The 57,671-nt window shown below is 68.9% G+C and carries 43 protein-coding genes and 2 tRNA genes (2 of these 45 only partly in view); 14 read left to right on the top strand and 31 right to left on the bottom strand.

The window, feature by feature from the left end:
* From FZ033_RS00535 to FZ033_RS00555, 5 genes are all read left to right on the top strand, one after another.
* Positions 1–172 carry the 3' end of a group III truncated hemoglobin gene (locus tag FZ033_RS00535; protein WP_149574249.1) on the top strand. The gene continues 269 nt to the left of window position 1, outside the view, so the window shows 172 of its 441 coding nt (coding positions 270–441); its start codon lies off the left edge, out of view; its stop codon occupies positions 170–172.
* A 339-nt stretch (positions 173–511) separates the two neighbouring features.
* Positions 512–1,594: a glycosyltransferase family 2 protein gene (locus tag FZ033_RS00540; protein ID WP_149574250.1), complete on the top strand. Its 1,083-nt coding sequence runs from the start codon at positions 512–514 to the stop codon at positions 1,592–1,594.
* A gap of 16 nt (positions 1,595–1,610) precedes the next feature.
* A tRNA-Cys gene (locus FZ033_RS00545) sits at positions 1,611–1,684 on the top strand.
* A 217-nt stretch (positions 1,685–1,901) separates the two neighbouring features.
* Complete coding sequence (locus FZ033_RS00550; protein WP_149574251.1) at positions 1,902–3,767, top strand: ABC transporter ATP-binding protein; 1,866 nt, start codon at positions 1,902–1,904, stop codon at positions 3,765–3,767.
* Positions 3,768–3,893: 126 nt separating this feature from the next.
* Positions 3,894–3,969 (top strand) — tRNA-Asn (locus FZ033_RS00555).
* 233 nt (positions 3,970–4,202) lie between these two features.
* Here FZ033_RS00555 and gabT read toward each other — a convergent pair.
* The 6 genes from gabT to FZ033_RS00585 all read right to left on the bottom strand — a co-directional run bounded on the left by gabT (position 4,203) and on the right by FZ033_RS00585 (position 15,158).
* On the bottom strand, positions 4,203–5,489 hold the full coding sequence (gene gabT, locus FZ033_RS00560; RefSeq protein ID WP_149574252.1) for a 4-aminobutyrate--2-oxoglutarate transaminase: 1,287 nt from the start codon (positions 5,487–5,489) through the stop codon (positions 4,203–4,205).
* A gap of 95 nt (positions 5,490–5,584) precedes the next feature.
* Entirely contained in the window at positions 5,585–6,307 is a 723-nt protein-coding gene (locus FZ033_RS00565; RefSeq protein ID WP_149574253.1) for an ABC transporter ATP-binding protein, read from the bottom strand.
* Entirely contained in the window at positions 6,300–7,526 is a 1,227-nt protein-coding gene (locus FZ033_RS00570) for an ABC transporter permease (RefSeq protein WP_149574254.1), read from the bottom strand. The genes FZ033_RS00565 and FZ033_RS00570 overlap by 8 nt, the downstream gene beginning before the upstream one ends.
* Positions 7,523–8,800: an efflux RND transporter periplasmic adaptor subunit gene (locus tag FZ033_RS00575; RefSeq protein WP_149574255.1), complete on the bottom strand. Its 1,278-nt coding sequence runs from the start codon at positions 8,798–8,800 to the stop codon at positions 7,523–7,525. The genes FZ033_RS00570 and FZ033_RS00575 overlap by 4 nt, the downstream gene beginning before the upstream one ends.
* Positions 8,801–8,976: 176 nt before the next feature.
* Entirely contained in the window at positions 8,977–13,263 is a 4,287-nt protein-coding gene (locus FZ033_RS00580) for a translocation/assembly module TamB domain-containing protein (RefSeq protein WP_149574256.1), read from the bottom strand.
* On the bottom strand, positions 13,263–15,158 hold the full coding sequence (locus FZ033_RS00585; RefSeq protein ID WP_232847276.1) for an autotransporter assembly complex protein TamA: 1,896 nt from the start codon (positions 15,156–15,158) through the stop codon (positions 13,263–13,265). Before FZ033_RS00585 ends, FZ033_RS00580 begins: the two co-directional genes overlap by 1 nt.
* A gap of 451 nt (positions 15,159–15,609) precedes the next feature.
* Between FZ033_RS00585 and FZ033_RS00590 the strand changes: the two genes are divergently transcribed.
* Positions 15,610–17,298 carry a Na/Pi cotransporter family protein gene (locus FZ033_RS00590; protein ID WP_149574258.1) on the top strand — a complete coding sequence of 563 codons (1,689 nt, stop codon included), beginning with the start codon at positions 15,610–15,612 and terminating at the stop codon, positions 17,296–17,298.
* 268 nt (positions 17,299–17,566) lie between these two features.
* Here FZ033_RS00590 and FZ033_RS00595 read toward each other — a convergent pair whose 3' ends face one another.
* The 12 genes from FZ033_RS00595 to FZ033_RS00650 all read right to left on the bottom strand — a co-directional run bounded on the left by FZ033_RS00595 (position 17,567) and on the right by FZ033_RS00650 (position 30,532).
* Positions 17,567–18,475, bottom strand: a complete 909-nt coding sequence (locus FZ033_RS00595; RefSeq protein ID WP_149574259.1) for a LysR substrate-binding domain-containing protein — start codon at positions 18,473–18,475, stop codon at positions 17,567–17,569.
* 58 nt (positions 18,476–18,533) lie between these two features.
* Complete coding sequence (gene ahpF, locus FZ033_RS00600) at positions 18,534–20,123, bottom strand: alkyl hydroperoxide reductase subunit F (RefSeq protein WP_149574260.1); 1,590 nt, start codon at positions 20,121–20,123, stop codon at positions 18,534–18,536.
* Between the two features lie 151 nt (positions 20,124–20,274).
* The gene (ahpC, locus tag FZ033_RS00605) at positions 20,275–20,838 is read right to left on the bottom strand and encodes an alkyl hydroperoxide reductase subunit C (protein ID WP_149574261.1); all 564 of its coding nucleotides are present in this window, start codon (positions 20,836–20,838) and stop codon (positions 20,275–20,277) included.
* A 431-nt stretch (positions 20,839–21,269) separates the two neighbouring features.
* The gene (locus tag FZ033_RS00610) at positions 21,270–21,812 is read right to left on the bottom strand and encodes a MarR family winged helix-turn-helix transcriptional regulator (RefSeq protein WP_188079222.1); all 543 of its coding nucleotides are present in this window, start codon (positions 21,810–21,812) and stop codon (positions 21,270–21,272) included.
* Between the two features lie 2 nt (positions 21,813–21,814).
* On the bottom strand, positions 21,815–22,531 hold the full coding sequence (locus FZ033_RS00615) for an ABC transporter ATP-binding protein (RefSeq protein WP_149574262.1): 717 nt from the start codon (positions 22,529–22,531) through the stop codon (positions 21,815–21,817).
* Positions 22,528–23,310, bottom strand: coding sequence for an ABC transporter ATP-binding protein (locus tag FZ033_RS00620; RefSeq protein ID WP_149574263.1), 783 nt, complete (start codon positions 23,308–23,310; stop codon positions 22,528–22,530). Before FZ033_RS00620 ends, FZ033_RS00615 begins: the two co-directional genes overlap by 4 nt.
* Entirely contained in the window at positions 23,307–25,199 is a 1,893-nt protein-coding gene (locus FZ033_RS00625; RefSeq protein WP_149574264.1) for an ABC transporter permease, read from the bottom strand. Before FZ033_RS00625 ends, FZ033_RS00620 begins: the two co-directional genes overlap by 4 nt.
* Positions 25,200–25,632: 433 nt before the next feature.
* Positions 25,633–26,841 (bottom strand): ABC transporter substrate-binding protein, encoded by a 1,209-nt coding sequence (locus tag FZ033_RS00630; RefSeq protein WP_149574265.1) that lies wholly within the window; start codon positions 26,839–26,841, stop codon positions 25,633–25,635.
* A gap of 53 nt (positions 26,842–26,894) precedes the next feature.
* Positions 26,895–27,479, bottom strand: coding sequence for an amino acid synthesis family protein (locus FZ033_RS00635; RefSeq protein WP_138398700.1), 585 nt, complete (start codon positions 27,477–27,479; stop codon positions 26,895–26,897).
* Positions 27,476–28,060 (bottom strand): amino acid synthesis family protein, encoded by a 585-nt coding sequence (locus FZ033_RS00640; protein ID WP_012116181.1) that lies wholly within the window; start codon positions 28,058–28,060, stop codon positions 27,476–27,478. Before FZ033_RS00640 ends, FZ033_RS00635 begins: the two co-directional genes overlap by 4 nt.
* Positions 28,053–29,021, bottom strand: coding sequence for a UPF0280 family protein (locus tag FZ033_RS00645; RefSeq protein WP_149574266.1), 969 nt, complete (start codon positions 29,019–29,021; stop codon positions 28,053–28,055). The genes FZ033_RS00640 and FZ033_RS00645 overlap by 8 nt, the downstream gene beginning before the upstream one ends.
* Before the next feature lie 5 nt (positions 29,022–29,026).
* Positions 29,027–30,532, bottom strand: a complete 1,506-nt coding sequence (locus tag FZ033_RS00650) for a 6-hydroxynicotinate reductase (protein ID WP_149574267.1) — start codon at positions 30,530–30,532, stop codon at positions 29,027–29,029.
* 317 nt (positions 30,533–30,849) lie between these two features.
* Here FZ033_RS00650 and FZ033_RS00655 point away from each other — a divergent pair, with 317 nt between their 5' ends.
* From FZ033_RS00655 to FZ033_RS00675, 5 genes are all read left to right on the top strand, one after another.
* Positions 30,850–31,323, top strand: a complete 474-nt coding sequence (locus FZ033_RS00655) for a (2Fe-2S)-binding protein (protein WP_149574268.1) — start codon at positions 30,850–30,852, stop codon at positions 31,321–31,323.
* Positions 31,320–34,868, top strand: a complete 3,549-nt coding sequence (locus FZ033_RS00660) for a molybdopterin cofactor-binding domain-containing protein (protein ID WP_149574269.1) — start codon at positions 31,320–31,322, stop codon at positions 34,866–34,868. Before FZ033_RS00655 ends, FZ033_RS00660 begins: the two co-directional genes overlap by 4 nt.
* Positions 34,869–35,204: 336 nt before the next feature.
* Positions 35,205–35,537 carry a ferredoxin FdxA gene (gene fdxA / locus FZ033_RS00665; RefSeq protein WP_149574270.1) on the top strand — a complete coding sequence of 111 codons (333 nt, stop codon included), beginning with the start codon at positions 35,205–35,207 and terminating at the stop codon, positions 35,535–35,537.
* Between the two features lie 28 nt (positions 35,538–35,565).
* Positions 35,566–36,339 carry a ferredoxin--NADP reductase gene (locus FZ033_RS00670; protein ID WP_149574271.1) on the top strand — a complete coding sequence of 258 codons (774 nt, stop codon included), beginning with the start codon at positions 35,566–35,568 and terminating at the stop codon, positions 36,337–36,339.
* A 117-nt stretch (positions 36,340–36,456) separates the two neighbouring features.
* Positions 36,457–37,656 carry an amidohydrolase family protein gene (locus FZ033_RS00675; protein ID WP_149574272.1) on the top strand — a complete coding sequence of 400 codons (1,200 nt, stop codon included), beginning with the start codon at positions 36,457–36,459 and terminating at the stop codon, positions 37,654–37,656.
* 4 nt (positions 37,657–37,660) lie between these two features.
* On the opposite strand, the gene FZ033_RS00680 is transcribed toward FZ033_RS00675, so the two are convergent.
* From FZ033_RS00680 to FZ033_RS00715, 8 genes are all read right to left on the bottom strand, one after another.
* A complete protein-coding gene (locus FZ033_RS00680) occupies positions 37,661–38,587 on the bottom strand; it encodes a DMT family transporter (RefSeq protein WP_188079223.1) in 927 nt (308 codons plus the stop codon).
* Positions 38,588–38,817: 230 nt separating this feature from the next.
* Entirely contained in the window at positions 38,818–40,188 is a 1,371-nt protein-coding gene (locus FZ033_RS00685) for a glutamate--cysteine ligase (protein ID WP_149574274.1), read from the bottom strand.
* Between the two features lie 206 nt (positions 40,189–40,394).
* A complete protein-coding gene (kdsA, locus tag FZ033_RS00690; protein WP_232847277.1) occupies positions 40,395–41,273 on the bottom strand; it encodes a 3-deoxy-8-phosphooctulonate synthase in 879 nt (292 codons plus the stop codon).
* Positions 41,274–41,438: 165 nt separating this feature from the next.
* Entirely contained in the window at positions 41,439–41,756 is a 318-nt protein-coding gene (sugE, locus tag FZ033_RS00695) for a quaternary ammonium compound efflux SMR transporter SugE (RefSeq protein WP_149574275.1), read from the bottom strand.
* Positions 41,757–42,143: 387 nt separating this feature from the next.
* Positions 42,144–43,016, bottom strand: a complete 873-nt coding sequence (locus FZ033_RS00700; RefSeq protein ID WP_149574276.1) for a VOC family protein — start codon at positions 43,014–43,016, stop codon at positions 42,144–42,146.
* A 104-nt stretch (positions 43,017–43,120) separates the two neighbouring features.
* Positions 43,121–44,749, bottom strand: a complete 1,629-nt coding sequence (locus FZ033_RS00705) for a CTP synthase (protein WP_149574277.1) — start codon at positions 44,747–44,749, stop codon at positions 43,121–43,123.
* 120 nt (positions 44,750–44,869) lie between these two features.
* The gene (gene secG, locus FZ033_RS00710) at positions 44,870–45,274 is read right to left on the bottom strand and encodes a preprotein translocase subunit SecG (RefSeq protein ID WP_149574278.1); all 405 of its coding nucleotides are present in this window, start codon (positions 45,272–45,274) and stop codon (positions 44,870–44,872) included.
* A 126-nt stretch (positions 45,275–45,400) separates the two neighbouring features.
* The gene (locus FZ033_RS00715; RefSeq protein WP_149574279.1) at positions 45,401–46,117 is read right to left on the bottom strand and encodes a hypothetical protein; all 717 of its coding nucleotides are present in this window, start codon (positions 46,115–46,117) and stop codon (positions 45,401–45,403) included.
* A 281-nt stretch (positions 46,118–46,398) separates the two neighbouring features.
* Here FZ033_RS00715 and FZ033_RS00720 point away from each other — a divergent pair, with 281 nt between their 5' ends.
* Positions 46,399–47,595, top strand: coding sequence for a M23 family metallopeptidase (locus FZ033_RS00720; RefSeq protein ID WP_149574280.1), 1,197 nt, complete (start codon positions 46,399–46,401; stop codon positions 47,593–47,595).
* A gap of 37 nt (positions 47,596–47,632) precedes the next feature.
* Here FZ033_RS00720 and FZ033_RS00725 read toward each other — a convergent pair whose 3' ends face one another.
* Entirely contained in the window at positions 47,633–49,774 is a 2,142-nt protein-coding gene (locus tag FZ033_RS00725; RefSeq protein ID WP_149574281.1) for a sodium-translocating pyrophosphatase, read from the bottom strand.
* A 110-nt stretch (positions 49,775–49,884) separates the two neighbouring features.
* Positions 49,885–53,418: a YhdP family protein gene (locus tag FZ033_RS00730; protein ID WP_188079224.1), complete on the bottom strand. Its 3,534-nt coding sequence runs from the start codon at positions 53,416–53,418 to the stop codon at positions 49,885–49,887.
* A gap of 263 nt (positions 53,419–53,681) precedes the next feature.
* Between FZ033_RS00730 and FZ033_RS00735 the strand changes: the two genes are divergently transcribed.
* On the top strand, positions 53,682–54,155 hold the full coding sequence (locus FZ033_RS00735) for a peroxiredoxin (protein ID WP_149574283.1): 474 nt from the start codon (positions 53,682–53,684) through the stop codon (positions 54,153–54,155).
* A gap of 124 nt (positions 54,156–54,279) precedes the next feature.
* Here the strand turns inward: FZ033_RS00735 and FZ033_RS00740 are convergent, their stop codons facing one another.
* From FZ033_RS00740 to FZ033_RS00750, 3 genes are read right to left on the bottom strand one after another with little or no spacing between them, the layout of a single operon-like run.
* Positions 54,280–55,056 (bottom strand): heme ABC transporter ATP-binding protein, encoded by a 777-nt coding sequence (locus FZ033_RS00740; RefSeq protein ID WP_149574639.1) that lies wholly within the window; start codon positions 55,054–55,056, stop codon positions 54,280–54,282.
* 11 nt (positions 55,057–55,067) lie between these two features.
* Positions 55,068–56,156 (bottom strand): FecCD family ABC transporter permease, encoded by a 1,089-nt coding sequence (locus tag FZ033_RS00745; RefSeq protein WP_188079225.1) that lies wholly within the window; start codon positions 56,154–56,156, stop codon positions 55,068–55,070.
* Positions 56,153–56,986, bottom strand: coding sequence for a heme/hemin ABC transporter substrate-binding protein (locus tag FZ033_RS00750; protein WP_188079226.1), 834 nt, complete (start codon positions 56,984–56,986; stop codon positions 56,153–56,155). Before FZ033_RS00750 ends, FZ033_RS00745 begins: the two co-directional genes overlap by 4 nt.
* Before the next feature lie 386 nt (positions 56,987–57,372).
* Between FZ033_RS00750 and FZ033_RS00755 the strand changes: the two genes are divergently transcribed.
* On the top strand, positions 57,373–57,671 hold the beginning of the coding sequence (locus FZ033_RS00755) for a TonB-dependent hemoglobin/transferrin/lactoferrin family receptor (protein WP_149574285.1). The gene runs 1,906 nt beyond the window's last position; only the first 299 of its 2,205 coding nucleotides appear in the window; its start codon is at positions 57,373–57,375; its stop codon lies off the right edge, out of view.

Raw genomic sequence — 57,671 nt, forward strand, 5'->3', positions numbered from 1 at the left:
CGCGCAGTTCGCCCGCTGGCTCGCCTTGTTCCGCCCCACGGCGCTGGAAGTGCTGCCGCCGGATGCGGCGCAGGCGGCCATCGCCCATGCCGAACGCATGGCCCATTCCTTCCGCCTCGCCATCGGCTTCCACAATGGCGAGGACATCACGCGCGCCACGCCGTTCCGCTAAGGTCCGGCGCCGTCTTTCGCATCCGCCTGGACCCGCCAACGCGCCCTCCGGCACGGCCGCACTCCCGTGCGCCGGAGCCGGCCCCCTCCAGTTGCGAACGGATATCACCTTGGGTTGCGCGCCCGACGTAAGCCAGTTGTGGCCGCCCGGAATGTCGCCTGTTCCAGGTTGCACGTGAGGACGGGCTTGCCTGCGCGCCAACCCCCTGAAAACCGTTGTGAATGAAAGAATTTGTGAAACCGATTACATTGCGGCATATGGCCCCGGCTTACCCATTGTTATCTCCATACCGCACATTCTATACAACTAGGACATGTAACACGCTGTCAGGGCGGCACCATGCGAAGCAATGCGATCACCGTTGCGGCGGTCATTCCACTTTATAACGGGGCACCGTTCATCCGGGAGGCGCTGGAAAGCGTCCTGAGCCAGACGGAGCCTGCGGACGAAATCATCGTCGTGGACGATGGTTCCACCGACGACGGCCCGGCCATCGTCGAGGAACTGGCGCTCAGCCACCCCATCACCCTGCTGCACAAGCCCAACGGCGGCCAGTCGTCGGCGCGCAATCTCGCCATCCGCCACACCGCGTGCAGCCATGTGGCCTTCCTCGACCAGGACGATGCCTGGTACGAGGAGCACTTGGAAATCCTCAAGCGGCCGTTCACGCAGGGCCACGCGCGCCGGCTGGGCTTCGTCTACGGCAACCTTGATCTGGTTGACCGGAAGGGACGGCTGGTTCAGCAGTCTTGCCTCGACGAGTTCCTGTCTCCGCAACCCAAGCGCTCGCTTCGCGACTGCCTTCGGCACGACATGTTCATCCTGCCCGGGGCGACGCTGGCATCGAAGCAGGCCATGATCGATGCCGGCCTGTTCGACGAACGCCTGTCCGGCTACGAGGACGACGACCTGTTCGTGCGGATGTTCGCGCTCGGCTTCCGAAACGTCTATCTCAACGCCGCCGTGACGCGCTGGCGCATCTATTCCGGCTCCACCTCCTACAGCCCGCGCATGGCGCGTTCGTGCATGATCTATTTCCACAAGCTCGTGGAAATGTTTCCGGACGAGCCACGCGTCGGCTTCCTTCATGCGCAGACAGCCATCGGCCCGCGTTTCATCGACGTGCTCACCAGTGAGTTCATCGCGGCTTCGCGAACCCAGGACGATGAGCGCCTGCGACGGGCATGGAATGATATTCAGGAGGTAATTCCGGTCATGGCGCCCAAGGTCCGCCGCCGGATGCACCTGGCCCGCCCCGTCATCCAAGCGACAGCTTCCGGACCGTTCCGCTCGCTTGCCAGACGAGCGATGCGCTACGTGGCGCGCGACGTGCTGAAGGAAACGCGGGAGTTGCGGAAAATGCGCCAATGGTCCGGGGACAAGCTGAAGGCTCTGCTTGCGCCCGTGCCGCGAACACCTTAAGAACCCGCCTTCGTGAGGCCACGTGGCGGAGTGGTTACGCAGCGGACTGCAAATCCGTGCACCCCGGTTCGATTCCGGGCGTGGCCTCCACCTTGCCGCGATCACGCGCTCCGCGCCCCCCGCTCCTGAGGCATCGCCTCCGGCGTCAGAGCGCGGCTTGCGGGCCACAGACGCCGCCGAAGCGGCGGTTCCGGGCCTTCTCGCTCTATCAATGATACACCGCGATACCACACACCGTTGACTTGCGCAGGCGTCGGCGGTTGATGAACCTTATGCGGCCCCACTCCTTTGGCCGCCGGAGACAGGCATGAGTTCAAAAGCCCCCCAGAGCCAGAGCCAGGGCGCCGCGAAGGACGAGACCAAGGCGGTGCTGCGCCGCCTGCTCCTTTCCGACGGCCGCACCCACTGGAAGGGCTATGCGCTGGCCTTCGTGTTCATGGGCCTCATGGGCGCCTGCACGGCGCTGCTTGCCTATCTGATGCGGGATGCGGTGAACGCCATCTTCGTCGCCCCCACGCCGCAGGCGGTGTGGGCGGTGTCCGGCGCGGTGATGCTTTTGTCCATCGTCAAGGGCGCCTCCGCCTACGGCCAGAGCATCACCATGGCGCGGGTGGGCAACCGCATCGTCGCCGACAACCAGAAGCGCGCGTTCGACCAGATCCTGCTGCAGGACGCGACCTATTTCGCCAAGCACCACACCGCCGAGATCACCGGCCGCTTCTCGGCCGGCGCCAACGGCGCGCGCGGCGCGCTGGACCTCATCATCACCAGCATCGGGCGCGATGCCCTGTCCCTGATCATGCTGGCGACCGTGGCCATCGTGCAGGACCCGTTCCTGGCGGTCATCGCCCTGGTGGTCATGCCCGCGGCGGTCGTCGGCACCCGCAAGCTGATCAAGAAGACCAAGACCCTCTTCACCTCCGGCTTCCGCTCCGGGGTGCAGCTCTCCTCCATCGCCATGGAGGCGATCCAGGGCGTGCGCACGGTGAAGGCCTACACGCTCGAGCCGGTGATGCGCGAGCGCACCCACAAGTTCATCGACGACGTGGAGGCCAATTCCAACCGCCTCGTGCGCACCCAGGCCAAGTCCAGCCCGCTCATGGAGACGCTGGGGGGCCTCGCCATCGGCGGCGTGGTGCTCTACGCCGGCTACAACGTGATCGAGCTGGGCCGCTCGCCCGGCCAGTTCTTCTCGGTGCTCACCGCGCTGCTGCTCGCCTACGAGCCGGCCAAGCGCCTCGCCCGCATGCATGTGGACCTCGCGAGCCACGTCATGGGCGCGCGCATGCTGTTCGAGCTGCTCGACGCCCCCTCCCCCGACCGCGATGCTCCCGGCGTGCCGGCCCTGCCCCGCCCCCGCGGCCGGGTGGAGTTCCGCGAGGTGGTGTTCGGCTATCGCCCCGGCGAGAACGTGCTGCGCGGCTTGGACCTCGTGGCCGAGCCGGGCCAGACCACGGCCCTGGTGGGCCAGTCGGGCGGCGGCAAGACCACCATCATCAACCTCATCGAGCGCTTCTACGATCCGCAGGGCGGCGCCGTGCTCATCGACGACATCGATGCCCGGGGCGTGACGCGCTCGTCGGTGCGGGCCAACGTCGCCCTGGTGAGCCAGGACGTTTATCTCTTCTCCGGCACGGTGAAGGACAATATCGGCTTCGGCCGCCCCGGCGCCACCGACGAGGAGATCGTCGCGGCGGCGCGCGCGGCCCACGCCCACGACTTCATCATGGGCTTCGAGAACGGCTACGACACGCCGGTGGGCGAGCACGGCGCCCAGCTTTCCGGCGGCCAGCGCCAGCGCATCGCCATCGCCCGCGCCTTCCTGAAGAACGCGCCCATCCTGCTTTTGGACGAGGCCACCGCCGCCCTCGATTCCGAATCGGAGGCCCTGGTACAGCGGGCGCTGAACGAGCTGCAGCACCAGCGCACCACCATCGTCATCGCCCACCGCCTGCAGACCGTGGTGCGCGCGCACAAGATCTGCGTGGTGGAGCATGGCCGCGTGGTGGAGCACGGCACCCATGACGAGCTGATCGCCCGGCGCGGCCGCTATTACGGATTCTATTTCGCCCAGTTCGCGCACGAGCAGAAGCAGCAGGAGGGCGCCGAAGGCAGCGCCGGCGCCCCTGTGGACAATCTCGGCGAGGCCGATGGCGCGCGTCTCCACGCCTGATTTTGCAAGGCTTTGCACCCGGTTTGCGGACCGGGTGCGGCAATGCGGGCGCAGAAAATGCGCGTTTCGACTTCACAAGCGGGCAAGCGGTTGCTATATCGCCCGCCTCGGTCGCAAGACCCACGGTCCCTGATAGCTCAGTTGGTAGAGCGTTCGACTGTTAATCGAATGGTCGCAGGTTCGAGTCCTGCTCAGGGAGCCATTTCCACCCCGCACAGCACGCCCGAGGTCGCCGGCAGGGCATGAGGCTCGGCAATTGCGGCGCTGGACGTGCAGCTGGGTTCGGCCATGCCTTCCCACCTTACATCATCGCAGGACCGTCGGGATCGCTGCTTGAGAACGCCGCCTCGGCCTCGGCGCGCGCCGCAGCAGCCGAGGAAACGGGCCGGCCTCCAGGGACCGCCCGCTCCCACGTATCGATCAAGCTCCCCTGCTTCAGGCGGCACCTGCCACCAGTGCCCGCTCCAGCTTGCCGAACCCCTCGTCGAGGAGGGCGTCGGGGATGGTGAGCGGGTTCAGCAGGCGGATCGTGTTGCCGTAGACGCCGCAGGTGATGAGGATGAGCCCGTCGGCCAGCGCCGCCTGGGTCACGCGCCTGGCGGCATCGGCGTCGGGCTCGACGGTGCCGCGCTTCTTCACCACGTCGAAGGCGACCATGGCGCCCGGTCCCCGGATCGAGCCGATGGCAACGGCGTCGTTGCGCAGCGCCATGCGGGTGAGGGCGTCCTTGATACGGGCGCCGATGGCGTTGGCGCGCTCCACCAGCTTCTCCTCGGCGATCACGTCCAGCACGGCCAGGGCAGCGGCGCAGGCGATGGGATTGCCGGCATAGGTGCCGCCGAGGCCCCCGGGCTCGGCCGCATCCATGATCGCCTCCCGGCCAATCACGCCCGACAGGGGAAAGCCGCCGGCCAGCGACTTGGCCACGGTGACGAGATCCGGCTCGACCCCGGAATGCTCGATGCCGAACATGCGGCCGGTGCGGGCAAAGCCGGTCTGCACCTCGTCGGCGATCAGTACGATGCCGTGCGCGTCGCAGATCTGGCGCAGCGCCACCAGCAGCTCGGTAGGTGCCGGCAGGAAGCCGCCCTCGCCCTGCACGGGCTCGATGATGATCGCCGCCACATCCTGCGGGCCGATGTCGGCGCGGAACAGGTAGTCGAGCGCCTTGAGCGTGTCGGCGACGCTCACACCATGGTCGGCGCAGGGGAACGGGAGATGGAAGATACCGGGCGGGGAGATGCCGAACTTCTTCTTGTAGGGCAGCACCTTGCCCGTGAGCGCCATGGTCAGTGCCGTGCGGCCGTGGAAGCCGCCGGAAAAGGCGATGACGCCGGTGCGGCCGGTGGCGGCCTTGGCGATTTTCACGGCATTCTCCACCGCCTCGGCACCGGTGGAGAACAGGATGGATTTCGCCGCGCCGGAGAAGGGGGCGATGGCGTTCAGCCTCTCGCACAGCGCCACATAGGGCTCGTAGGGCACGATCTGGAACGCGGTGTGGGTATAGGCATCGAGCTGCGCGCGCACCGCCGCCAGCACCTTGGGGTGGCGGTGGCCGGTGTTGAGGACGGCGATGCCGCCGGCGAAATCGATGTAGCGTGTGCCGTCGGCGTCCCAGACCTCCGACCCCTCGGCCTTCTGCGCGAAGACCGGATAGGCGGTGGCGATGCCCCGGGGAATGGCCTTGGTTCGGCGGGCTTGCAGCGCGGCATTCTCGGACATGGCGCTCCTCCTTATCGTTACCTCAGGATAAGACGCGATCGCGTTCCACGGGTATGAGATTGATCGGGGGATGATGCGCCCGCCACCCGCCGGCTTCAGCGCGCGGAAACCGCTCCCGGTTCGGCGCGGCCGGCGCGCTCGGCGTTGATGCGGCCGTCCACCAATTCGACGATGCGGTCGCAGCGCTCGGCCAGCGCCATGTTGTGGGTGACCACGAGAAAAGTCGTGCCCCGCTCGGCGTTGATCCGGCGCAGCAGCGCGAACACGCTGTCGGCGGAGGCGGTGTCGAGGTTTCCCGTGGGCTCGTCGGCGAGCACCAAAGCGGGCTCCATGGCCAGCGCCCGGGCGATGGCGACGCGCTGCTGCTGGCCGCCGGACATGTTGGTGGCGCGGTTGTTGCGCCATCGGCTGAGGCCCACCCAGTCCAGCAGTTCGTCGGCCCGCTGCTCCATCTGCCGGTCGCGGTGGCCCCGGTCCAGCAGCATGGGCATCATCACGTTCTCGGCCGCCGTGAAGGCCGAGATCAGGTAGTGATACTGGAACACGAAGCCGATGGCGTGGCCGCGCAGCCGGGTGCGCGCGGCATCATCGAGCTGCGTGGTGTCGGCCCCGGTGACCTCGAGGCGCCCGGAGGTGGGGCTGTCCAGCAGGCCGATGATGTTGAGCAGGGTGCTCTTGCCCGAGCCGGACGGGCCGATCAGCGCCACGAACTCGCCGGCCCGGATGGTGAGGTCGATGCCGTGCAGCACCTCGGTCTCCACCGGCGTGCCGATGGCGTAGGATTTGCGGATCGCCTGAAGCGCCAGCACGTCAGCCACGGATCGCCTCCACCGGATCGATGCTGGCGGCACGCACCGCCGGGGCAAGGCCGGCGACCACGCCGGTCAGGGTGGCGAGCAGCGCCGCGGCCACGAACAGGCTGGGCTCCAGGATCAGCGGGAACAGCTCCGATCCGTCCACCTGCCGCAGCAGGTGATGCCACAGGACCAGGGCCCCCGCGCCGGCCGCCGACCCCAGCACCGAGCCGAACAGGCCCAGCACCCCGCCCTGGATGAGGAAGATCCGCAGGATCCGCCCCCGAGAGGCGCCCATGGCGCGCAGGATGCCGATGTCCTTGGAGCGCTGGATCACCGACACCACCAGCACGGCGGCGATGCCGAACGCCACCGAGATGCCCACGAACAGCCGGATCAGGGTGTTGGAGGTCTTTTGCGCCCGCACCGCCGTGAAGAACTGGGCGTTGGTGGTGATCCAGCTGTCCGCCTCCACCGGCACCACGGCGGCGATGTCGCGCGCGATGCTCTCGGCGGCGTAGGTGTCGGTCACCGTCATGTCGATGGTGGTGGCGCCGCCGATGAGGTTGAGCAGGCTCTGGGCGGTGCGCAGGGCCACATAGGTGTTGCGCTCGTTGGCGCCCTTGTTGCCGAAATCGAAGATACCGGTGATGGTGAGGATGCGCCCGCTGCCGTTGGCGGTGGTCACGTTCAGCTTGTCGCCGACGCCCGCGCCCAGGTCCTTCGCCAGCTCGGTGCCCACCAGGATGTCATCGGTGCCGAGGCGCACCTCCCCCGCCACCAGATAGTCCGGCACCCGCACGATGCGGAAATACTGCTCCGGCTCCATGCCGGTGATGGAGATGCTGCGGCTGGCATCGCCCCGCACGGCGAGGGCCGAGCCGGACGCCGTGGGCGCCACCACCACCACGTCCGGCCGTGCCCGCATGGCGACGGCGATGGACTGCCACTGGTCGATGGAGAGGATGCGCTGGGACGGCTTCTGCACCAGCGCGCCCTCGATCACGCCCGGATCGAAGCGCAGCGGCCGCGCCACCTCGTCCGGCGGCAGCAGCTGGATCTGCGGCTGGGAGGTCAGCACCCGCTTGATGAAGTTGGTCTGGAGCCCGGCCAGCATGGCCGACATGAACACGATCACCCCCACGCCGATGGTGATGCCGCCGAGGATGAAGGCGGTCTGCATGCGGCCCTCGCCCAGGAAGCGCAGGGCGGCGATCCATTCGAACGGCAGCCAGCGGTTCATCGCGGCACCGGCCGGATGCGCTGGCCGGCGCGCACGCCCGACGCCACGGGCAGCACCTCGTCGCCGGGTGTGAGCCCCTCCAGCACCTGCACCTGGTCGCCGGCCCACAGGCCGAGGCGCACCTTCTGCTCCCGTGCCCGCCCGTCCCGCGCCACCAGCACGAAGGGTGCCGCCGAGGTCGGGCCGTGCACGGTGCGCGCGGGCACCACCACGGCGTCGGAGCGGCGATCCACCGCGATGTCCACGGACACCGTCATGTCCTGCCTGAGATAGGCGGGCGGATCGGGCACCGTGAGCTTCACCTCCACCGAGGCGCGGGTGATGTCCACGGAGGGGTTGATGTAGGTGAGGCTCGCGGGGAACCTCTGGTCCGCATAGGCGTCGGCGGAGGCCAGCGCGCTCTCGCCGAGCTTGAGCAGGCTGAGGTTCTTCTCGTCGATCTGGACCACGAGCTGGGTGTCGCCGGCCGGGGCCAGCACCAGCAGCGTCTTGCCCGCCTGCACCACGCTTCCGCGCTCCACGCTGCGGGTGATGAGCACCCCGTCGCGCGGGGCGGTGATGGTGGCGTAGCCGAGCCGCGCCCGGGCGGTGGCGAGGTTCGCCCTGGCCTGGCTGAGCTGGGTTTCGGCGATGACATAGTCACTGCCGCCGGGACTCGAGGTGTAGACCTGCAGCTCCGCGGTGCGCGACAGGGTCAGGGCCACGTTGAGCGCCCGCGTGGCCTCGTCCAGCGCGGCCTGGGTGCCGGCGCCCGATTTTGCCAGCTTGTCGGCGCGATCGAAGGCGGAGCGGGCATTGTCGAGGTTGGCGCGGGCCTGTTTCTGCGCCTCGTCGGCGGCGGGCTTGGTCAATTCGCGCAGCTGCCGCATGCGGGCGTCGGCCTGGGCGACGGCGCCCTCAGCCTGCACCACGGCCGCATCGAGTTCGGTGCCATCGAGGGCGACGAGCGGCTGGCCCTGCCGCACGCTCTGGCCTTCCTCCACCAGCACGTCCTTGACGGTGCCAGTGATCTGGCTGCCGATGCTCACCCGATAGGGGGTCTCCACATGGCCGGTGGCGACCACGGTGCGCACCAGCTCTGCCTTCACCACCGGATAGACCACCACCTCCGGCCCCGCGCGCCAGCGCAGCAGACCCCAGCCCGCCCCGGCCAGCACCAGCACGAGGGCTGCGATCCGCCATTTGCGGTGCCACAGGGCGGCGATGAGGCCGCCATGTCTCGCCTTCTGCAGGTCACGCGATGCGGTGTTGGCGGCGGGGATGGGCTGGTCCACGTGATCCCTGAACGGTTGCGGCGTGGCGGCACGCGCGTGGCTCGCATCAGGGAAGGCCGGGCGCCGGGATTCGGTGGTGCGAGCCCCGGCATCATGGTCCGCATTGCAGGCCGGTTAAAGGCGATGGCGCAACTTGAGCGCAGCAACAGGCCGCGCCCTCCCCTGACCCGCGCCGCTCAGTAATCCCACTGGGCGCCGATGCCCACCTCGGCGGAGCCATCGGCGCCGGTGGCGCCCTGCAGGCGGATGTTCTTGGTGATGTCCATGTCCACCGTGACCTGGCTGGAGCCGGGCGTCGTGCCCTGCCGCACCCCCATGTACATGCGGTCGTTGAGGCGCCGGCCGATGCCCACCTGGCCGCCGGTTCCGGCGGCGTTGGTGCCCACGTCCAGGCTGTCCACGCCCAGCGAGCGACGCATCTGGTCGAGCACGCCGGAGCCGCCGGAGAATTGCGCGATGGTCTGGGCGATCTGCAGCGCCTGGGCGCCGGTGAGCGAGCCGGCCGAGCGGCCGAACATGAGGCGCGAGAGCACCTCGTCCTGCGGCAGGGTGGGGGTGGAGCTGAAGGTCACATCCGGGCGCGAGGCCGCCCCGGTGACCAGGATCTGCGCGGTGATGTCGTTGGCGGTGGTCTCGGCCACGAAGTCGAGGTCCGGGTCCGTGGTGCCGTTGAAGGTGATCTTGCCGCGGGTGAAGTTCAGCCGCCGGCCGAGCACGTCGAAGGTGCCGCGCCGCATCTCGAAGCCGCCGAGCGTGGCCGGGCTGGCGGTGGTGCCGCCCACCTTGAGGTCGCCGCCGAGTTCTGCTTCCAGCCCCATGCCGCGCACGAACACGTTGTTCGGCGCCGAGACCGTGAGGTCCAGCGCCATGCCGGCATTGCTCCGGCGCGGCGCGTTGGCCCCGGCCTTGCCGCCCGGCCGGTTGGTGCTGACGTTCCAGTTGCGGCCGCCGTTCACGTGCCGCACGTTCAGCGCTGCGCCGCCGCCGGGCAGTCGATCAGGAATGTTCACGTCGAGATGGCGCACCACCAGCCGGCCAGTGAGGCGCGGATTGTTGGCGAACGCCCCCTCCACTGCGAGGCGCCCCTCGGCCACGAGGCGCATCAGGTCGCTGTTGACGAGGCCGGCGTTTGTCAGGTCCACATCGATGCGGCCGGGAAAGCCCTGCGCCGGGTCCAGCGCCACCGTGCCGCGCGCCGAGATGCTGCCGCCGTTGGGGGTGCGCGCGGTGAGCGATGAGAGCGTCACCGAGCGATCGGTGCCGGTGATCACCCCCTCGATGTTGGAGAGGTTCACCCCGTTTACGCCATCGTCGAAGCGGGCGCCGGAGATGCGCACGGTGCCGCCCGCCCGTGGCGCGGCGGCGGTGCCGCGCACGGTGGCGTCAATAGCCGCGCGCCCGCGTACCTGCGCGCCGGAGGTGGCGAGCATGGGATTGGCAAGGCCAAGGTCCAGCGCGCCCCTTATGGCGAGGTCGAGGTCTCCGGCACCCAGCGGCGCCGAGCCGGTGAGAGTGACATCCGACAGGAAGCGTCCGGTGACGGTGGTCCGCGTGCTGACCCGTCCGTCCGCGAACCGGCCATCGGCACGCACATCGAACGGGCCGAGGCCGTTGGCGGACAGGTCGCGGGTGCTGACGCGGGCAACCGTGAGGGAATAGGTGCCGGTGGGTGCCGCCGCCGGCCCGTCGAGCCGCGCCGTGCCCGAGAGCGTGCCGGACAGGCCGAGGCCGGGGGCGGCGAGGTCCGCCAGCGCCAGCGGCAGGGTGGTGAGCGTCACGTCCAGCGCCAGCGCGGAGCCGGCGCGGCCGGACACGCTGGCGCTGCCGCCGCGCGTGGTCAGCGTCAGCCGGTCGATGGCGAGGGTGTCGCCGGACCAGCGGAAATTGGCCGGCGCGGCATTGGTGATGCTGGTGCCGCTGCGCGCCAGATTAAGGCGATCGAGGCGGAAGCCGATGGTGCCGTCGCGTGGGGTCAGGAGGCCCGCCGTGGTCAGCGTCGCGCCGTTGACTACGGCGTCGAGATTGAGGCTGGTTCCCGCCGCCGCGCCATTGGCGGTGAGGTTGGCCTGGGAAATGTCCATGCCGCCGGCATTCACCGCACGCAGCCGCACCGTGCCGTCCAGCGCCGGTGCTCCGGCCGGGTCCACCACGGTGGCATCGATGCGGGCGCTGCCCACGCTCTGCCCTGCGGCCGAGACATTGGCGGCATCGGCCTTCACCGCCACGCGCTGGCGGCCACCCGTGGCGTCGAGCCGCACATCGGCAGTGAGCCGCCCGGCCAGCTCGGTGAGCGCGAGGGGCGACAGATCGTTGAGGTCGCCGGCGGCGATGGCGAGCGTCCCGTCGGCGAGGCCCTTCGCATCGAGCCGCACGTCGCCCTTGGCCGAGACCGAGCCGATGGCAATGGCGAGGTTCTTCAGCTGCCGCGCGCCATCGGCCAGCGTGGCGAAAGCGCCCGAACCGGTGGCGGGCTTGCCGGCCACGCGTCCGTCGAGGGTGAACTCAGCCGCCGGATTGCCGGTGAGGTCGGAGCCGGTCAGAGCGAGGCTCAGCCCCTCCACCTTCTGCTTCATGGCTGTGCCGGCGGGCATCAGCAGCCGGGCGGTGAGGCCGAGATTGTCGAGGCTGCCCCGGAACGCCGCCTCCCCCGTCACCGCGCCGGAGACGCGGGGATCAAGCTTGGCCACATCCGCCAGCGCAAGCTTTGCCGCAAGATCCGCCCGGGTGCGGGAGATAGTGCCGTCGGCGGTCACCGTCAGGCTGTCCGAGGCGAGGTTGAAGCGACCCACGCGGATGGCGTTCTGCCCGTCCCGCGCCAGCTTGGCGGCAAGCGTCGTGGCGCCGCCGAACAGGCCGTCCACCGCCGCGATGCCGGTGGCCACATCCCTGGTGCCGCCGGTGATGCTGGCATCCACGCGGGAGACATCACCGCTGGCGTCAATGGTGGCATCCAGCGCCGCGGTTCCGCCCAGCCGGCGGCCGGCGAGCGGGGAGAAGGCGGCGAGATCCAGCTTCTCCAGCTTGAGCGTGCCGGCGATCTTCTCCGCCGAGGCGGTGCCGCTGAAGCGGCTGGTGAGGGCGGCAAGCTCCACCGTGGCGGCGGTGACGGCCGGCGCCCGCCCCTTGGGTTGCGCGCCGGCCACATGGAAGCTGGCCGTGCGCCCCAGGGCCTGCGCGACCTTGGGATCGTCGGCCGAGAGCCCGTCCGCCCGGCCGTCCAGGGTGAAGGCAAGGTTCTGGCGGGCATCGGGAAGAGTGGCCGCGTTGATCTCGACAGTCGCGGCGCCATAGCCGGCGCCCTTCAGGCCCTCGGCCGTGGCGCGGGCGGCAAGGACGGGGGCCGCGAACGCGCCCTTCAGCGTGCCGTCCACCCCCGCCGATTTCCACGCGACGCCGGGCGCGAGCGCGGCGAAGCGGGCCGCCTCGCCGGCCTTGAGGCCGAACACGAGATCCGCCGTCATGGCGTCTGCATCCACCATGCCGTGCACGCCGGCGCCGAAGCCGGCGGAGCGGGCCGTCGCGCTCTCGATGGCGATGCGCCGCGCCTTGTCGATGGTGGCGGCGCCGGCGAGTTCCACGCCGCCCTCTAGCAGAGGCGCGACCTGGGCCGGAAGCAGCCGGGCGATATCGGCCTCGGCGGTGAAGCTCACGCGCCGCCCTGCCCCGGTTGCCCGGACCTGGGCTGCACCGTTGACCTTGGCGGCGGTGCCGGCCGAAACGTCGAGACGCCCGTCCCAGGCGTCCAGCGGGCCGACGCCCTTGAGGGTAGCCGTGATGGCCGGCAGGTCGGCGATGCCGGCGGCACGGGCGACGAGGCCGCCCGCCGGCTCCTCGGCGGTAATGTCGAGGTCGAGATGCTCGGTCTGCGGCACATAGCCGAGCCGGCCAGTGAGGCTGCCCGGCTGGTCCCGCCGCTTGAGATTGAAGGCGCCGGACAGGCCCCGTTCCAGCGAGCGCAGCTCGGCGGTGGCCACCAGCGACAGCACGGCGGCATGGCCGAGCACCGGCTCGTCGATGACGATCTCGTCCAGCGAAAGGCGTCCGACCCGCACCGGCAAGGCGAAGCCGCCGCCGCTGCTGGCGCTCTCAGTCTGCGCCGGGGCCGGCGGCAGCTCGGGCTTGCGCAGGAGCGCCACGCGGGTGGCGCCGACGGCGTCGATGTTCAGCGTGCCGAGGAGCAGCGACAGGGGGCTCCAGTCGAGGCTCACATTCTCCACCTCGGCGAACGGACCCTTGGGATCGGAGACGACGATGCGCGCCACCGCCATGTTGGCGGGCACGAAGCCGGTGATGCCGGAGATTTCGACATTCAGCCCGTTGGCGGAGGCAAGCGAAGAGCCCATGCGCGCCAGCAGCGCCTTGCCCGGCGGGGTCTGGATAGCGCCGAACGCCAGGGCGAGCAGAACCACCACGCCCGCGAGCGCGAGGCCGGTCCATTTGGCGAGGGTGCGCATGATTGCCATCAGAAGGCCTGCCCCAGGCTGACATAGACGCCGAAGGACCCGTCGTTGGGTCCGGGATTGAGCGGAACGGCGAAATCCACCCGCAGCGGCCCGATGGGCGTGTAATAGCGCAGGCCGATGCCGGCCGAATACTTCAGGCCGCTGAAGTCGGGATATTCGGTGGCGAAAGCCGAGCCCATGTCGAAGAAGGGCACGATGCCGATGGTGTCGGTGACGCGCACGCGCAGTTCCGCCGACGCCTCGAAGAAGGACAGGCCGCCGACGATCTGGCCGAATGCATTGCGCGGGCTGGCCGACTGGAAATCGTAGCCGCGCACCGAGCCGCCGCCGCCCACATAGAAGCGCCGCTGCGGCGGCACATCGTAGAGATCGCCCACGCCCACCAGACTGCCCGCCGCCACCCGGCCGGCGATGATGATGCGGCGGTCGTCGTCGAATGCATGATAGGCGGAGAGCGCGGCCTTCAGCATCACCGGGCCGGCGCCGCTGTCGCCGAGATAGGCGAAGGGCTCCACCGTGGCGTTGAGGCGAATGCCGCGGGAGGGGTCGAGCGCGTTGTCGGTGGTGTCGTAGAAGATGTCGACCGGGATGCCGGTGACCAGGGCATTGTAGGTGCCGGTTGTGTCCTCCACCTGCCCGTCCTCGAAATCCAGGCCCACCTGCATGGAGAGCTGGTCGTCGAAACGGTGGCGCACGGCGAGGAGCGCCACGACGCCCTCGCGCACATAGGCGTTGGTCACCTCGCGCAGGATGGCGGCATTGACGATGAGGTCGTCCTGCGCGGTCCAGATGCCAGGCTTCACGAAGCTGGCGGCGAGCTTGTAGCCGAACGGGTCGGCATTGGGCACCGCCTCCGGCACCCCGCCGAACCAGGACACGGAGGCATCGAGCCGTAACGTCTCGCCGCCGCCGAACAGGTTGCGGTGACCCCAGAAGCCGTTGATGGAAGAGCCATCCGTGCTCGAATACTTGGCCGAGAAGCCCACGTAGCGCGGATCGCGCGGCCGCACCTCGATATAGACCGGCAGCCGGCCCTGGGCGTCCAGTCGCTCGCCCTCGCGGATGCGCACGCTGGCGATGGACTGGATGGTCAACAGGCGCTTGCGCAGGCGGGCGAGCCGGTCCGGCCAATAGGGCGTGCCGGGCGGGATCTCGACCCGCTCCTCGATGAAGTTGGGCGGCAGGAAATCGGCGCCCGAGACGGTGAAGGTACCGAAGGTGGCCACCGGCCCGGTCTCGATCAGAAGGGTGACGTTGAGCCGGCTGGTGGCGTGGTCGGCCACCACGTCCTTGCCGGCGAGGCGGGCGAAGGGGTGGCCGCGCTCGCGCCAGAAATCCACCAGCACCGCCTCGGCGCGGGCGACACGATCGGCCCGCGCCGATTCGCCCGGCTCCAGGCCGAGGGCGCGCAGGCTCGGGCCGTCCGCGAGCGGGCGGCGGGTTGAGGCATCGAGGATGCGGATGTCGCCAAAGAGAAACGGCGGGCCGGGATCCACGTCCACCCGCACCGGCACCGGGCCGGCCTTGCGGGCCCGCTCCACCACGTCGAAGATGTTGGGCGCGTTGGGCGCAATGCCGGCGACGGTGATGTGGATGGTGGCGCCATAGCGGCCTTCCACATAGAGCGCGGCGGTGATGCGCTCGAAATCGGAGAGCGCGCGGCGCACCAGGCCGGCGGCGCCGGAGGGCGGCCGATCCTTGAGGCTTTCGAGGTTGGAGGCCTGGGTGACCGCGTTCTTGAGGCTGCTGTCGCCGCCCTGGACCTCGATGTTCAAAGTATAGGGCGTGGCATCGATGACTGGCGCCTGGCGCGACGCCGGATTCGGATTGAACAAGGCAGCGATGGAACCGAAGAAATCGTCATTCTGGGCATGCGACGGCACAGCCGAAAGCATTACAGCCACGGCTGCAAGCAGTAACGGACGCAGCCGGATCCAGTAATATCGCCCTGATATCGCCACCAACTCCGCCCTGCGCCTTCCGCTTTAGCCAGTGTTACGGCAAAAATGTGATCTTTATGTCACAAATTAGCCTACACGATGGGGGGTCCCAAAACCACCCTGTACCCCACATAGCCTTAAGCAATTACCACGCAGGGCTGCAAGCGGGCGGGCCATCGCCGCTGTGCGCGCAGATCTGCGCGGCTGGCTGAACCGAATGGGCTCACCGCAGGTTGAACACCGGTCGGCCGGCGCGGCACCGTACCCGCCCCGTCGCGACCGGAACACGCCCCACCAATTATGTTGCAGCGCAATATGATTGGTGCCTACTCTGGTGCTTCGCCCGGCGTGCCTCGGCGCGATGGGCACGAAAATCGCAACGGAGGTTGCCAACGGAGGTCTCGCCATGGGTTCTTCCATGAGCTTTTCCGTCACGCTGCTGGATCTCGCCGGCTTCGCCGCACTGCTGCTGTGGGGCATCCACATGGTGCAGACCGGCGTGATGCGGGCGCTGGGGCCGCGGCTGAAGGTGGTGCTGGGCCGCGCCCTGCGCCATCCGCTGCAGGGCTTCGTGGCGGGGGCGGCGGTGACCACCCTGCTCCAGAGCAGCACGGCGACGGCGCTCATGGTCTCCGGCTTCACGGCGGCGGGGCTGGTGGCCCTGGTGCCGGCGCTGGCGGTGATGCTCGGGGCCAATATCGGCACCACTCTCATCGTCCAGGTGCTGTCCTTCGATGTCACGGCGGTGGCGCCGGTGGCGATCCTTGCCGGGCTCATCATGTTCCGCCGCGGCGCCGGCACCGGCATGCGCGATCTCGGCCGGGTGATGATCGGCCTCGGCCTCGTGGTGCTGGCGCTCTCCCACCTGGTGGACCTGTTGCGCCCGCTGGAAGATGCGCCCTCGATCCGCATGCTGCTCGGCGCCGTCGCCACGGTGCCGCTGATGGACGTGCTGCTGGCGGCGGTGCTGACCTGGGCGGTGCATTCCTCGGTGGCCGTGGTGCTCATCACCGCCTCGCTCGCCGCGCAGGGCGTGGTGCCGCCCAATGCCGCCATCGCCCTGGTGCTGGGCGCCAACCTCGGCAGCGCCATCGCGCCGGTGGTGGAGGCCATGGGACGGGACGATGCGGCGGCCCGGCGCCTGCCCATGGGCAATCTCATCAACCGCATCCTCGGCGTGGCCGTGGCCCTCGCATTCATCGAGCCCATCGGCCGCTGGATGGTCGAGTTCCAGCCGGACACCGCCCGCGTGGCGGTGGACTTCCACACCCTGTTCAACCTCGCCACAGCGCTGATCTTCCTGCCCCTGCTGAAGCCGTTCGCCCGCGCGCTGGAATGGCTCTATCCGGACCGGGAGGATGCGGCCGACCCCACCCGGCCGCGCTATCTCACCGCCGCCGACCGCGACATGCCGGTGCTGGCGCTGGGCGCCGCCGCCCGCGAGGCCCTGCGCCTCGCCGACGCGCTGGAGGACATGCTGGACGAGGCCGCCGGCGCGCTCCTCACCGGCGACCGCCGGCGCATAGCGGAAACACGCGGGCGCGACGACATTCCCGACCGCCTGAACCGGGAGATCCGCACCTATCTCGCCATGCTCGACCCGGAGGACATGAGCCCCGCCGACCGCCGCCGGGTGGAGGAGATCCTCGCCTTCTCCGCCAACATGGAGCAGGCGGCGGACGTGGTGTGCGGCCGCCTGATGACCGATGCCGGCAAGCGGCTCAAGCGCGGCATCGCCTTCTCCGCTACGCAGCAGGGGGAGCTGGACCAGCTCATGGAGCGGCTGAAGGCCAACATCCGCCTCGCCTCCTCCCTGTTCATGACCGCCGACCCGCGCGCCGCGCGCCTGCTGGCGCTGGAGAAGACCGCCTTCCGCGACAGCGAGACCCTGGCCGCGCGCCGGCATTTCGACCGCCTGCGGCAGGGCCTTGCCCCGCTCGCCGACGCCAGCGGGCTGCACATCGACATCGTGCGCGACCTGAAGCTGGTGAATTCCCACGTGGTGGCCGCCGCCGCCTATCCGGTGCTGGCCCGCACCGGAGAGCTGCTGGACACGCGCATCGCGGCGGGGCGGGATTCTGTCGAGCTGTCGTGAAAGCGGTGGAAGCGCTTGCCGCGTTCAGCGCCCGCGCATGGAAACGCGCGGCGCTGGCCGCCCATGACACTCCAAGGCGTGTTGGAGTGTCACCCCTTTCCGGCGCTTGCAGGCTGTTCCGAAGCTTTCGAGCCGTCATGGCCGGGCTTGACCCGGCCATCCACGCCGAACCGCTGGTACGTCTGCATGAAGGCGGCTCCCAGCCCCCACCACGTGGATGGCCGGGTCAAGCTCGGCCATGGCGGATGCATCAGACCCAACGATCTCTTCAATGCCGGCGCGCCAGCAGCTCCTGCGGCAGGGCGCGGCACACCTGGGCCACATCGGCCAGAAGCCGGCCCATGGCGGAGGTCTTGCGCCAGAGCATGGCGATCTGCCGGCTGGGCTTGGAATCGCTGAATTCCAGCAGGTGGATGTTCTCGGCCGGCTGGGCCGGGTTGCGGGTCGCCAGCATGGGCAACAGGGTCATGCCCACGCCTGCCGCCACCATCTGGCGCAGGGTCTCGAGGCTGGTGGCGCGGAATTCGGACTTCTCCCGCGCCCCGGCCATCTGGCACACGTCCAGCGCCTGGTCGCGCAGGCAGTGGCCATCCTCCAGCAGCATGAGATTGTAGCGCGACAGCTCGGTGATGGAGAGGTTGTCGCGGCTGGCCAGCGCATGGGTGCCCGGCACGGCGAGGAGGAACGGCTCCTCGAACAGGAACTCGGAATGGAAGTGGCTGTCATGCACCGGCAGCGCCAGGAAGGCGGCGTCCAGCGTGCCGTAGTTCAGGCGCGAGATGAGCGCGGCGCTCTTCTCCTCGAACAGCAGCAGCTCCAGGTCCGGAAAACGGGCGCGGATGAGGGGCACCACATGGGGCAAAAGGTAAGGCCCCAGCGTCGGGAACACGCCGAGCTTGAGGGCACCGGCCTCCGCCGCGCAGCTGCGGCGGGCGCCTTCCTTCAGTTGCTCCACCTCGTCGAGGATGCGCCGCGCCCGCTCCACCGCCTCGCGGCCGGCGGGGGTGAGCATGACCCGGCGCGGAGCCCGCTCCACCAGCGGCACGCCCAGTTCCTCCTCCAGCTTGCGCAGCTGGGTGGAGAGGGTGGGCTGGCTGACGAGACACGCCTCGGCCGCCCGCCGGAAATTCCGATGGTCGGCCAAGGCGACGAGATATTGCAGTTCGCGCAGGGTCATCGCGGGCGGCCCCCATTGGAGGTCGCCCGGAGGAAGATGAAACGGAGTGCCTGGCGGCTCACGCGGCCTTCACCGCCTCTTCCTTCGGCGCGCTGGAGCGGATGAGGTGATCGAAGGCCGAGAGGGAGGCCTTGGCGCCTTCGCCCAGCGCGATCACGATCTGCTTGTAGGGCACCGTGGTGCAATCGCCGGCGGCGAACACGCCGGGCACCGAGGTCTGGCCGTGGGCATCCACCACGATCTCGCCGCGGGGGGAAAGCTCCACCGCGCCCTTCAGCCACTCGGTGTTGGGCAGAAGGCCGATCTGCACGAAGATGCCTTCCAGTTCCACCTTCACGCTGTCGCCGGTGTTGCGGTTCTCGTAGACGAGGCCGCTCACTTTCTGGCCGTCGCCCAGCACTTCGGTGGTCTTGGCCGAGGTGAGGATGGTGACGTTGGACAGGCTCTTGAGCTTGCGCTGGAGCACGTCGTCGGCGCGCAGGGCGCTGTCGAACTCGATCAGGGTCACATGGGCGACGATGCCGGCAAGGTCGATGGCCGCTTCCACGCCGGAATTGCCGCCGCCGATCACCGCCACGCGCTTGCCCTTGAACAGCGGGCCGTCGCAATGGGGGCAATAGGCCACGCCCTTGTTGCGATAGGTGTCCTCTCCCGGCACGTTCATCTGCCGCCAGCGGGCGCCGGTGGCCAGAATCACGGTCTTGGAGCGGAGACTCGCGCCGTTGGCGAACTCCACCTCGATGATGTCGGCGCCGGGCACCAGCTTCACCGCCTTCTGGAGATTGAGGATTTCCACCTCATACTCGCGCACGTGCTGCTCCAGCGCGGCGGCGAGCTTCGGCCCCTCGGTGTAGGGCACGGAGATGAAATTCTCGATGGCCATGGTGTCCAGCACCTGCCCGCCGAAGCGCTCGGCGGCGACGCCGGTGCGGATGCCCTTGCGCGCCGCATAAACGGCCGCCGTGGCGCCGGCGGGCCCGCCGCCCACCACCAGCACGTCGAAGCGGTTCATCTCGCTCATGCGCTTGGCGTCGCGGGCGGCAGCGCCGGTGTCGAGCTTGGCGACGATCTCTTCCACGCCCATGCGGCCCTGCCCGAACACCTCGCCGTTCAGGTACACGGTGGGCACCGACATGACCTGCCGGGCGTCCACTTCCTTCTGGAACAGGGCGCCGTCGATGGCCACGTGGCGGATGTTCGGGTTCAGCACCGCCATGAGGTTCAGGGCCTGCACCACGTCCGGGCAGTTCTGGCAGGACTGGGAGAAATAGGTCTCGAAGGTGAAGTCGCCATCCAGCGCCTTGATCTGCTCGATGACCTCCGGCTCCAGCTTGGGCGGATAGCCGCCGGTCTGCAGCAGCGCCAGCACCAGCGAGGTGAATTCGTGGCCCATGGGCAGGCCGGCGAAGGTGAGCGCGATGCTCTCGCCGGGGCTGGACAGGGCGAAGGAGGGCACGCGGGCGTCGGCGGCATCGCCATCGCGGCGCGCGGCGACGGTGACCTTGGCGGAGCAGTCGGTGATGTCGGAGAGCAGTTCCAGCATCTCCTTCGACTTCGCGCCATCATCCACGAAGGCGGTGATTTCGACGGGCCGGACCAGCCGCTCCAGATACGCCTTGAGCTGGGTCTTCATGGCTGTGTCGAGCATGGCAATTCTCCGACGAATGCTTTGGAAAACAAGAAGGTGCTCCGCATCCGCCGCGCGCAGGACACGCGGAAGATGCCACCGTAAAGCCGCCGCGCGCAGGACGCGCGGCGGAGGGGGTGGGTCCTCCCCAATGGAAAGACCCGAACGTGCCTCAGATCTTGCCGACGAGGTCGAGCGAGGGGGCAAGGGTCGCCTCGCCTTCCTGCCACTTGGCCGGGCACACCTCGCCAGGATGGGAGGCGACGTACTGCGCAGCCTTGATCTTCCGCAAAAGCTCGGAAGCGTCGCGGCCGATGCCCTCGGCGGTGACTTCCACGGCCTGGATGATGCCGTTGGGATCCACGATGAAGGTGCCGCGATCGGCCAGGCCCTGGCCCGCGCGCATCACTTCGAAGTTGTTGGTGATGGAGCCGTTGGCGTCACCGAGCATGGCGTACTGCACCTTGCCGATGGTCTCGGACGAATCGTGCCACGCCTTGTGGGTGAAGTGGGTGTCGGTGGAAACCGAATAGATCTCCACGCCGAGCTTCGCGAAATCCGCGTGGTGATCGGCGAGATCACCCAGCTCGGTGGGGCACACGAAGGTGAAGTCGGCCGGGTAGAAGAAGAACACCGACCACTTGCCGGCGAGGTCCGCCTCGGACACCTCGATGAACTTGCCCTGCTTGAAAGCGGTGGTCTTGAAAGGCTTGACCGGAGTATTGACGAGGGACATGGCAATTCCTTGGATGGCTGTTGCGGTGCGAGAGGCTGGGGCCTTCGCGATGCAACATAAGGCCGAGCTAGGGATAAATGAAATAGATAAGATTGTCGATATTGATAGATATTAGCTATCACGAATCCGGACAAGCGCTTCATTTGGCGGCGAAAGCCCGTGAAACGGGCGGGCGGGAAAAGCGGAGGCGCGGCCGAAAGTGCGGTGCGACATTTGCGCGCAATTTCCTTTGGGCATTCTCCCACGCCGTCCTGCCCCGCCCGGCCGCTCCATGGATCCCCCGGTCAAGCCGGGGGATGACGGGTGGCAGGGTTTACATCCGCTTGAAACTCAGTCCCCACCCTACCCTCCCCCGCAAGCGGGAGAGGGTTCTCTCCGTGCCAGATCGCAGGATGGCGCGCTGCGCCCTGCGCCCCGGGCGCAGACCACCCCTACCGCAGCCGCGCCAGCAGCTTCAGCAGAGTGGCGCGCTCGGCCGGATCGAGGGGCGCCAGGGTTTCCTCGGTGATGGCGAAGGCGTTGGGGGTGGCGCGGGCGATCACCGCGCGTCCCGCCTCGGTGGGCAGCACCACCAGCAACCGCGCATCCTCGGGGTCCGGCCGGGTCTCCACGAAGCCGCGCCGCGCGAGGCGGTCCACCACGCCCTTGATGGTGGCGGCATCCATGGCGGTGTGGCGACCCAGAAGGTTCTGCGAGCAGGGGCCGGTCTCGGCCAGCTTCGCCAGCGCGGCCCATTGGGTCATGGTGAGGTCGTCGCCGATGCGCGCCGCGAACAGGGTGGCATGGCGCTGCGCCACCTGGCGCAGCATGAAGCCCACCTGCGCGTCGAGGATATAGGACGCGGTGGCCTTGGCGCGGCGCGCCGGGCGGCGAGCGGGCGCGACATCCGCCGGTTCAGCCTTCACCACTGCGGACTTAACCTGTGTGGACTTAACCTGTGCGGGTTTTATCTGTGCGGGTTTTCTTGGAGCCATGCCTACACCGCCAGATATGCGTCGCGAATCTCGGGGTTCGCCTCAAGGTCCGCCATGGTACCGGAGAAGCGGATGCGCCCCTTCTCGATGATATAGGCGCGGTCCGAGATCAGCTTGGCGAAGTGCAGATTCTGCTCCGAGATGACGATGGAGAGGCCCTGTTTCTTCATGGCGAGGATGGCGTCCGCCATCTGCTCCACGATCTTGGGCGCGAGGCCCTCGGAGGGCTCATCCAGCAGCACGAGGGAGGGGTTGCCCATGAGCGTGCGGCCGATGGTGAGCATCTGCTGCTCGCCGCCGCTCATCTGGCCGCCGGGGCGCTTCCTCATCTCGCCGAGGTTGGGGAACAGCACATAGAGCTGCTCCGGGCTCCAGGTGGCGACGCCTTCGCGCGGCGCCTGCCGGCCCACCATGAAATTCTCTTCCACCGTGAGCTGATTGAAGATGCGCCGGTCCTCCGGCACGTAGCCGAGGCCCCGCCGCACGATCTCATAGGTGGGCAGCGCCGAGACATCCGTGCCGTCGAACACCACCGTCCCCGCGCGCTGGGGCACGAGGCCGACGATGGAGCGGAAGGTCGTGCTCTTGCCGGCGCCGTTGCGGCCCAGGAGCGCCACCACCTCGCCCGCGCCCACCTCCAGCCCCACGTCGTAGAGGATGTGGGCGGGGCCGTAGTGGCTGTTGAGGTTCGAGACCTGAAGTTTCGTCTGGCGTGTCATGCCGCGCTCCCCTCGCGATGCCGAGCGTCGTAGAGCAGGCCCTCGCCCAGATAGATGGCGCGCACCTGCGGATCGCGGCGCACCTCCAGCGGCGTGCCGCGGGCGATGAGCTGGCCGCGGTTCAGCACCATCACCACGTCGGCATGCTCGAACACCACGTCCATGTCGTGCTCGGTGAACAGCACGCCGATGCCCTTCTCCCGCGCGATTTCGGCGGTGAGACGCATCAGTTCCACCCGCTCCTTGGGCGCCATGCCGGCGGTGGGCTCGTCCATCAGCAGCAGGCGCGGCTGGTTGGCGAGCGCCACCGCCAGCTCCAGCCGCTTGAGGTCGCCATAGGCCAGCTCCCCGCAGGGCCGCTCGGCCTGGGAGGTGAGGCCCACCAGCTCCAGCAGCCCCTCCGCCTCGGCCCGGCAGGCGGTGCCGGCGAAGCCGAACACGCGGGTGATCAGGCCGTGGAAGGAGAGCAGCGCCACCTGCACGTTTTCCCGCACCGTCATGGACGAGAAGGTGGCGGTGATCTGGAAGGTGCGCCCCACCCCGAGCCGCCACACCGCGCGCGGCGGCAGGCCCTTGATGTCGCGCCCGTCGATGCGGATGGTGCCGGCATCGGGCTTGATCTGGCCGTTCAGCATGTTGAAGCAGGTGCTCTTGCCCGCCCCGTTGGGGCCGATAAGCGCGAGCAGCGTGCCCGCTTCCAGGCTGAAGGTGACGCCGCGCACCGCATGGACGCCGCCGTAGGATTTTTCGAGGTTCTCGACCTGAAGCAGCAAGCTCATCGTGCGGCCTCCGCTTTCGCAAGGGTTGCGGCCTCGGCTTCGGTTTTCTTCGGGCCGAACCAGCGGTGGCGCATGTCCTCGATGAAGCCCACCACGCCCTTCGGGAAGGCCAGCACCACCACCACGATCACCGCCCCCAGCACCAGCTTGGAGAGGTCGGTCTGGCTCATGAGCCAGATGGCCAGCGCCTTGTAGAGCACCGCCCCCACCACCGCGCCGGACACCGTCTCGATGCCACCCAGCAGCACCATGACGAGGCCGTCCACCGAGGTCGGAATGCCCATGAAGTCGGGGAACACCGAGCCCTTCAGGAAGGCGTAGAGCGCCCCGGCGATGCCGGCGAAGGTGCCGGCCACCACGAAGGCGGCCCATTGCAGGCGCGCCCGATCAAGGCCGATGGCCTCGGCGCGCAACGTGCTGTCGCGCACCGCCCGCAGGCCGTAGCCGAAGGGCGAGAACACCAGCATCCGCAACAGGCCGACGCCGATCACCGCCACCGCCAGCGCCAGCCAGAAGAAGCCCTGGGGCTTCGCCGCCCATGCCGACGGCCAGATACCCAGCAGGCCGTTGTCGCCGCCGGTCACGTCGACCCACTGGAAGGCGACGGACCAGGCGATCTGCGCGAAGGCCAGCGTCAGCATGGCGAAATAGACGCCCGAAAGCCGCACACAGAACCAGCCGAACAGCACCGCTCCCACCAGCCCCAGGGCCGGGCCGACCAGAAGGGCCGCCTCCATGGGCGCGCCGAGGAACTTCACCATGAAGGCCGCGCCATAGGCGCCGAGGCCGAAATAGGCCGCATGGCCGAAGGAGGCGAGTCCGCCCACGGTCATGATGAAATGCAGGCTGGCGGCGAACAGCACGAAGATGAGGATTTCCGCGCCCACGGTGAGGGCGTAGTTGCCGAGGAAGAAGGGCAGCGTCGCCACCGCCGCCACCGCCACGGCCAGCGCCACCCGCTCGGCGGTGGAGAACGGCCGCCAGGGGCGGATGGTGAGGCCGGCGGGCGGGCGCGGCGCGCTCTCGGCCTTGCCGAACAGGCCCCAGGGCCGCACCACCAGCACCACCGCCATCACCAAGAACACCATGATGAGCGAGATCTGCGGCAGGATGAGAATGCCGAAGGCGTTCAGCTCCGCCACGATGATGGCGGCGACGAACGCCCCCAGCACCGAGCCGAGCCCGCCGATGACCACCACCACGAACACCTCGACGATGACGGAGAGGTCCATGGTGTGGGTCACCGTGGTGCGCGGGATCTGCAGCGCGCCGCCCAGCGCGGCGAGGAAGACGCCCAGCGCGAACACGCCGGTGAACAGCCATTTCTGGTTCACGCCCAGCGCCGCCACCATCTCGCGGTCCTGCGTCGCCGCGCGCACCAGCACGCCCCAGCGGGTCTGGTGGAACAGCAGCCACAGCGCGCCGAGCACCACCGGGCCAAGCACCATCAGGAACAGGTCGTAGGTGGGCACCATGCGGCCGAACAGGCTGACCGCGCCGGCAAGGCCGGGGGCGCGCGGGCCGAGCAGATCCTCGGGACCCCAGATCACCACCACCAGGTCCTGCACCATGAGCGTCACGCCGAAGGTGGCGAGGAGCTGGAACAGTTCGGGGGCGTGGTAGATGCGGCGCAGCAGCACCATTTCCATCAGCGCGCCCAGCGCCGCGACGATGACCGAGGCGGCGAGGATCGCGCCCCAGAAGCCGATGGGGCCGGCAAAGCGCGTGGTGAGCACATAGGCCACGTAGGCGCCGAGCATGTAGAAGGCGCCGTGCGCGAAATTCACAATGCGCGTCACGCCGAAGATGATCGACAGGCCCGACGCCACCAGAAACAGCGACGCGGCGCTGGCGAGCCCGCTGAGGGCCTGGACCAACAGGAATTCCACTTGTCTCGCCTCTCGTTCACCGGCCTGGAAGGGTGTTCTGTTCTTGAACCCGCCGCCGTCGAGGGAGGCGGGTCTTGGGGCAAGGGCGCGGGCGCCCCGGCTTTGGCTTTGCACCGCCCTGCCCCCGGCGTGGGGGGAGGGAGACGCCCGACTTTTTCCACCACGGTCATGCCCGGGCTTGTCCCGGGCATCCACGCCGTGCCGTGGGAGCTCCGTTGGGAGCCTGGTTCCCGGCCCGTCCCCGTGGATGGCCGGGTCAAGCCCGGCCATGACGGCTTGAATGGTCCCGCCCTGCCCCCCTCTCCCGCGTGCGGGAGAGGGTTGGGGTGGGGGAATGCGGCGCTATCCACCAGCAAACAGTCTGAAGGAGAGGGCCTGCCCCCTCCCCGGCCCTCCCCCGCAAACGGGAGAGGGGGAACCGCCCTGCCCCGCCTCAGTTCGCCGGGCGCAGCTTGGCGGCTTCGGCTTCCGGCGGCAGGTAGTCGGCGCCGGGCTTGAAGGTGAAGTTCACCATCACGCCCTTGCCGTCCTGCTGCGAAGTGGTGCCGATATAGGCGCCCAGCGTCGACTGGTGGTCGGCGGCGCGATAGACAATGTCGCCGAAGGGGGTGGAAACCTTCAGGTTCTTCATGGCCTTGACGATGCCGTCGGTGGTGTGGTCGTCGGTGGCCTTCAGCACCGCCGCGATGGACTTCACCGTCGAGTAGCCGACGATGGAGCCGAGGCGCGGATAGTCCTTGTGGAGCTGCTGGTAGGCGTCGAGGAACGCCTGGTGCTCGGCGGTCTTGATGCCGTACCAGGGATAGCCGGTGACGATCCAGCCTTCCGGCGTCTCGGTCTTCAGCGGGTCGAGATATTCCGGCTCGCCGGTGAGATAGCTCACCACCGCGCGGTCCTTGAAGATGCCGCGGGTATTGCCCTCGCGCACCAGCTTCACCAGGTCGCCGGCGAAGGTGGCGTTGAGGATGGCGTCAGGCTTGGCGGCGTCGATGGCCTGCAGCACTGGGCCGGCGTCGATCTTGTTGAGCGGCGGCCACTGCTCGGCCACGAACTCCACGTCCGGGCGCTTCTTCTTCAGCAGTTCCTTGAACACCGCCACGAACGACTGGCCGAATTCATAATTGGGGGCGATGGTGGCCCACTTCTTGGCGGGAAGCTTGGCGGCCTCTTCCGCCAGCATGGCGGCCTGCATGTAGTTGGAGGTGCGCAGGCGGAAGGTGTAGTCGTTGCCCTTCGACCAGACGATGGCGTCGGTCAGCGGCTCGGCGGCGATGTAGACCACCTGCTTCTGCTTGGCGAAGTCGGCCAGCGCCAGCCCCACGTTGGAGAGGAAGCCGCCGGAGATCATCACCACGCCGTCGCGCGAGACCAGCTCGTTGGCGGCGGTGAGCGCGTCGGCGGGCTTGCCGCCGTCATCCTTGGAGATGATGACCAGCTTCTTGCCCTTGATGCCGCCGGCGTCGTTGATCTCCTTCAGCGCCAGTTCCATGCCCTTGCGATAGGGCTCGGTGAAGGCGGGCAGCGCCGAATAGGAATTGATCTCGCCCACCTTGATCTCGCCTTCGAGCGCCTTCGCGGCGCCGGAGGCGAGCAGCAGGGCGGCGAAGGTCGCCCCGAGTGTTGCACCGATGAGTGTCTTCATGTGCTGTTCCCTTCTTGATCCGAAGTCCTGCACCACAGACCGCGCCGCCCGGTTCAGCGCAAGCCGTCCTCACCCTTGATCTCGTCCGCCTTCAGTCCGCCGACGCGCGGCAGCGGCCGGCCGGAATCGGTGACCGCCACCGCCACCACGATCTCATTGGCGCGGGGCGCATCGGAAATGCTCACCTGCATGCCGTCGAAATGGCTGCGCACGAAGGCAGCGTCCTTGTGTCCCAACGGAATGTCCAGCTCCGCGCCCAGGCCGCCGCGCCGCTTGGACGAGGGAATGAGCGCCGCGCCCTTGCCGAGCACCGCGCGCACCGGCGCGCCCATCTTGGGATGCAAGAGCGCGGCCGCGTGCTCCAGCTCGCCGTTCTCGCCCACCAGCGCGGCCTTGCCGTAGCTCTGCGCCGCCGGCCCCTCGATGCCGAGGGCCGCCACGGCGCGGGCCGCCAGCAGGCCGCCCAGCTCCTCGCCCATGGCGATGAGGTCGGAGAGGTCTTCCACATAGGTGCCGGCGAACGGGTTCTCGATCACCGCCACCGCCGCCGCCCGGCGGGTGGGCGGGGAGACGGGGCGGCCCATCTCGGTCCGCGTCTCCTCGACGATGGTGACGATCTTGCGGATTTTCGCGCTCATCGCAGGCCGTCCCGCTTGGAGATGTCCGCTGCCGCGAGGCCGCCCACGCGGGCGTGGACGCGGGGGCCGCAGGTCATCACCAGCACCAAGGCGATCTCGTCGGCGCGGGGGGCGTCGGAGACGCCGACTTCCATGGCGTCGAAATGGCTGCGCACATAGGAGGCATCGCTATGGGTCACCGGCACGTCGAGGCGCGTGCCCGGCCCGCCCACCTTCTTGGTGGAGGGCACGATGGCGAGCGCGTCGCCCAGGGCCTCGCGCATGGCGTAGCCGCCGGGCACATGCCAAAGGGCGCCGTGCTCGATCTCGCCGGCGGCGCCCACGATGGCGCCCTTGCCATAGCCGTCCACCGCCTTGGGATCGCCGCCCAGGGCCACCACCAGCTCCTTGGCCATGGCGACGCCCAGCGGCTTCAGGTCCTCCATGAAGGGCGCGATGTCCTCCACATAGCGGCCGGCATAGGGGTTCTCGATGACCGTGACGATGGCGGCACGGCGGCGCGGCGTGGCGGCGACGGGGCCGCCTTCGTGGAAGATTTCCTCCACGATCCGGACCTGCTTGCGGATCTTGACCTCAGGCATGAGCTTCTTCGCTTTCTTGTTGAAGAACGAGGGACAACATGGAACGGCCGGGACGAATACCGTCGGCTGGATCGGTGGAAATGCTCACGCCCTGAAGGTGCAGCGCGGCGGACGAGATGAGGCCCCGCGCCACCAAAGCGGAAGCGCAGGCGAGACCCTCGGCCAGCGCCTCGTCGATCTCGGAGGGGGAAAGCTGCGGCACGGCGCGCGTCACCTTCAGCGGGCCGAGGTCGCTGTCGCTCTGCACGTCGCGGGCGGCGATGCGCACGATGCCGGGATGGCCGGGCAGGTTCACCGCATTGGCGATGATGGTCGCCGCCGCATCCGCCGCCGCCGCGGTGGGGGCGAGCACGGTGACGGCGTCGGCGATGCCGAGGGAAAAGCTGCGCCCGCGCCAGCCCGAGGTGGCGATGCCGCGCACCGGGCCCTCCGCGCCCACCCGCGCCGTGCCGATGAGGCTCGGCCGGTCCGGGCGATCCACGAGGCCGGCCACATAGTCGGCCCCCGGCGCCAGATGAAGGGCGATGTCGCCGCCATTGTTCACATAGGCGCGGGTGATGCCGGGGAGCGCGAGCGCCTCCAGCACTTCCTCGGCCACCGCGCCGGCCACCGCCGCCATGGGGGTGATGAAGCCGGCCCGCGCGTGGGGCTCAACCGCCGCCCACATGCGCCGGGCCACCTTCCCCTCCAGCGGGCAGGCCCCCGCATAGGCGGGACGGCGCAGCAAGGGCAGTTCCGCGCACAGCTCATCCAGCAGGCCGGTGAATCGCGCCACCGCCGCGCCATAGGCCGCCGCCACCTGCCGGGGATCGCCGCTCGCCTCCACGACGAGGTCGATGGGACCATCGTTCAGGTGCAACCGGCGCCCGTCCGCGAGCAGCTTGACCTGCGGCGCGCGGGGCGGCACCGGCGGGGCTGCGAGGGGGGCGGCATGAGGGAGGGAGAGGGCAGCGTTCAGCATGGCCGTCAGCCTTGGGAGGGGGCCGAGAGCGGCCAGGGATTGTCGCCGATGGGCGCCACTTCCCGCACGCTGTCGCGCTGAAGGATATCGCCCACCGGCCGCACATGGTCCATGTGGCCGCCCAGCGCGGCGTAGGCCTCCAGCGTCAGCGTGAACTCGATGGGGGCCACGAGGGCCGGCGTGGGCACATAGCCGAAGGCGTTTTCCGGCACCCGCATCACATCCACCATGAAGGTGATGCCGCCGCCGGGCCAGACATAGACCGGCGCGCCGCCGCAGGTGACGCGGGTGATGGCCTCCTTCACCGAGCGGGTGAGCCGCACCGGATTTTCCGTCACCCCCGCGCGCAGGGAACCGCCGGCCCCGGCCATGAACAGCACCGAGGACAGCGCCGGCTCGCAATTCTCGCGGATGCGCTCCACCGAGGGGGCGAGATCTACTGGAACGTCAGCCTCGCGCGGCACCAGGTTTTCATCGAGCACATAATAGCCGAAATGCTCGCCGGTGGTGGAGACCAGCAACAGCCGCAGGCCGGGCCAGGCCGCCTTGGCATCGAACGCGCCGAGGATGGAGAGCGGATCGGAAATATTGGTGCCGCCCCAGCCCAGCCCCGGCTCGGCCACCTGGAAATAGCGGCCGGGGGTGGAGCGGCGGCCCTTCATGCGGATGCCGGTGTCGCGCACGCCCAGAAGCTTGCCGGCCTGATGCTCGGAGAGGACGCCGGTGATGTGGTCGTCCACCACCACCACCTCGTCCACCTTGCCGAACCATTGCCGCGCGAACATGCCGATGGTGGCGGAGCCGCAGCCCACCCGCATGCGCTCTTCCTGCGATCCATTGACGATGGGCGCGTGGCCGGCCTGCACGATGATGCTGGCGCCACCGTCCACGGTGAGTTCCACCGGCTTGGCATTGCACAGGTCCAGCAGCGCCTCGCAGGTGACGCGACCTTCCTTCTTGGCCCCGCCGGTGAGGTGGTGGACGCCGCCCAGCGACAGCATCTGCGAGCCGTATTCGGATGTGGTGACATGGCCGACCGGCTCGCCGGCCACGCGCACGGTGGCCTGTTCCGGCCCGAGGAAGCGGTCGGTGTCGATCTTCACCTTCACGCCGGCATAAGAAAAGATGCCCTCGGTGACCACGGTCACCATGTCCACGCCGTCCACCTGCGCGGAGACGATGAAGGGGGCGGGCTTGTAGTCGGGATAGGTGGTGCCGGAGCCGACGGCGGTGACGAAGGTTTCGCCATCGGCGACCAGGCGCCCGTCCCAGTCGCCGCCGCGATCGAAGGGCACCACCTTGCCGCCCTGCTCCAGCGTGCGGTCGAGGATGACGTGGGGATCAACGCGGATCAGCTCGCCGGCGCGGTTGGCATAGCGATCGCAGGCGCCGGTATTGCCGGGCTTGATGTAGCACATGACCGGACAGGCATCGCAGCGGATCTTCTCGTCGCCGGCCGATGCGGCGACGGGGGTCTGGCCTGAGGCGTCGCCTTGGATGTTCTGCGCCATGGAGGGCGGGCTCCGGCCCCGGCGGACAACCGGCGGGGCGTTTTCGATTTCATATGTACACTAATGAAAAAGCAGAGGCCCAAAGTGTCAAGCACAAGGATGAGGCACGCCGCCTGAAGAGGCAGCAGACCTGCCCTATCCTTTTGCGGCCACAGGTTTATGACCTGTCTAAGGGGCCTGCGGAGGGGCCCGGCGCGCCGCGCATTTGTGCGCGGTGCGCGCTTGACGCCAGATCATTCGTATAGAAACAATCCAGGGAAGCGTTGCGGCTGCCGCGTCGCCTACACTGGCACGTCCCAGGACGGACCGAAACCAAGATGTCCGAGCCGGTTCAACTTCAGGTGAATGGCACAGCGCACACGTTCGCGCTGCCCCGCGCCACGCCCCTCATCTATGTGCTGCGCAACGACCTTGGCCTCAACGGTCCCAAGTTCGGCTGCGGGTTGGGGGAATGCGGCGCCTGCACCGTGCTCATGGACGGGGTCGCCGCCCGCTCCTGCGTCACCACATTGGGCACGGCGGAAGGCCGCACCATCACCACGCTGGAGGGGCTCGGCACCCTTGCGGCGCCGCACCCCGTTCAGGCCGCCTTCATCGCCGAGCAGGCGGCGCAATGCGGCTACTGCCTCAATGGCATGATCATGACCACCGTCGCCTTCCTCACCCGCACCCCAGCCCCCACGGAGGACGAGGTGCGCGCCGCCCTGCGCTACAATCTGTGCCGCTGCGGGACCCATGTGGAGATCCTGCGCGCGGTCATGCGCGCCGCCCACGGGGAGGCATCCGAATGAGCGAGCCGCGTCCCGACAAGGACCAGATCCTCGCCGCCACCGGCAATCTCGCCGTTCTGCGCCCGGCCCGGTCGGTGGCCGGGCTCCAGCGCAGCGCCATGCCACGGGACGGCGCCCTCGACCTGTTCCTGCTGGTGGACGACACCGGCGCCGTCACCGCCTTCAACGGCCATGTGGACCTCGGCACCGGCATCCGCACCGCCCTCGCCCAGATCGTGGCCGAGGAGCTGGACGTGGCGCTCCATCGCGTCACCATGGTGCTGGGCCACACCGGCCTTGCGCCCAACCAGGGCGCGACGATCGCCTCCGATTCCATCCAGGTCTCGGCCCAGCCCCTGCGCCGCGCCGCCGCGCAGGCCCGCCACCGGCTGGTGGAGCTGGCCGCCGAAGCCCTGGGGCTGGATGCCGACGCGCTGGAGGTGGAGGACGGCATCGTCCGCCCCCGCGACGGCGGCAATGCGGGCCTCTCCTACGCCGATCTGCTGAAAGGCCGCGCCGAGCGCCTGCTGCTCTCCGACGACATTCCGGTGAAGCCGGCCAGCGCCCACCGCATCGTCGGCCAGCGGGTGCCGCGGGTGGATATCCCGGCCAAGGCCACCGGCAACTTCACCTATGTCCACGACGTGCGCGTGCCCGCCATGCTGCACGGCCGGGTGGTGCGCCCGCCCTATGCCGGCATCGATGCGGGCGCGTTCGTCGGCAAGAGCCTCATCAAGGTGGATGAGGCCTCGGTCGCCCACATTCCCGGCCTCGTGGCGGTGGTCACCATGGGCGATTTCGTCGGCGTGGTGGCCGAGCGCGAGGAGCAGGCCGCCGAGGCCGCCCGTCGCCTGAAGGTGGAGTGGAAGCCCACCCCCACCCTGCCCGACCTCGACCATGTGGAAAACGCCCTGCACGCGATCCCGGCCGAGAACCGGCGCACCCTCCACGAGCGCGGCGACCCCGACGCCGCCCGCGCGGCCGCAGCGCAAACCCTCGACCGCACCTATGTCTGGCCCTACCAGATGCACGCCTCCATCGGCCCCTCCTGCGCGGTGGCGGATGTGCGCGAGGATGGCGCCACCATCTGGGCCGGCACGCAGAATCCCTATCCCCTGCGCATGGACATCGCCCTGCTGCTGGGCCTGCCGGAAGAGGCGGTGGAGATCGTCCGCTTCGAGGCCGCCGGCTGCTATGGCCGCAATTGCGCGGACGATGTGGCCGCCGACGCCGCCCTTCTGTCGCGTGCCGTAGGCCGTCCGGTGCGGGTGCAACTGACGCGGGAGCAGGAGCACGCCTGGGAGCCCAAGGGCGCCGCCCAGCTCATGCAGGTCAAGGGCGGCCTCAACGCCGACGGCACCCCCGCGGCCTATGATTTCAACACCCGCTATCCCTCCAACGCGGCGGTAACCCTGGCGCTGCTGCTGACGGGGCGGGTGCCGGCGGACAATCCCGTGTTCGAGATGGGCGACCGCACCGCCATCCCGCCCTATGCCTATGACCACATGCGGGTCACGGTGGACGATGTGGCGCCCATCGTGCGGGCGGCGTGGCTGCGCGGCGTCTCCGCCCTGCCCAACAGCTTCGCCCACGAGAGCTATATCGACGAGCTGGCGGCCGCCGCCGGCGTCGATCCCGTGGATTATCGCCTGCGCCACCTCCACGACGCGCGCGCCGCAGACTTGGTGAAGGCCACCGCCGCCCGCGCCGGCTGGGAGAAGCGCACTGCCCCGCGCATGGAGGTGGTGGAGGGCGACGTGGTGCGCGGCCAGGGCTTCGCCTATGCCCTTTATGTGCACTCCAAGTTTCCCGGCTACGGCGCCGCCTGGTCCGCCTGGGTGGCGGAGGTGGAGGTGAACCGGCGCACCGGCGACGTGGCGGTGAAAAGGGTGGTCGTGGGCCAGGATAGCGGGCTCATGATCAACCCGGCCGGCGTCGAGCACCAGATCCACGGCAACGTCATCCAGTCCACCTCCCGGGCGCTCAAGGAGCAGGTGACGTTCGGCGACAAAGCCGTCACCAGCCGGGAATGGGGGGCCTACCCCATCCTCACCTTCCCGGAAGTGCCTGTCATCAACGTGGTGCTGATGCCGCGCCCGGACGACCCGCCTTTGGGCTCGGGGGAATCGGCTTCCGTGCCCAGCGCGGCGGCCATCGCCAACGCCATTTTCGACGCCACCGGCGTGCGCCTGCGCGAACCGCCCTTCACGCCGGACCGGGTGCGCGCGGCCCTTGCCGGCGAGGCCGCGCCCAAGCCGGTGAAGGAGAAGCGCCGCCGCCCGTGGTTCGCCATGGCCGGGGCAGCTCTCGCCGGCGCGCTGGGCATGGCGACGCTGGCCCTTCCCATCCGTGGCGCCATCGCCCCCATCGCGCCGCCGGACCCGGCCTCCTTCTCCGCCGAGATGATCGCGCGCGGAAAAATCCTCGCCGCGCTGGGCGATTGCGCGGTGTGCCACACGGTCGAGGGCGGCATCGCCAATGCCGGCGGGCGGGCACTGCACACCCCCTTCGGCACGATTTATTCCACCAATCTCACGCCGGACGTGGAGACCGGCATCGGCGCCTGGTCCTATGCCGCGTTCGAGCGGGCCATGCGCGAGGGCATCGGCCGGGACGGGCGCCACCTCTACCCGGCCTTCCCCTACACCGCCTTCACCCGCATCTCGGACGCCGACATGCAGGCGCTCTACGCTTTCCTCATGTCGCAGGCCCCGGTGAAGGCGCGCCCGCCCGAAAACCGCATGACCTTCCCCTTCAACATCCGCCCGCTCATGGCCGGCTGGAACCTGTTGTTCCTCACCCCCGGCCAGCTTCAGGCGGAAGCGGGGCAATCGCCCCAGTGGAACCGGGGGCGCTATCTGGTGGAGGGGCTGGGCCATTGCGGCGCCTGCCACACGCCGCGCAACCTTCTTGGCGCGGAGAAGGGCGGCGCGGCCTATCTCGGCGGCGGGGTCGCCGATGGCTGGGAGGCTCCGGCCCTTACCGCGCTCTCGAAGGCGCCCATTCCGTGGACCGAGGACGAGCTTTACACCTATCTGCGCACTGGCTTCTCGCGCTTCCACGGCACCGCAGCCGGCCCCATGGCCCCGGTGGTGCAGGAACTCGCCCATCTGCCGGACGCCGACATCCACGCCATGGCGGTCTATCTCTCCTCCTTCGCCGGCCCCGCGAGCGCGGATGCCTCCGCCGTGGCGGCGACGCTGGAGGCGAAGGCAGAGGCCTCGCTGCGGCCCATGGACAGCGTGGGCGGCCGCCTGTTCGAGGGCGCCTGCGCTGCCTGCCATGCGCCGGAGGGGCCGACCCTGTTCGGCGCGCGGCCGTCGCTGGCGCTCAACACCAATGTGCATGCGGTGCGGCCGGACAACCTCATCCGCGTGATCCTGGAGGGCATTCCCTCCCCCGCCGCGCCCGCGCTGGGCGACATGCCCGCCTTCCGCGACAGTCTCGACGATGCGCAGGTGGCGGACCTGGTGCGCTACATGCGCGCGAAATTCGCGCCGGATGCACCGGTCTGGGACGGACTGGCGCAGACCGTGGCGCGGCTGCGGGCGACGCCGACACGGTGAGGCATTTGCGGAGCCTTCTCTGCAAGCGAGAGAGGTTTCACCGTGCTTCCGGCCGAGGGGCTGCTAGCGAAAAGGCGGGAAACATCAGGCCGTCATGGCCGGGCTTGACCCGGCCACCCACGCGGTCGGGCCGGGCGCAACACTCCGAACAGGGCACAAGCGGCACGGCGTGGATACCCGGCACGAGACCGGGCATGACAATGGGAGTGAGCCTGCTCAAAATTCCCGCATCACCGCCCAAAAGCTCCGCAACCCCAAGCCGCTCCACCCGTTGACAGCCCTCGCCCCATCGCCCTATTTTCATTTGTACACAAATGATATTCCGAGGCGCCCGTCATGGCCTATGTCGTCACCGAGGCCTGCATCCGCTGCAAGTACATGGATTGCGTCTCGGTCTGCCCCGTGGATTGCTTCTATGCCGGCGCGAACATGCTGGTGATCCATCCGGACGAGTGCATCGACTGCGGCGTCTGCGAGCCGGAATGCCCCGCCGCCGCCATCTTCCCGGACAGTGATCCCCGCGCCGCCGACTGGGCCGCCCTCAATGCGCAATACGCGGCGCAGTGGCCCAACATAACGGAAAAGGGCGCCCCGCCCGACGATGCCGATGCCTGGAAGGACACAGCCGACAAGCGCGCCCTCCTTTCCGCCGCGCCCGCCGCGATCTGATCCGAACGAACCCGCCAGAGACCCCGCCATGAGCAATTTCTTCGAGGAACAGGTCCTCAGCGTCCATCACTGGACCGACCGCCTGTTCAGCTTCACCACCACGCGCGATCCCGGCTTCCGCTTCCGCACCGGCGAATTCACCATGATCGGCCTGAAGGTGGAGGGGCGCCCGCTGCTGCGCGCCTATTCGGTGGTGAGCCCGAGCTGGGCCGACACGCTGGAATTCTTCTCCATCAAGGTGCCGAACGGGCCGCTCACCTCGCGCCTCCAGCACATCCAGGTGGGCGACGCCATCACCGTGGGCCGCAAGGCGACCGGCACGCTGGTGCTCGACAATCTCCTGCCCGGCCGCAACCTCTACCTGCTCGGCACCGGCACCGGCCTTGCGCCCTTCCTGTCGGTGATCCGCGATCCCGAGACCTATGAGCGGTTCGAGAAGGTGGTGCTGGTGCACGGCTGCCGGCATGTGAGCGACCTCGCCTATGAGGACCTCATCATGAAGGAACTGCCCGCCCACGAATTCCTCGGCGAGGAGATCGCAGGCAAGCTCGCCTACTACCCGACCGTGACCCGCGAGCCGTTCCGCCACACCGGCCGCATCACCGCTTTGCTGGAGAGCGGCAAGCTCTCCGCCGACGTGGGCCTGCCGCCCCTTGATGCCGCCACCGACCGTGTGATGATCTGCGGCTCGCCGGCCATGATGGGCGACCTGCGCACGCTGCTGGCGTCGCGCGGCTTCGAGGAGGGCAACAGCGGCGAGCCCGGCCATTTCGTCATCGAGAAGGCGTTCGCCGAGCGGTGAGTTTTTTCCCCGCCCCCGGTTTTCAGGCGCCGGGCGGCGGCCTACCATTTATATGCCCACAAACAAAAGACCGGGTGCGCCCGCGCGTTTCCGGCCGTCCCTTCCGGAGACCTTCCCATGGCCCATGATGCTCCCGCAGCCGCCGGCGGCCCCACCAAGCTGGTGATCCGCAACATCGGCCTCATCCTCAGCGGCGATCTTGCACGGCCCATCCTCGATGCCGACACGGTGGTGGCGGAGGGCGGCAAGATCACCGCCATCGGCCGCGAGAAGGACGTGGACACCGAGGGCGCCACCACCCTCGTCGACGCCAACGGCACCACGCTCACCCCCGGCCTCATCGACAGCCACGTCCACCCCGTCGCCGGCGACTGGACCCCGCGCCAGAGCCAGATGAACTGGATCGATTCATCGCTCCATGGCGGCGTCACCACCATGATCTCGGCGGGCGAGGTGCATTATCCCGGCCGCGCCAAGGACGTGGTGGGGCTGAAGGCGTTGGCCATCACCGCCCAGCGCTCGTTCGACGCCTTCCGCCCCTCGGGGGTGAAGGTGCATGCGGGCGCCCCCGTCATCGAGAACGAGATGGTGGAGGATGATTTCAAGGAACTGGCCGCCGCCGGCGTGAAGCTGCTGGGCGAAGTGGGCCTCGGCGGCGTGAAGGACGGCCCCACGGCGCGCAAGATGGTGGGGTGGGCGCGCAAGTACGGCATCCAGTCCACCATCCACACCGGGGGCCCCTCCATCCCCGGCTCCGGCCTCATCGACAAGGACGTGGTGCTGGAGGCGGACACCGACGTGGTGGGTCACATCAATGGCGGCCACACCGCGCTTCCGGACAACCAGATCCGCTGCATCTGCGAGGGCTGCAAGCGTGGGCTGGAGATCGTGCACAACGGCAACGAGCGCTCCGCCCTCTACACCCTGCGCATCGCCCGCGAGATGGGCGAGCTCAACCGCGTCATCCTCGGCACCGACGGGCCGGCGGGCTCGGGCGTCCAGCCGCTGGGGATCCTGCGTATGGTGTCCATGCTGTCGGCACTCGGCGAGCTGCCGGCGGAGGAGGCGTTCTGCCTCGCCACCGGCAACACCGCGCGCATGCGGGCGCTGGATTGCGGGATCATCGAGGTGGGCCGGGCGGCGGATTTCGTGCTGATGGACAAGGCGCAGCACTCGCCCGGCGTGACGCTGCTGGACAGCGTGCGGCTCGGCGACCTGCCGGGGGTGTGCATGACCGTCATCGACGGCATCGTGCGCTCCCAGCGCTCCCGCAACACCCCGCCCGCCGGCCGCATGCCGGTGGTGGTGAAAGGCTGAGCTGTCAGGCCTCCGCTGCCGGCTTCGGCTGGCGCAGCACCAGCAGGTTGCCGGCGAGCACCAGCGCGATGCCGGCGGCCGCTGTCAGCGTCCAGTGGTAGTCCTCGAACAGGGTGGAGAGGAACAGCGCCACGATGGGGAACATGACCGTGCCGTAGCCGGCGCGGTTCGCCCCGATGCGGCGGATGAGCTGGATGTAGACGGCGAAGCCGGCCAGCGTCTGGAACACGATCAGGAAGCCCAGCGAGCCCAGGTAGCGCACACTCCAGTCCACCATGAACGGCGCGCCCCGCACCAGGCTGATGATGAGCAGGATGAGGAAGCCGTAGGCGAACCCCCAGAAGCTGGTGGACGCCATGGGATAGCCCCGCCGCCCGGCCACCCCCGACAGCAGGCTGCCGAACGAGAAGCTCACCGTCCCGGCGACGCCCAGCGCCAGCCCCTCCCCCGCGCCGTTGATGCCCCGCCCGTCGGCAAGGCTCGGCCCGAACACCAGCGCGGTGCCGGCGATGCCAGCCAGCGCGCCCAGCAGGATCTGCCGGCGCAGCGGCACGCGCAGGAACAGCGCCGAGAACAGGGGAATGAGGATGGCGGAGAGGGAGAAGATCACCGACAGCAGCCCGGACGGCAGGTGATAGCCGGAATAATAGAAGAACAGGAAGTTCAGCGAGAACAGGGTCGCCCCGAGGCCCGCGAACAGCAGGTGGTCCCGTGCCTTGAACGCGAGGGGCGCGCGGGTGGCGATCACGAACACCAGCATGGCGAGGGTGGCGACGAGGAAGCGCCAGGTGCCCGACACTTCCGGTGCCACCACGCCCAGCTGGAGCTTCAGCGGCAGCCAGCCCGAGCCGAAGATCAGCACGCACACCGCGTACAGAACGAAGTCGCGCGGGCCGAGGGGCCCATCGGTTCGGGACGTGTCGGGGGGCATGGGGGGCAGATCCAGGCAGGAGCCCCAAGGTAGAGCACGCGCCCGCCGCCCCCGCAACGCGACCTGCGGACGAGGTCGGCGCGATACCCCCACGCAGGCGCGTGGCACCGCGCGCAACATCGCCGTCCGGGTGAAAACTACGCTTTGCTGCATGGCATCAGCGCATGGCTGCAATGCGCTCAGCTCATGCGGCAGCGGCAGGCGGCGTTACCCGCGCACGCCGCTCCGACTCAGTAGGCCAGCGCCTTGAAGGCCGGCTCCACCGAGTGCTCCCATTCGCCGTTGTAGAGCGCCAGCAGCTTGTCGGCCGGGGAGCGGCCGGTGAGCACGATCTCTTCCAGCGGCTCCAGGAAGCGCGTCTCGTCGCGGCCCAGCCGGTCGTGGAAGCCGCGCCGCTTCAGCCCGGCTTCCGACAGCTTGAGCACGTCGCGGGCGATCTCGCGCAGCGGACGGCCGGCGATCTCGGCCTTCAGGCCGAGGCGGGGCACGTCGTCCCGCAGTTGCTGGCGCTGCTCGGCGGTCCAGTCCTTGGCGAGTTCCCAGGCGGCGTCGAGGCTCTGGCTGTCATAGAGCAGGCCCACCCAGAGGGCCGGCATCGCGCACAGCTTGGCCCAGGGGCCGGCATCGGCGCCGCGCATCTCCAGGAAGCGCTTCAGGCGTACCTCCGGGAAGATGGTGGAGAGGTGGTTGATCCAGTCGGAGAGGGTCGCGGTCTCGCCCGGCAGCAGCGGATGGCGGCCGGCGAGCAGGTCGCGGAACGAGGTGCCCGACACGTCCACGTAAGACTCACCGCGCTTCACGAAATACATGGGCACGTCGAGGGCGTAGTCCACATAGCGGTCGAAGCCGAAGCCGTCCTCGAAGGCGAAGGGCAGCATGCCGGAGCGGGCATTGTCGGTGTCGCGCCAGATCTCGGAGCGGAACGAGAGGAAGCCGTTGGGCTTGCCTTCCGTGAACGGCGAATTGGCGAACAGGGCGGTCGCCACCGGCTGGAGCGCGAGGCCGACGCGCATCTTCTTGACCATGTCGGCTTCGGACGAGAAGTCGAGATTCACCTGCACGGTGCAGGTGCGGAACATCATGTCGAGGCCCAGCTTGCCCACCTTGGGCATGTAGCCGGCCATGATCTTATAGCGGCCCTTGGGCATCACCGGGGTCTCGGTGCGGGTCCACTTGGGGCTCATGCCGATGCCGAGGAAGCCGATGCCCAGGGGCTCCGCCACCTCGCGCACCTGCGCCAGGTGGGCATTCAGCTCCGCGCAGGTCTCGTGGATGGTGGAGACCGGCGCGCCCGACAGCTCGAACTGGCCGCCCGGCTCCAGCGAGATGGCCCCGCCCCCGGTCACATCGGCGAGGCCGATGATGGTGGTGCCCTCCATGATGGGCTCCCAGCCGAGCAGGGAGCGCATGCCTTCCAGCAGCTTGCGGATGCCCTTGTCGCCGTCATAGGGCACCGGCTCGTGGCGGCCGAGGGTGAAGGGGATTTTCTCGTGCTCGGTGCCGATGCGAAAGGCCCGCTCCGGTTTGGACCCCTGTTCCATCCACTCCACCAGCTCATGCCGGCCGGCAATGGGGGTCGCGTCAAGGGTGTCCCGGGCCATACGAAATCTCTTCAACGAAAAGGGCGCGAGACCATACACGGCGGCCCGGCCAAGGCAACAGATGCTTCGGTTTCTCGATACCGTCCAGACGCACCCTTCAACCGGGACACACTGCCCGGCGCACAGGAATGCGCCCGAAGCGGCAAGTCCGGCGGCAAGTCCGGCGGCAGGTCCGGTGGGGCCGGACGGCCAAGCCCAAGCTCAGATCAGATGGTGACGGGATTGGCTTTTGCAACGGCGTCGAAGGCCTGGAGCGTGGCGATCAGCTCTTCCAGCTGGGAGAGCGGCACCATGTTCGGCCCGTCGGAGGGGGCCTTGTCCGGGTCGGGATGGGTCTCGATGAACACCGCCGCCACCCCCACGGCCACCGCCGCGCGGGCCAGCACCGGCACGAACTCGCGCTGGCCGCCGGAGGACGAGCCCTGCCCGCCCGGCTGCTGCACAGAGTGGGTGGCATCGAACACCACCGGCGCGCCCGTGGTCTTGGCCAGGATGGGCAGCGCCCGCATGTCGGAGACGAGGGTGTTGTAGCCGAAGGACACGCCCCGCTCGGTCACCAGCACCCGGCCATTGCCGGCGCCGGTGAGCTTGTTGACCACGTTGGCCATGTCCCAGGGGGCAAGGAACTGGCCCTTCTTCACGTTCACCGTCTTGCCGGTGCGGGCGGCGGCGATGAGCAGGTCGGTCTGGCGGCACAGGAAGGCGGGGATCTGGAGCACGTCCACCGCCTGCGCGGCGGCGGCGCACTGGTCGATCTCGTGCACGTCGGTGAGCACCGGCAGGCCGAGGCTCTCGCGGATCTCGGCGAACACGGGCAAGGCGGCTTCCAGCCCCAGGCCCCGCTGGGCCGAGAGCGAGGTGCGGTTGGCCTTGTCGAAGGAGGTCTTGAAGATGAGGCCGATGCCGCGGCGCTGAACGATCTCCTTCAGCGCGGAGGCCACCTCTAGCGCGTGGGCGCGGCTTTCCATCTGGCAGGGGCCGGCGATGAGCGCCAGCGGCAGGCCGTTGCCAATGCGCACGGGTCCCACATCTTGCCCCACCTCGACGATGGCGTGGGGCGTGGTGGCGGGCGGTGCGGCGTTCATGGGATCATCCTTGGAAGCGGCGCCGCCGGGCAGAACCCGGCCGCGCGCCAAACTAGCTCTAGAGCCATTTCAGCAAAAGCGTGAAACGGTTTTGCGTCCGAAATTGCGTTAAAACAACACGTTGGCGCGCATTCGCGAACGGGAGTTTGCGAATGCGCGCCACCATTATGGTGTGACCAGCTTCAGCCCCACGATCCCGGCGCCGATAAGGCCGATGGAGGCAAGGCGCAGCAGGTCGGTGGATTCGGAGAAGAAGAGGATGCCGACGAGTGCCGTGCCCACGGTGCCGATTCCCGCCCACACCGCATAGGCGGTGCCGATGGGGATGCCCCTGAGCGCGAGGGAGAGCAGGAACAGGCTGACCGCGATGGCCGACAGGGTGAAGACACTGGGCCACAGCCGGGTGAAGCCTTCCGACTGCTTCATTCCGATGGCCCAAGCGATTTCGGTGAGACCGGCGACGAACAGATAGATCCACGCCATGGGCGGGTACCTCGGGAGGCAGGGTCGTCCCCGCCGCTCGATACGCAAGGGCGCGCGGCCGTCCGCGTCCCGTCGGGGACGGATGTCCCCTGCCCTCATTTAGGGCATCCCGCGCGCCGGTGAAGCCCGAGGCAGTGCACAAATGCGCGGCAGTGGGGGCCCCGCCGGGAGGCTGGAGGCCGCGAAACTCAGGCCGTCATGGCCGGGCTTGTCCCGGAAGTCGGCTGTTGCCGACTTCCGCCCTTACGAACGGAACCCGCAAACATGCGGGTTCCGGCCATCCACGTGGCTCGGCCGGGAACACAGCTCCAAACGGAGCGCAGACGGCGCGGCGTGGATGCCCGGCACAAGGCCGGGCATGACGGTCTGTGGGGAACCGGGGCCCTCTCACCCCTCCGGCAGCTCGAACACCAGCGTGGCGCCCATGGCGGCCTTGGGCGGCACCACGACCACGCCGGCGATGGCCTCCTCCACCATGCGCCGGGCCGCCAGCGAGCGCCGCAGCTCCGGGGCGCCGGTGGTGTTGAAGCGCACCGCCGCCAGCCGCAGGCCCTCCCCGCCGGGCGCGGGGACGCCGTAGCGCTCGGTGAACAGGGGCCGGCTCATCACGTCCACGGCGCCGCGCGGGGTCTGGCCCACGAACCAGTCGTCGCTGGCCCGCAGCACCGGCCCGCCGGTGACCGTCTCCAGGAATGCCTTGTGCAGGGCTGGCGCATCCGCCACCAGCACCACGCCGGCGACCCCAGTGACCTGGTTGGAATGGCGCTGCAGGTCCGCCGACCAGAAATTCTCGGGCAGCTTCTGGGTGCAGGTGAACAGGCCCAGGTCCGGCGAGAGCGGGTCGCGGGCGAAGGCGAGGGTGAAGCCCACCTCCACCTCCTGCCCGTCCGGCCGGCGGGCGGTGCGGCCGAACTCGAAGGTGTCGAACCCGCCGAAGTTCTCGATATCGAAAGCGGCCTTGTCGGCTTCCGGGTCGGTGCCCTCGAGCGCCAGCATGGAGAGGCCCTGCCCGCAGGATTCAAGGAAGCGCTGGTTGAAGGCGCCGAACGAGAAGCGCGTGCCCTCGTCCGGGGGAATCTTTTCCGGCTCAACCACTTGCAGCAGCTCGACGAAGAAGCCGGGGGTCTGGACGATGCGGTTCTCGGTGCCCCAGGGATGCCGGTTCCGCGCGCCCACGGTGAAACCCAGAAGGTCGTAAACCTCTCCCGCCGCATCCAGATCGCGGACGAGATGCACCACATGGTCAAGACCGCGTCGCATGCCTGCTCCCCTCCCCGACTCGCCAGGCTGGGAGCTTAAAGCGGCAGCGGCCGGGAGGGAAACAACCGGCAGGCGAATACCTGCCGCTGGTCCCTGCCGACAGGTCACACCAGCCGGCTCTGTTCCATGGCCGCGCCGACGAACGAGGCAAACAGCGGGTGGGGCTGGAACGGCCGCGACTTCAGCTCCGGATGGAACTGCACCCCGATGAACCAGGGGTGGTCGCCATATTCCACGATCTCCGGCAGCAGGCCGTCCGGCGACATGCCGGAGAACCGGAGGCCATGCTCCTCAAGACGTTGGCGATACGCGGTATTCACCTCGTAGCGGTGGCGGTGGCGCTCGAAGATGTCGCGCCCGCCATAGACCGATTCCACCCGGCTGCCGGGCTCCAGATGGGCGGCATAGGCGCCGAGCCGCATGGTGCCGCCCAGGTCCCCGGCGGCATTGCGGCGCTCCAGCTCGTTGCCCTTCAGCCATTCGGTGAGCAGGCCCACCACCGGCTCATTGGTGGGGCCGAACTCGGTGGAATTGGCGTCATGGATGCCCGCAAGGTTGCGCGCCGCCTCGATCACCGCCATCTGCATGCCGAAGCAGATGCCGAGATAGGGCACCTTGCGCTCGCGGGCGAAACGGGCCGCCCGGATCTTGCCTTCCGCGCCCCGCTGGCCGAAGCCGCCCGGCACCAGGATGCCGTGCACATGCTCCAGGAACGGCGCGGGATCCTCGCGCTCGAAGGTCTCGCTCTCGATCCAGTCGAGATTGACCTTCACCTTGTGGGCGATGCCGCCATGGGCCAGCGCCTCGATCAGCGACTTATAGGCGTCCTTCAGGCCGGTATATTTGCCCACGATGGCGATGGTGACTTCGCCCTCGGGGTTGCGCACGCGCCCCTCGATGTCGGTCCAGCGCTTGAGGTTGGGCGCGGGGGCCGGCTCGATGTTGAAGGCGGCCAGCACTTCCTTGTCGAGCCCTTCCGCGTGGTAGGCGGAGGGCACGGCATAGATGTTGTCTACGTCCCGCGCCTCGATCACCGCCGTCTCGCGCACGTTGCAGAACAGCGAGAGCTTGCGCCTCTCCTCGCGCGGGATCTCGCGATCCGTGCGGCAGAGCAGGATGTCCGGCTGGATGCCGATGGAGCGCAGTTCCTTCACCGAATGCTGGGTCGGCTTGGTCTTCAGCTCCCCTGCGGAGGGGATGTAGGGCATCAAAGTCAGGTGGATGAAGATGGCGTGGCCCCGGGGCAGCTCGTTCTTCAGCTGGCGGGTGGCCTCGAAGAAGGGCAGGCCCTCGATGTCACCCACAGTGCCGCCCACCTCGATGAGGACGAAGTCGAAGCCCTCGTTGCCCTCGAGGACGAAGTCCTTGATCGCATTGGTGACGTGGGGGATCACCTGGATGGTGGCGCCGAGATAGTCGCCGCGGCGCTCCTTGGTCAGGATGTCCTGATAGATGCGGCCGGTGGTGATGTTGTCCTGCTTCGTCGCCGGGTGGCCGGTGAAGCGCTCGTAATGGCCGAGGTCGAGATCGGTCTCGGCCCCATCGTCGGTCACGAACACCTCGCCGTGCTGGTACGGGCTCATGGTGCCCGGATCGACGTTGAGGTAGGGGTCTAGCTTGCGCAGCCGGACGGTATAGCCGCGCGCCTGAAGGAGCGCGCCGAGAGCCGCGGCGGCGAGGCCCTTGCCCAGGGAAGACACGACGCCGCCGGTGATGAAGATATAGCGCGCCATGGGCTTCGACCTTACCTCGTGCAAACGCGATTCGGCGAGGGCGAAGCCGGGGTCGGCCTCGCCTCGCCTGTGGGGAAAGCGTGTCGCCGCGCGAACCGCGACGACGGGCTCACTCTGGGCTTACTTGGACTGCGGAACCTGCGGGCCCGAAGGCGCGGCCGGCGTCGCGGGGGCACCCTGATCGGCGCCGCCGCCCTGCGGGCGAATCTGGTCGAGGATGCTGCCGCCGCTCTGGGGAACCTGCGGGCCAGACTGGGTCGCGGGCTGCAGGATCGAGCGCGGAGCCCGGCCCCAGCCCGCCACGATGGTCAGCGCCAGCGAGGTGATGAAGAAGATCAGCGCCAGGACGGCGGTGGCGCGGGTGAGCAGGTTGGCGGAGCCGCGCGCGGTGAAGAAGCCGCCGGCACCACCGCCCCCACCACCGCCGCCAATGCCGAGTCCACCGCCTTCAGAGCGCTGGATCAGCACCACGCCGATGAGCGCGAGCACCACCATGAGGTGAATGACAATGAGAACCGTCTGCATGGAATCCATCATGTTCGCGCCACGACCATAGCCCGGCGCGTCAGTTGCCGGTCTGTTACACGATCGGGCGCGCCGAGGGAAGGGTGTGGCTGCGGATGTCCCTGCGCCAGGCGCGGGACGGCTGCGCTACTGGAGATGGTCGATGGATGGGAGAAGCCTGGTCTGGAGCTTGGGCGCGAAGGCCGGAAGGTGGGCCTTCATCCATTTGGCGGCCTCCGCGCGCTCGTCGCGGACAATCACCTGTTCCACTCGCGCAGACGCGTTTGGCGCGACGGCGACCAGGGTCCCCAGATAGACCACGTCGCCGGAGCGAAGCGGCACCGCCTTTTCCGCAGGCAGATCGCCGAAGCCATTGGGCGCCACCACCTCGAGGAACAGCGCACCATCGGAGCGAAGCCGGTAGCGGCGCCCGACTCGCGTGGAGAGGGGCAGGTAATTGCCCGGCGGCAGGGTGATGACACCCCATCCCACCTCGCTCTCGGTGCCCTTGTTCTGGATGAGGATGTTCTTCACCTGGTTGGTGGAGGCCTCCCGGATCGCGGAGCGGGATGTACCGCTGAGCCGTTCATCGTCCGGCGTCTCACGGATGATGCGAACCACCGCGAGCGCTGCGCCCTCCGGCTTCAGGCGGTCGGGATTGACCCCCTTCAAGTCCTCGGGCTGAACCTCGACCCACTCGGAAAGGCTTCTTTCCGCCCGGTTCCTCGCCTTCGCGGCCTCGAACTTCTCCGGCCAGCCGGGCGATTCGGCCTGGCTGGCGCATCCGCAGAGAAGGCCGGCGGCGAAGACAACTATAAAGAGCGCGGCGGCGCGTCGCCGCTCCGCCGAAAACCGGATCTGCATAATGTGCGAGCCCCTGATCCCAGAAGGCTAGCCCTATACCTGAGGTTGCAATGGGGCGAAGAATGTGACCCAGCGGCAGAAGGCGGATTCAGCATGGGCGTGCCCGCCCGGCCACAACCGCCAGGCGATCCTGCCTCCAAACGGCACCTCTGACGCAAACTGCCCGGAGAGGCCGTTGGCGCCATGGCGGTATCAGGCCGCAGATTGAAGATCCGGCCCGCTTGAACGAGGCTGTGCGCCGTCTTCCCCTTCGCGCCTCCTCCTGACCCGGGATTCCAGCCTTGCACCGTCTTCTTGTCGCTCTGGCCGCGCTCGCCGCGGCATCGCCGGCCTTCGCCCAGTCGCTGAAGACGGACGAGGTGTACAGCTCCATCGCGGCCCAGCCCATCACCGCGCCGAACCCCGTGCTCGGCGCCGATGGCCGGGTCCACCTCGCTTATGAGCTTTACGTCACCAATCCCAGCAAGCTGTTCGTCACCCTCGACAAGGTGGAGGCGGTGGACGGCGGCGGGCACGCGCTCTCAAGCCTGGAAGGCGAGGGCCTGCGCGCCATGCTGACGGACTATGCCGGTGCCGGCCGCACCCTGCCGCCCGGCGGCACCGCAGCGGTGTTCCTCGACGTTCCCTTCGCCCGTGAGGCGAAGCTCCCGGAGCGCGTCTTCGCGCGTGTCACGGCGACGCGCCAGGAGGCCGGCCCCGACGGTAAGCCCGCGCCCATGCCGGCGGATGCGCCCCTGCCCGCCACCTACAGCTTCACAGGCGCGGAAACCGCCATCGGCCGTCCGGCGGTGGTGATCGCGCCGCCGCTGCGCGGCAAGGGCTGGGTAGCGATCAACGGCTGCTGCGATGCCCTCACCTCCCATCGCGGGGCGATCATGGCGATCAACGGGCGGCTGCGGGTGCCGGAGCGCTTCGCCATCGACTTCGTGCAGCTCGACGCCAGCGACCGCCTCTTCACCGGCGATGTGCACAAGCTGGAAAGCTACGCTTTTTACGGCGTACCGGTGCATGCGGTGGCCGACGGCGTGGTGGTGAACCTTTATGACGCCACCGACGCCCAGGTGCCCGGCGGCGACGCCAAGGGCATCACCCCGGAGAATATCGGCGGCAACATGCTGGTGATCGACATGGGCGGTGGCAATTTCGCCTTCTACGCCCACATGCAGCGCGGCAGCCTGAAGGTGAAGCTGGGCGACAAGGTGCGGACGGGCGATGTGATCGGCCTGCTCGGCAACACCGGCAACACCAACGCCCCGCACCTGCATTTCCACGTGATGGACGGCCCCTCGCCGCTGGACTCCAACGGCCTGCCCTATGCCTTCACGCGCTTCGAGGGCCAGGGCGTGGCCAACCCCGCCGGCGCGGACTTCTTTGAAAAGCCGGTACCGGCCGACATCGACCGCACCCGCCTCGCCGGCCCCCGGCAGGACGCGCTGCCCCTCAACAACGAGGTGGTGGATTTCGGCGACGGGAAATAGGGTTGCCGGCGGGCCGTGCGCCCGCCGGCACGTTTGCTCAGTGGCCCAGCACCGCCAGCAGCAGCAGGGCCACGATATTGGTGATCTTGATCATGGGGTTCACGGCGGGGCCCGCCGTGTCCTTGTAGGGATCGCCCACGGTGTCGCCGGTGACAGACGCCTTGTGGGCCTCCGAGCCCTTCATGTGGCGCACGCCGTCCTTGTCCACGAAGCCATCCTCGAACGACTTCTTGGCATTGTCCCAGGCGCCGCCGCCCGAGGTCATGGAGATGGCGACGAACAGGCCGGTCACGATCACGCCCAGCAGCATGGCGCCCACCGCCGAGAAGGCGGCCGACTTGCCCTCCGCGCCGCCGCCCGCCACGAAATAGATGACGAAGTAGCAGACGATGGGCGACAGCACCGGCAGCAGGGAGGGGATGATCATCTCCTTGATGGCGGCCTTGGTCAGCAGGTCCACGGCGCGGGAATAGTCCGGCTTCTCGGTGCCGGCCATGATGCCCGGCTTCTCGCGGAACTGCCGGCGCACCTCCTCCACGATGGCGCCCGCCGCCCGGCCCACCGCCGTCATGCCCATGGCGGCGAACAGGAAGGGCAAGAGGCCGCCGAACAGCAGGCCCACCACCACATAGGGGTTTTCCAGCGAGAAGTTGGGGGCGACGCCGGCGAAGTAGGAGCCGGGCGCGGCCTGCGAGACGAAATACTTCAAATCCTGGCTGTAGGCCGCGAACAGCACCAGCGCGCCGAGGCCCGCGGAACCGATGGCGTAGCCCTTGGTGACCGCCTTGGTGGTGTTGCCCACCGCGTCCAGCGCGTCGGTGGACTGGCGCACCTCCTTGGGCAGGCCGGCCATCTCGGCGATGCCGCCGGCATTGTCCGTCACCGGGCCGAACGCATCGAGCGCCACGATCATGCCCGCCACGCCCAGCATGGTGGTGGCGGCGATGGCGATGCCGAACAGGCCGGCAAGGCCATAGGCGAACAGGATACCGGCGATGATCACCAGCGTCGGCAGCGCCGTGGATTCCAGCGACACCGCAAGGCCCTGGATGATGTTGGTGCCATGCCCGGTGACCGAAGCCTGGGCGATGGACACCACCGGGCGATAGCCGGTGCCGGTGTAATATTCGGTGATGACCACGATGGCGCCGGTCACCGCGAGGCCCACGAGGCCGCACAGGAACAGGCTGGTGCCGGTGAAATCCGCCCCCGAGATGGCGCCGAAACCGGGCAGCAGCCAGGTCACCGCCGCCAGCGCGATGATGGAGAAGCCCGCCGTCGCCATGAGGCCCTTGTAGAGCGCGCCCATGATGGACGAATTGGCCCCCAGCCGCACGAAGAAGGTGCCGGCGATGGAGGTGATGATGCACGCCCCGCCGATGGCCAGCGGATAGACCATCATGGTGGCGAGGCTCGCCGGCGCGGCGGCGAAGAAGATGGCGGCAAGCACCATGGTGGCCACCACAGTCACCGCATAGGTCTCGAACAGGTCGGCGGCCATGCCGGCGCAGTCGCCGACATTGTCACCCACGTTGTCGGCGATGGTGGCCGGGTTGCGCGGATCATCCTCCGGGATGCCGGCTTCCACCTTGCCCACGAGATCGCCGCCCACGTCGGCGCCCTTGGTGAAAATGCCGCCGCCGAGGCGGGCGAAGATGGAGATGAGCGAGGCGCCGAAGCCCAGCGCCACCAGCGCATCCACCACCGTACGGCTGTTGACGGCAAAGCCGAGGATCTGGGTGAGCACGAGGAAGTAGACCGTGACCCCGAGCAGGGCGAGGCCCGCCACCAGCAGCCCGGTGACCGCGCCGGCCTTGAAGGCGAGGTCGAGGCCACCGGCAAGCGACAGGGTCGCCGCCTGCGCGGTGCGCACATTGGCGCGGACCGACACGTTCATGCCGATGAAGCCGGCCAGCGCCGACAGGATGGCACCGACGGCGAAGCCCACCGCCACCAGCCAGCCGAGGAACAGTCCCACGAGAACGAAGATGACGACGCCCACCACGCCGATGGTGGTGTATTGGCGCTTCAGATAGGCCTGCGCCCCTTCCGCGATGGCGGCTGCGATTTCCTGCATCCGCGCGGTACCGGGATCCGCCGCCATGAGTTCGCGGATGGCCCATACGCCGTACGCCACGGCCAGCAGGCCGCAGGCGATGATCAACACCAGTGCCAGCATCAGTCCCACCCTTTTTCGTTTCCGCCCGTATCTTGTTATGGGGTGAGTGTGAGCGGTGCCGTGACCCACGGCAAGGGGCGTCCGGGCAAACTGTCGCAGCGCCCGCCGCCTTACCGGGTCGGGGGTGCGTCGCTGGAATCGCGGAATTCGAAGATCTTGCGCAGGAAGCCGGGCGCCACCGCGGAGATGGGATTGATGCGCAGCGTGGGCCCGCCGCTGAGGGGGCCGACGATCTCGAAGGTCACGCCCACGAGGCCCTCGTTGGGTCCGCCGCCAAGCAACAGGCCGATGACCGGCAGCTTGGAGAAGATGTTGTTGAGGGCGTAGGCCGGCACGAAGGTGCCACGCACGGAGATGCGGTCGGCGGCGAAGTCCAGCGTGCCGTCGAAGGTGGCGCCGACCGACGAACCCCAGATGGCGCCTTCCTTGAACACGATCTTGCCGGTGGTGCGGGAGAACTGGGCCTGCGCCTTCTGGAAGGCGGCGGTGCCGTCCTCGATCTTGCCGGACGAATCACGCGCCGCGCTGGAGAGCTGCTGGAGTCCAGGCTCGCCCTTGATGGCGAAGTCGCGCACGTGGATTACGCCTTCCTGGGGGGTGCTGTCGCTGCGCGGCGGGTCCACCACCAGCCAGGCCTCGCCGCCCTGCACCTTGGGATAGATGTCGAGGAAGCGCAGCATGGCGCCGGCGTCGGACGTGGTGAGTTGGAGCGCCTTCTGCCGGCCCTGCCAGTTGCGCATCTCGCCCGCCACCGTGCCGTCGCGGCCGGCCTTGGCGGTGAGCGTGAAGTCGCGCGTCTCCACGCCCCGGCGCGATACCGAGAGGTCGAACTGGCGCAGCACCTCGCCATTGTTGCCAGTGAGGGCGCCGACGCGCGCCTCCACGTCCACGTCCGGCATCTTCTGGGCGCGCCGCTGGCCGGCGGGGGCGGACACGAGGCTCTTCATGATGCCCCGGGCATCCATGACATCGCCGGTGATGCGGACCTTCAGCACATCCCCCGACCTCTCGGCCTTGGCCGAGGCCTTGTCGCCATCGGAAAGCTGGAAGGTGGGGAAGCTGGCACCGACCAGATCGCCGCTGTCGGACAGTTCCATGGACCCCTTCAGCAGCGTGCCCGAGCCGTCGATGACCATGTCGTCGAGGCGGACGCTGTTGCCCTTGTCGTTCAGGGCAAATTTCGCCTTCAGGGGCTTGCCTGCCGGCTTGCTGAGGCCGGGGATGAGATCGGCGATGCGGGCATTGACGAGATCGGCCTCGATGGTCGCCCGTGTATCCTTGTTGTTGGTGGTGCCGACGAGGCGCACCCCCACCGGCCCCGATACGCCGGGCAGGTCCACGCCCAGCTTGCCGCGGGCGGCATCGTCCAGGGTGGCGCTGACGCGGATGTCGGAATCGGCCACGTCCTTGCGCTTCTCGTACTCGAACGCCATCGGCGCGCCAGCGATCTTGCCGTCGCCGCGCAGCACCACGCCGGCCGGAGAGGCGAAGGCCTTCACCGTCGCCCCTTCGAGACGCAGGCCGCGAAACACCTTGTCCACGCCGAAATCGGTGAGGGTGGCTTCGAGCGAATAGTCGAAGTCCTCCGGCCGCGGCACCTTGCGGAAGGTGATGTTCACCTGCAGCAGGGCGGAGAACTTGCCCCGCGTGGTGGAGGGATCGAAGGCGGTTCCGGTGGGACCCTTCAGCGGCTCCATGCCCAGCACCTCGACGGCGCCGTCGGCCGGGCCGTCGAACTTCACCTTGATCTGGGAGGTGGGTTCGCGGGGGAAATAGTCCGGCATCAACATCACGCCGTCGCTCACCGCGATCTTGCGGTTCTGCGGCGTCACCGCGGTTCCCTCCGGCAGGGTGATGCGCACCGAGCGGCCGGTGACGAGGATGGCGAGGCTCGCGTTGGTGATGGGCGGCAGGCCCTTCACCGGCCGGAGCCAGACCCCCTTGCCGTTGATGGTGAAGCGCACACCGTCGTCCGGCAGGGGCACCTGCTTCTGGCCGATCAGGTCGAGGGGCAGCTTGACCGCCACGGTGATGCCGTCCGCCGTGCCGCCGGAGACGTTTTCGATGGCGAACTGCCGGGCCGGCGGGGCGATGTTCACCGGCCAGAAGCGCTTGATGGTGGCCACCGGCATGGGCGAGGCGGTGCCGTCGAACTTCACGTAGGGCACGTCCACGCCAAAATCGAACAGGGCGGTGAAGGTGAAGCTGCCCGCCGCCGAGCCGAGGAAGCCCGTATCAACGATGATCTGCCGGCTGGGTGGATCGAACCGGCCCGCCACCTCCACCTTGTCCACCACTAGGGCGGGCTCGGGCATCTCCTTGCCGGCGAGCACCACCTGTTTCGGACCCATCCGGAACGGCCAGGGCGCGCCCAGGGTCGCCGGCACCTTGATCTCGCCTGCCAGCGAAATGATGTTCTCGGTCTTCACCGCCTCGATGGGCGCGACCACGATCACACGGCGGGCCACGTCGAGGGTCAGGCCGATGCGGGCGCGATCGATGACGAAGCGCTCTTCCGGGTCCTCGCCGTTGCCAAGCGCGCCGGCGCCGAAGTCCAGGTTCGCCTCGCCGGCCTTCACCTCGCCGTCCACCGACAGGCGGGCGGTGAAGGACGCGTTCAGCGGCGTGTCCATGTAGAAGCGCCGCTGGTCCTGGATGAAGGCCTGGAGCAGGTCGCGGGTGGAGAGGTTGCGGATCGCAAGCTCGATGGCCCGCTCGCCATCCCGCGCCGGGCCGATGCGCGCCGTGGCGGTGGCGACGCCCTGCGGCGACTGGATGGTGAAGGTGAGCTGGGCGCCGCCCGCCTGCGGCCGGGCGAGCCGCACGCTGATGTGCTGGAACACGATGCGGCGGCCGGCGCTCTCGTTCTCCACGATGAGGGTGCCGTCCTTGAGCCCCACGTCGGCCAGGGCGCCGCCATCGAAGCCGGCCGATTCGAGTTCATTGATCCAGCGGGCCAGGGCGACGGGCTTCAGGGGATCGGTATCGAGGGCGCTGGCGACGGCAGCCGCGGCAGCCGGGTCGGGCGCTGCCGGCTGCGGTATCGCGGCGGGTGCACCACCCCCGGCAGGCGCAGATGCGACCGGGGCAGGCTGCGATGGCGTGCGGGCGGCCACCGAAATCGGGGCCGTGATCGCCTTGGCGCCCTTGCCGGTGGCGACCGCCAGATGGCCGGAGGCGGCGATGCGCACCGTCATCTCCGCGCCGACGAGGTCGATGCGCCGCGCCTTGGGCATGAGGGAGAGCAGCGAGCCTTCCAGTTCCACCTCGGCGCTGGGGGCGCTCGCCACCAGCTGGCCGTCGGGTCCGGTGACGCGGATGTCGTGCACCACCACGGCGGTGGCGCCGCCGCTCACGGTCTCCATGGTGGTGGAGCCGATGGCCACCTTGTGACCGCCGCCGATACGCTCCTCCAGCGCCCGCTCGATATAGGGGGTCGCGAGGTTGGCGGTGACGAAGCCGTTGGCGATGAGCACGTAGAGGGTGACCGCCGCCACGCCGCCTAGGGCGATGAGCAGCAGGCACACCATGGTAAACACGCGCGCAGCGCGGCTGCGCGGCGTCAGCGCCCCCATGATGCCCTGGAAGCGGGAGCGCCGCGGCTGACGCCGCACCGGCTCCGGCTTGCGCACCCTATCCTCCATGCCGTTTCGACCCTTCCACGCTTCTTTCAGCTTCCGACACACCCGCCATGGGACCTTGTGCGCAGGCTCTTCCCCCGCGCGCGGCGATTCGTCCATGACCGGCCGATTGACCCTAACCTGCCCGTGCCTCGTAAAGATGAGGTGGATCAATCCTTGCAGGTTACCATGTGCGCCGGGAAGGCGGCGATGTTGTGGGTCGCCAGAGCCACAAGAACGCGCCGCCCAGCCCCGTAATGGCGCCGAACACGTCGAAAGGAAGGCGGATGTCGCAGTTTCCGGAAGCCGGCGCGAAGTCGCCCCCGTTCTCGCTCGCCCGCGATGGGGGTGGCACGGTGGCGCTCAAGGACTTCAAGGGCCGCAAGCTGGTGCTCTATTTCTACCCCAAGGCCAACACCACCGGCTGCACCAAGGAAGCCATCGCCTTCAACGGCCTGAAAGCCGCCTTCGCCGCCGCCGACACCGACATTCTTGGCGTCTCGGCCGATGCGGTGAGCGCGCAAGACAAGTTCAAGGCCAAGTACGACCTCGCCTTTCCGCTGGGCTCCGACCCGGACAAGGCCATGCTGGAAGCCTATGGCGTCTGGGTGGAAAAGAGCATGTACGGCCGCAAGTACATGGGCATCGAGCGGGCGACCCTGCTCATCGGCCGCGACGGCAAGGTGGCCCGCACCTGGCCCAAGGTGAAAGTGGCCGGCCACGCCGAAGAGGTACTCAAAGCGGCGCAGGAACTGGGCTGAGGTGGTTCAACGCGCCGGTGCTGATCCCTGAACGGTCGCCATCGCCCTGCACACTGTCATCCCCCGGCTCGTCCGGGGGATGACAGTGTGGGATGGAAAGCTTCAGGCAAGTTCCCCCGCGCGCCTACCCCGCCCAATTCACGTTCTGCGGCAGCACGAACGGCCCCGGCGGCGCGATGCCGACACGCACGCGCACCCCGAACGCCGCCTCCAGGACCTCGTCGCGGATCACCTCCCCCGCCGGCCCCGCCGCCCGGATTCGGCCCTGCGCCAGCACCACGATCTCGTCCGCCACCATGACCGCGAGATTGAGGTCGTGGAGCACCGCAAGCACGCCGCCGCCCTTGTCCGCATGGGCGCGGGCCAGCCGCAGCACCGTGAGCTGGTGGGCGAGGTCAAGGCTCGCGGTGGGTTCGTCGAGGAAGAGATAGGAAGGTGCGTCCGCCCGCGTCAGCTCCAGCTGGGCGAGAATGCGCGCCAGTTGCACCCGCTGCCGCTCGCCGCCCGAAAGGCTGTCGTAGCGCCGCTGGGCGAAGCCCGGCAGGTCCACCTCACCGAGGAGGCGGGCGATGCGCGCGCCGTCGCGCCCGTCCGGCGCCATGAGGCCGGCAGCGATCACTTCTCCAGCGGTGAACGGAAACGCCACCTCCGCCGCCTGGGGCAGCACCGCCCGGCGCCGGGCCAGTTCCAGCGGCGACAGGCGCGTGATCGCCACCCCGTCCAGCGTCACGCGGCCGGATGACAGGCGGTGCTCGCCGGACATGGCCTTCAGCAGCGTGGATTTTCCCGCCCCGTTCGGCCCCACCAGAACCGTCACCCGCCCCGGCTGGACGGCAAGGCTGGCACCCTCCACCAGCAGGCGGCCCCCGGCCGCAACGCTCACATTCTCGGCCCGATACATCTTCACCCCCATCATCCGACGAAGGCGCGCCGGCGAAGCAGCAGCCACAGGAAGAAGGGCGCCCCCACCAGAGCGGTGACGACGCCCAGCGGCAGTTCGGCCGGCGCGGCGATCATCCGCGCCAGGATGTCGGCGCCGAGCAGCACCGCGATGCCGAGCAAAGCGGACGCCGGAAGCAGCACCCGGTGCGACGGCCCCACCACCAGCCGCGCCAGATGCGGCACCACCAGCCCGATGAAGCCCACCACCCCCGCCGCTGCCACCGAGGCCCCCACCCCGGCCGCCACGGCAATGACCGCGCCCCGCTTCAGCCGCTCCACCGAAACGCCGGCGTGGAATGCTTCCGCCTCCCCCAGCGCCAGCGCATCGAGCCCTCGGGCGAGGAAGACGGACGCCACCAGCAGGCCCAGCACGAAGGGCGCGGCGAGCGCCGCCTTCAGCCAGGTGGCGCCGCCGAGGCTGCCGAGGGTCCAGAACAGGAATTCGCGGGTCTGCTGCTCGGAGGCGAGGAACACCATCACCCCGGTCCCGGCACTGGCCAGCGCGCCCAGCGCGAGTCCCGCAAAAAGCAGGGTCGCCACCTGCGTGCGCCCATCCCGCGCCGCGAGGCGGGCGATGACGAGCGTGGTGCCGAGCCCGCCGGCAAAGGCCGCAAGGGGCAGGCCCAGCGCCTGCAGCGGCGCGGGCAGCAGCATCGCCAAAGGCGCGCCGAAGACCACGAAGGCCACCGCCGCCAGCGCCGCGCCGGGGGCGACGCCCACCAGGCCGGGATCGGCCAAAGGATTGCGGAACACGCCCTGCATCACCGCCCCGGCCACCGCCGTGCCCGCCCCCGTGAGCGCGCCCACCACGGCGCGGGGAAAGCGCACGTCGAGCACCACGATACGCTCGCGCAGGGCGGCGGATGGTGCGGTATTGCCCGTCACGAAATCCCACAGGATGGACAGCACGCGGCCCGGCGCGATGGTGAAGGGGCCGATGGCCAGCGCCCCGATCAAGGCCGCGCCCGCAAGCAGCGCGAACAGGATCAGCCCCGCCTTCACCGGACGGCCGGATGCGATTTCCGCCGGAGCGGCCATGGTGACGTGCTCCACGCTCATTGGTCCTTCTCCGTGCTCCAGGGTCGGGCCGGCAACTCCGGCAGAGCCGCGCCGGGATGGAGCGCGGCGGCGAGATCCCGCGCCGCGCGCGGGGTGCGCGGGCCGAAGCCGAGGAGATAGGAGCCGGGCATGGTCACAAGCCGGCGTTCGCGTGCAGCCGGCGTGCCGGCGAAGGCCGGCAGGGAGAACACGGTGTCGGCGTCCAGCACCTGGCCGCCGCCCTGCATCACTACCACGGCGTCGGGCTCGGCCGACATGGCTGCTTCATCAAGGGCCGGCTTGAAGCCCTTGATGGTGGCCATGGCATTGGTGACGCCGGCGAGGCGGAAGATGGCGTCCGCGCTCGTGTCCGAGCCGCCCACCACCGCTGCCCCGCCGGACGCCGAGAGCACGAACACCCCGCGGGGTCGGCCCGGCAGGGCCTTCACCATGTCCTCCAGCGCCGCGAAATCCGCCGCCACCTCGGCGGCGAGCACCCGGCCCTTCTCGTCCTCGCCCACCGCCTGCGCCACGGCCGCGATCTTGGCGAGCACGCCGGCCTTGTCGTGAGCCTCGGGAATGAGCACCACCGGCACCGAGGCATGCTCCAGCACATCGAGGGTGGAGCGCGGCCCCGCGCCCTCCGCCGCGAGAATCAGGCTCGGCCCGGTGGAGAGAACGCCTTCCGGCGACAGGGCGCGGGAATAGCCGACATCAGGCTTGCGCCGCGCCGCGGCGGGATAGCGGCTGGTCTGGTCCACCGCCACGACACGGTCGCCGAGGCCGAGGGCGAACAGGACCTCGGTGACCGCCCCACCGATGGAGACGATGCGGGACGTATCAGCCGCCACCCGCCCGCGGACCTCCGCAGCAGCGAGGTCCGGCATCGCGCCGAGGATGGCAACCGAGACACCAAGAAGAGCGACGAATCGATGGAGTCTAAATGGTCGATTCATTGAATTAGAAAATTTCCACTTCATGCCATCCACGCAGATTCTGCACCGCAAGATTCGACTGTTTTGACTTTTTCAAAATTCAATCTGATCTCTTCGCGTTGTTTATCTGACACAATGAGTGACGTTATTTCTATTGATTGGCAACAAACATGTAAAAATCTTGACGACCCTGTGACCGAACGGTAGCTCAGAAGGGACAGGCGGGGATGCCCGCAGCGCGCCACGTCCGCGATTGCGGACGGTAGCCAGCTCGATCACGCACCGATTCCGGAGAGACGATCATGGCGCTCAGGCCGCAGCGAGCGGGCGTTTGCATTTGGACCAGCGGGCTTCTTCGCTCGGGCGTCGCCGCCTGCGCGCTGCTCGCCGGTATGGAAGGCGCGGCACTCGCCCAGAGCGTGGCACCCGCGCCGGCACAGGCCGAGACAGAGGGCGAGATGTCCCTCGACACCATCACGGTGGCCGCCAGCCTCACGCCGGAACGCACCATCGACGCCCTCGCCGCCATCAGCGTGGTGCGCCAGGACGACCTTGAACAACTCATGCCATCGCGCACGCAGGACGTGTTCTTCGGCATGCC

The organism is Xanthobacter oligotrophicus, from assembly GCF_008364685.1.
GTDB lineage: Bacteria > Pseudomonadota > Alphaproteobacteria > Rhizobiales > Xanthobacteraceae > Xanthobacter > Xanthobacter oligotrophicus.

Bases quoted from the DNA above. Each gene is read 5' to 3' on its own strand.
- FZ033_RS00540 (WP_149574250.1), top strand. From the start codon at position 512: ATGCGAAGCAATGCGATCACCGTTGCGGCGGTCATTCCACTTTATAAC.
- FZ033_RS00550 (WP_149574251.1), top strand. From the start codon at position 1,902: ATGAGTTCAAAAGCCCCCCAGAGCCAGAGCCAGGGCGCCGCGAAGGAC.
- gabT (WP_149574252.1), bottom strand. From the start codon at position 5,489: ATGTCCGAGAATGCCGCGCTGCAAGCCCGCCGAACCAAGGCCATTCCC.
- FZ033_RS00570 (WP_149574254.1), bottom strand. From the start codon at position 7,526: ATGAACCGCTGGCTGCCGTTCGAATGGATCGCCGCCCTGCGCTTCCTG.
- FZ033_RS00580 (WP_149574256.1), bottom strand. From the start codon at position 13,263: ATGGCAATCATGCGCACCCTCGCCAAATGGACCGGCCTCGCGCTCGCG.
- FZ033_RS00585 (WP_232847276.1), bottom strand. From the start codon at position 15,158: ATGCTTTCGGCTGTGCCGTCGCATGCCCAGAATGACGATTTCTTCGGT.
- FZ033_RS00590 (WP_149574258.1), top strand. From the start codon at position 15,610: ATGGGTTCTTCCATGAGCTTTTCCGTCACGCTGCTGGATCTCGCCGGC.
- FZ033_RS00595 (WP_149574259.1), bottom strand. From the start codon at position 18,475: ATGACCCTGCGCGAACTGCAATATCTCGTCGCCTTGGCCGACCATCGG.
- ahpF (WP_149574260.1), bottom strand. From the start codon at position 20,123: ATGCTCGACACAGCCATGAAGACCCAGCTCAAGGCGTATCTGGAGCGG.
- ahpC (WP_149574261.1), bottom strand. From the start codon at position 20,838: ATGTCCCTCGTCAATACTCCGGTCAAGCCTTTCAAGACCACCGCTTTC.
- FZ033_RS00610 (WP_188079222.1), bottom strand. From the start codon at position 21,812: ATGGCTCCAAGAAAACCCGCACAGATAAAACCCGCACAGGTTAAGTCC.
- FZ033_RS00615 (WP_149574262.1), bottom strand. From the start codon at position 22,531: ATGACACGCCAGACGAAACTTCAGGTCTCGAACCTCAACAGCCACTAC.
- FZ033_RS00620 (WP_149574263.1), bottom strand. From the start codon at position 23,310: ATGAGCTTGCTGCTTCAGGTCGAGAACCTCGAAAAATCCTACGGCGGC.
- FZ033_RS00630 (WP_149574265.1), bottom strand. From the start codon at position 26,841: ATGAAGACACTCATCGGTGCAACACTCGGGGCGACCTTCGCCGCCCTG.
- FZ033_RS00635 (WP_138398700.1), bottom strand. From the start codon at position 27,479: ATGAGCGCGAAAATCCGCAAGATCGTCACCATCGTCGAGGAGACGCGG.
- FZ033_RS00640 (WP_012116181.1), bottom strand. From the start codon at position 28,060: ATGCCTGAGGTCAAGATCCGCAAGCAGGTCCGGATCGTGGAGGAAATC.
- FZ033_RS00645 (WP_149574266.1), bottom strand. From the start codon at position 29,021: ATGCTGAACGCTGCCCTCTCCCTCCCTCATGCCGCCCCCCTCGCAGCC.
- FZ033_RS00650 (WP_149574267.1), bottom strand. From the start codon at position 30,532: ATGGCGCAGAACATCCAAGGCGACGCCTCAGGCCAGACCCCCGTCGCC.
- FZ033_RS00655 (WP_149574268.1), top strand. From the start codon at position 30,850: ATGTCCGAGCCGGTTCAACTTCAGGTGAATGGCACAGCGCACACGTTC.
- FZ033_RS00660 (WP_149574269.1), top strand. From the start codon at position 31,320: ATGAGCGAGCCGCGTCCCGACAAGGACCAGATCCTCGCCGCCACCGGC.
- fdxA (WP_149574270.1), top strand. From the start codon at position 35,205: ATGGCCTATGTCGTCACCGAGGCCTGCATCCGCTGCAAGTACATGGAT.
- FZ033_RS00670 (WP_149574271.1), top strand. From the start codon at position 35,566: ATGAGCAATTTCTTCGAGGAACAGGTCCTCAGCGTCCATCACTGGACC.
- FZ033_RS00675 (WP_149574272.1), top strand. From the start codon at position 36,457: ATGGCCCATGATGCTCCCGCAGCCGCCGGCGGCCCCACCAAGCTGGTG.
- FZ033_RS00680 (WP_188079223.1), bottom strand. From the start codon at position 38,587: ATGCCCCCCGACACGTCCCGAACCGATGGGCCCCTCGGCCCGCGCGAC.
- FZ033_RS00685 (WP_149574274.1), bottom strand. From the start codon at position 40,188: ATGGCCCGGGACACCCTTGACGCGACCCCCATTGCCGGCCGGCATGAG.
- kdsA (WP_232847277.1), bottom strand. From the start codon at position 41,273: ATGAACGCCGCACCGCCCGCCACCACGCCCCACGCCATCGTCGAGGTG.
- sugE (WP_149574275.1), bottom strand. From the start codon at position 41,756: ATGGCGTGGATCTATCTGTTCGTCGCCGGTCTCACCGAAATCGCTTGG.
- FZ033_RS00700 (WP_149574276.1), bottom strand. From the start codon at position 43,016: ATGCGACGCGGTCTTGACCATGTGGTGCATCTCGTCCGCGATCTGGAT.
- FZ033_RS00705 (WP_149574277.1), bottom strand. From the start codon at position 44,749: ATGGCGCGCTATATCTTCATCACCGGCGGCGTCGTGTCTTCCCTGGGC.
- secG (WP_149574278.1), bottom strand. From the start codon at position 45,274: ATGCAGACGGTTCTCATTGTCATTCACCTCATGGTGGTGCTCGCGCTC.
- FZ033_RS00715 (WP_149574279.1), bottom strand. From the start codon at position 46,117: ATGCAGATCCGGTTTTCGGCGGAGCGGCGACGCGCCGCCGCGCTCTTT.
- FZ033_RS00725 (WP_149574281.1), bottom strand. From the start codon at position 49,774: ATGCTGGCACTGGTGTTGATCATCGCCTGCGGCCTGCTGGCCGTGGCG.
- FZ033_RS00730 (WP_188079224.1), bottom strand. From the start codon at position 53,418: ATGGAGGATAGGGTGCGCAAGCCGGAGCCGGTGCGGCGTCAGCCGCGG.
- FZ033_RS00735 (WP_149574283.1), top strand. From the start codon at position 53,682: ATGTCGCAGTTTCCGGAAGCCGGCGCGAAGTCGCCCCCGTTCTCGCTC.
- FZ033_RS00740 (WP_149574639.1), bottom strand. From the start codon at position 55,056: ATGTATCGGGCCGAGAATGTGAGCGTTGCGGCCGGGGGCCGCCTGCTG.
- FZ033_RS00745 (WP_188079225.1), bottom strand. From the start codon at position 56,156: ATGAGCGTGGAGCACGTCACCATGGCCGCTCCGGCGGAAATCGCATCC.